Source organism: Siccirubricoccus sp. G192, from assembly GCF_019084075.1.
In the GTDB taxonomy this organism is placed as follows: domain Bacteria; phylum Pseudomonadota; class Alphaproteobacteria; order Acetobacterales; family Acetobacteraceae; genus G192.
Genome location: NZ_JAHREN010000001.1, coordinates 3,202,325 through 3,258,981, shown reverse-complemented (window position 1 = coordinate 3,258,981; position 56,657 = coordinate 3,202,325). Strand labels below are relative to the sequence as shown.

46 protein-coding genes, 2 tRNA genes and 6 pseudogenes (2 of these 54 running past the window's edge) are annotated in these 56,657 nt (G+C 69.5%); 30 read left to right on the top strand and 24 right to left on the bottom strand.

Annotation, left to right across the window (positions count from 1 at the left end):
• The 4 genes and pseudogenes from metG to mazG form a co-directional block, all read left to right on the top strand.
• Positions 1 to 843: the 3' portion of a methionine--tRNA ligase gene (gene metG, locus KSF81_RS15615; RefSeq protein WP_217379772.1), read on the top strand. The gene continues 684 nt to the left of window position 1, outside the view; only the last 843 of its 1,527 coding nucleotides appear in the window; the start codon falls outside the window, past its left edge; the stop codon is at positions 841 to 843.
• A gap of 4 nt (positions 844 to 847) precedes the next feature.
• Positions 848 to 1,622, top strand: a pseudogene (locus KSF81_RS15610) (TatD family hydrolase).
• Positions 1,623 to 1,628: 6 nt separating this feature from the next.
• Positions 1,629 to 2,438: an MBL fold metallo-hydrolase gene (locus KSF81_RS15605; RefSeq protein ID WP_217381721.1), complete on the top strand. Its 810-nt coding sequence runs from the start codon at positions 1,629 to 1,631 to the stop codon at positions 2,436 to 2,438.
• Positions 2,439 to 2,575: 137 nt separating this feature from the next.
• The gene (mazG, locus tag KSF81_RS15600; protein WP_217379771.1) at positions 2,576 to 3,382 is read left to right on the top strand and encodes a nucleoside triphosphate pyrophosphohydrolase; all 807 of its coding nucleotides are present in this window, start codon (positions 2,576 to 2,578) and stop codon (positions 3,380 to 3,382) included.
• Between the two features lie 321 nt (positions 3,383 to 3,703).
• On the opposite strand, the gene hflX is transcribed toward mazG, so the two are convergent.
• The 9 genes and pseudogenes from hflX to dusB all read right to left on the bottom strand — a co-directional run bounded on the left by hflX (position 3,704) and on the right by dusB (position 14,567).
• On the bottom strand, positions 3,704 to 5,005 hold the full coding sequence (hflX, locus tag KSF81_RS15595; protein ID WP_217381720.1) for a GTPase HflX: 1,302 nt from the start codon (positions 5,003 to 5,005) through the stop codon (positions 3,704 to 3,706).
• A gap of 55 nt (positions 5,006 to 5,060) precedes the next feature.
• Positions 5,061 to 5,348, bottom strand: coding sequence for an RNA chaperone Hfq (gene hfq / locus KSF81_RS15590; RefSeq protein ID WP_309139725.1), 288 nt, complete (start codon positions 5,346 to 5,348; stop codon positions 5,061 to 5,063).
• Positions 5,254 to 6,168 carry an HAD family hydrolase gene (locus KSF81_RS15585; RefSeq protein ID WP_254453552.1) on the bottom strand — a complete coding sequence of 305 codons (915 nt, stop codon included), beginning with the start codon at positions 6,166 to 6,168 and terminating at the stop codon, positions 5,254 to 5,256. Before KSF81_RS15585 ends, hfq begins: the two co-directional genes overlap by 95 nt.
• Positions 6,165 to 7,037, bottom strand: coding sequence for a D-amino-acid transaminase (locus KSF81_RS15580; RefSeq protein ID WP_217379769.1), 873 nt, complete (start codon positions 7,035 to 7,037; stop codon positions 6,165 to 6,167). The genes KSF81_RS15585 and KSF81_RS15580 overlap by 4 nt, the downstream gene beginning before the upstream one ends.
• A gap of 22 nt (positions 7,038 to 7,059) precedes the next feature.
• The gene (locus tag KSF81_RS15575) at positions 7,060 to 8,484 is read right to left on the bottom strand and encodes a sigma-54 dependent transcriptional regulator (RefSeq protein WP_217379768.1); all 1,425 of its coding nucleotides are present in this window, start codon (positions 8,482 to 8,484) and stop codon (positions 7,060 to 7,062) included.
• Positions 8,474 to 10,799: pseudogene (locus KSF81_RS15570) on the bottom strand (ATP-binding protein). Before KSF81_RS15570 ends, KSF81_RS15575 begins: the two are co-directional and overlap by 11 nt.
• Positions 10,800 to 10,858: 59 nt before the next feature.
• Positions 10,859 to 12,298: a nitrogen regulation protein NR(I) gene (gene ntrC / locus KSF81_RS15565; RefSeq protein ID WP_217379767.1), complete on the bottom strand. Its 1,440-nt coding sequence runs from the start codon at positions 12,296 to 12,298 to the stop codon at positions 10,859 to 10,861.
• The gene (locus KSF81_RS15560) at positions 12,295 to 13,371 is read right to left on the bottom strand and encodes a nitrogen regulation protein NR(II) (protein WP_217381719.1); all 1,077 of its coding nucleotides are present in this window, start codon (positions 13,369 to 13,371) and stop codon (positions 12,295 to 12,297) included. The genes ntrC and KSF81_RS15560 overlap by 4 nt, the downstream gene beginning before the upstream one ends.
• 86 nt (positions 13,372 to 13,457) lie before the next feature.
• The gene (dusB, locus tag KSF81_RS15555) at positions 13,458 to 14,567 is read right to left on the bottom strand and encodes a tRNA dihydrouridine synthase DusB (RefSeq protein ID WP_254453551.1); all 1,110 of its coding nucleotides are present in this window, start codon (positions 14,565 to 14,567) and stop codon (positions 13,458 to 13,460) included.
• A gap of 116 nt (positions 14,568 to 14,683) precedes the next feature.
• On the opposite strand from dusB, the gene KSF81_RS15550 reads away from it, so the two are divergent.
• Positions 14,684 to 15,835, top strand: coding sequence for a bifunctional 2-C-methyl-D-erythritol 4-phosphate cytidylyltransferase/2-C-methyl-D-erythritol 2,4-cyclodiphosphate synthase (locus KSF81_RS15550; protein WP_217379766.1), 1,152 nt, complete (start codon positions 14,684 to 14,686; stop codon positions 15,833 to 15,835).
• 150 nt (positions 15,836 to 15,985) lie between these two features.
• On the opposite strand, the gene KSF81_RS15545 is transcribed toward KSF81_RS15550, so the two are convergent.
• Complete coding sequence (locus KSF81_RS15545; RefSeq protein WP_217379765.1) at positions 15,986 to 16,957, bottom strand: tripartite tricarboxylate transporter substrate binding protein; 972 nt, start codon at positions 16,955 to 16,957, stop codon at positions 15,986 to 15,988.
• Positions 16,958 to 16,973: 16 nt separating this feature from the next.
• On the bottom strand, positions 16,974 to 17,915 hold the full coding sequence (locus KSF81_RS15540) for a tripartite tricarboxylate transporter substrate binding protein (protein ID WP_217379764.1): 942 nt from the start codon (positions 17,913 to 17,915) through the stop codon (positions 16,974 to 16,976).
• A gap of 237 nt (positions 17,916 to 18,152) precedes the next feature.
• Between KSF81_RS15540 and KSF81_RS15535 the strand changes: the two genes are divergently transcribed.
• The 3 genes from KSF81_RS15535 to KSF81_RS15525 are packed head-to-tail and all read left to right on the top strand — an operon-like array spanning position 18,153 to position 22,821.
• The gene (locus tag KSF81_RS15535; protein WP_217379763.1) at positions 18,153 to 19,115 is read left to right on the top strand and encodes a tripartite tricarboxylate transporter substrate binding protein; all 963 of its coding nucleotides are present in this window, start codon (positions 18,153 to 18,155) and stop codon (positions 19,113 to 19,115) included.
• Positions 19,116 to 19,128: 13 nt separating this feature from the next.
• The gene (locus KSF81_RS15530) at positions 19,129 to 21,195 is read left to right on the top strand and encodes a hydantoinase/oxoprolinase family protein (RefSeq protein WP_217379762.1); all 2,067 of its coding nucleotides are present in this window, start codon (positions 19,129 to 19,131) and stop codon (positions 21,193 to 21,195) included.
• On the top strand, positions 21,196 to 22,821 hold the full coding sequence (locus KSF81_RS15525) for a hydantoinase B/oxoprolinase family protein (protein ID WP_217379761.1): 1,626 nt from the start codon (positions 21,196 to 21,198) through the stop codon (positions 22,819 to 22,821). It begins immediately after the preceding gene.
• On the opposite strand, the gene KSF81_RS15520 is transcribed toward KSF81_RS15525, so the two are convergent.
• Positions 22,809 to 23,507 (bottom strand): DUF1028 domain-containing protein, encoded by a 699-nt coding sequence (locus KSF81_RS15520; RefSeq protein ID WP_217379760.1) that lies wholly within the window; start codon positions 23,505 to 23,507, stop codon positions 22,809 to 22,811. The genes KSF81_RS15525 and KSF81_RS15520 overlap by 13 nt on opposite strands.
• Positions 23,508 to 23,665: 158 nt before the next feature.
• Here KSF81_RS15520 and KSF81_RS15515 point away from each other — a divergent pair, with 158 nt between their 5' ends.
• The 6 genes and pseudogenes from KSF81_RS15515 to KSF81_RS15495 all read left to right on the top strand — a co-directional run bounded on the left by KSF81_RS15515 (position 23,666) and on the right by KSF81_RS15495 (position 30,275).
• Positions 23,666 to 24,778, top strand: coding sequence for an S-(hydroxymethyl)glutathione dehydrogenase/class III alcohol dehydrogenase (locus tag KSF81_RS15515; protein ID WP_217379759.1), 1,113 nt, complete (start codon positions 23,666 to 23,668; stop codon positions 24,776 to 24,778).
• Between the two features lie 131 nt (positions 24,779 to 24,909).
• Entirely contained in the window at positions 24,910 to 26,049 is a 1,140-nt protein-coding gene (locus KSF81_RS15510; protein WP_217379758.1) for a thiolase family protein, read from the top strand.
• Positions 25,956 to 26,393: pseudogene (locus KSF81_RS32190) on the top strand (Zn-ribbon domain-containing OB-fold protein); the annotation flags it as partial. The gene KSF81_RS15510 and the pseudogene KSF81_RS32190, both read left to right, overlap by 94 nt.
• Before the next feature lie 70 nt (positions 26,394 to 26,463).
• Positions 26,464 to 27,243, top strand: a complete 780-nt coding sequence (locus KSF81_RS29780) for an enoyl-CoA hydratase/isomerase family protein (RefSeq protein WP_254453550.1) — start codon at positions 26,464 to 26,466, stop codon at positions 27,241 to 27,243.
• 3 nt (positions 27,244 to 27,246) lie between these two features.
• Positions 27,247 to 29,289, top strand: coding sequence for a CoA transferase (locus KSF81_RS15500; RefSeq protein ID WP_217379756.1), 2,043 nt, complete (start codon positions 27,247 to 27,249; stop codon positions 29,287 to 29,289).
• Positions 29,290 to 29,315: 26 nt separating this feature from the next.
• Positions 29,316 to 30,275 carry a tripartite tricarboxylate transporter substrate binding protein gene (locus KSF81_RS15495; RefSeq protein ID WP_217379755.1) on the top strand — a complete coding sequence of 320 codons (960 nt, stop codon included), beginning with the start codon at positions 29,316 to 29,318 and terminating at the stop codon, positions 30,273 to 30,275.
• Positions 30,276 to 30,345: 70 nt separating this feature from the next.
• Here KSF81_RS15495 and KSF81_RS15490 read toward each other — a convergent pair whose 3' ends face one another.
• Entirely contained in the window at positions 30,346 to 31,539 is a 1,194-nt protein-coding gene (locus KSF81_RS15490; RefSeq protein ID WP_254453549.1) for an acetyl-CoA acetyltransferase, read from the bottom strand.
• A gap of 259 nt (positions 31,540 to 31,798) precedes the next feature.
• Between KSF81_RS15490 and KSF81_RS15485 the strand changes: the two genes are divergently transcribed.
• From KSF81_RS15485 to KSF81_RS15475, 3 genes are read left to right on the top strand one after another with little or no spacing between them, the layout of a single operon-like run.
• Positions 31,799 to 32,827 (top strand): tripartite tricarboxylate transporter substrate binding protein, encoded by a 1,029-nt coding sequence (locus tag KSF81_RS15485; RefSeq protein WP_217379754.1) that lies wholly within the window; start codon positions 31,799 to 31,801, stop codon positions 32,825 to 32,827.
• Between the two features lie 9 nt (positions 32,828 to 32,836).
• Entirely contained in the window at positions 32,837 to 33,667 is an 831-nt protein-coding gene (locus KSF81_RS15480) for an alpha/beta fold hydrolase (protein ID WP_217379753.1), read from the top strand.
• Positions 33,664 to 35,223: an acyl-CoA carboxylase subunit beta gene (locus KSF81_RS15475; RefSeq protein WP_217379752.1), complete on the top strand. Its 1,560-nt coding sequence runs from the start codon at positions 33,664 to 33,666 to the stop codon at positions 35,221 to 35,223. The genes KSF81_RS15480 and KSF81_RS15475 overlap by 4 nt, the downstream gene beginning before the upstream one ends.
• Before the next feature lie 247 nt (positions 35,224 to 35,470).
• Here KSF81_RS15475 and KSF81_RS15470 read toward each other — a convergent pair.
• The 6 genes and pseudogenes from KSF81_RS15470 to tpiA form a co-directional block, all read right to left on the bottom strand.
• Positions 35,471 to 35,547 (bottom strand) — tRNA-Arg (locus KSF81_RS15470).
• 40 nt (positions 35,548 to 35,587) lie between these two features.
• The gene (locus KSF81_RS15465; protein ID WP_217379751.1) at positions 35,588 to 35,908 is read right to left on the bottom strand and encodes an ETC complex I subunit; all 321 of its coding nucleotides are present in this window, start codon (positions 35,906 to 35,908) and stop codon (positions 35,588 to 35,590) included.
• Between the two features lie 27 nt (positions 35,909 to 35,935).
• Positions 35,936 to 36,009 (bottom strand) — tRNA-Pro (locus KSF81_RS15460).
• Between the two features lie 56 nt (positions 36,010 to 36,065).
• Positions 36,066 to 36,431: a DUF192 domain-containing protein gene (locus KSF81_RS29775; protein ID WP_309139573.1), complete on the bottom strand. Its 366-nt coding sequence runs from the start codon at positions 36,429 to 36,431 to the stop codon at positions 36,066 to 36,068.
• Between the two features lie 120 nt (positions 36,432 to 36,551).
• On the bottom strand, positions 36,552 to 37,706 hold the full coding sequence (locus KSF81_RS15450; protein ID WP_217379750.1) for an acetoin utilization protein AcuC: 1,155 nt from the start codon (positions 37,704 to 37,706) through the stop codon (positions 36,552 to 36,554).
• Between the two features lie 106 nt (positions 37,707 to 37,812).
• Positions 37,813 to 38,573: pseudogene (gene tpiA / locus KSF81_RS15445) on the bottom strand (triose-phosphate isomerase).
• A gap of 104 nt (positions 38,574 to 38,677) precedes the next feature.
• Here tpiA and KSF81_RS15440 point away from each other — a divergent pair.
• The 10 genes and pseudogenes from KSF81_RS15440 to lexA all read left to right on the top strand — a co-directional run bounded on the left by KSF81_RS15440 (position 38,678) and on the right by lexA (position 48,530).
• Complete coding sequence (locus KSF81_RS15440; RefSeq protein ID WP_217379749.1) at positions 38,678 to 40,582, top strand: SurA N-terminal domain-containing protein; 1,905 nt, start codon at positions 38,678 to 38,680, stop codon at positions 40,580 to 40,582.
• Between the two features lie 37 nt (positions 40,583 to 40,619).
• Positions 40,620 to 42,122, top strand: a pseudogene (gene trpE / locus KSF81_RS15435) (anthranilate synthase component I).
• Between the two features lie 45 nt (positions 42,123 to 42,167).
• A complete protein-coding gene (locus tag KSF81_RS15430; protein ID WP_217379748.1) occupies positions 42,168 to 43,028 on the top strand; it encodes an amidohydrolase in 861 nt (286 codons plus the stop codon).
• Positions 43,029 to 43,285: 257 nt separating this feature from the next.
• The gene (locus KSF81_RS30945) at positions 43,286 to 43,417 is read left to right on the top strand and encodes a hypothetical protein (RefSeq protein WP_256444262.1); all 132 of its coding nucleotides are present in this window, start codon (positions 43,286 to 43,288) and stop codon (positions 43,415 to 43,417) included.
• Positions 43,418 to 43,513: 96 nt separating this feature from the next.
• The gene (locus KSF81_RS15425) at positions 43,514 to 44,119 is read left to right on the top strand and encodes an aminodeoxychorismate/anthranilate synthase component II (RefSeq protein WP_217379747.1); all 606 of its coding nucleotides are present in this window, start codon (positions 43,514 to 43,516) and stop codon (positions 44,117 to 44,119) included.
• Positions 44,116 to 45,127 (top strand): annotated as a pseudogene (gene trpD, locus KSF81_RS15420) (anthranilate phosphoribosyltransferase). The gene KSF81_RS15425 and the pseudogene trpD overlap by 4 nt, the downstream one beginning before the upstream one ends.
• 32 nt (positions 45,128 to 45,159) lie before the next feature.
• Complete coding sequence (gene trpC / locus KSF81_RS15415; RefSeq protein ID WP_217381715.1) at positions 45,160 to 45,954, top strand: indole-3-glycerol phosphate synthase TrpC; 795 nt, start codon at positions 45,160 to 45,162, stop codon at positions 45,952 to 45,954.
• Positions 45,955 to 45,961: 7 nt separating this feature from the next.
• Positions 45,962 to 46,435: a cyclic pyranopterin monophosphate synthase MoaC gene (gene moaC / locus KSF81_RS15410; protein ID WP_217379746.1), complete on the top strand. Its 474-nt coding sequence runs from the start codon at positions 45,962 to 45,964 to the stop codon at positions 46,433 to 46,435.
• Positions 46,435 to 47,640, top strand: coding sequence for a gephyrin-like molybdotransferase Glp (glp, locus tag KSF81_RS15405; protein WP_217381714.1), 1,206 nt, complete (start codon positions 46,435 to 46,437; stop codon positions 47,638 to 47,640). Before moaC ends, glp begins: the two co-directional genes overlap by 1 nt.
• Before the next feature lie 131 nt (positions 47,641 to 47,771).
• Positions 47,772 to 48,530 (top strand): transcriptional repressor LexA, encoded by a 759-nt coding sequence (gene lexA, locus KSF81_RS15400; protein WP_217379745.1) that lies wholly within the window; start codon positions 47,772 to 47,774, stop codon positions 48,528 to 48,530.
• Positions 48,531 to 48,543: 13 nt separating this feature from the next.
• On the opposite strand, the gene KSF81_RS15395 is transcribed toward lexA, so the two are convergent.
• Positions 48,544 to 49,065 carry a hypothetical protein gene (locus KSF81_RS15395; protein WP_217379744.1) on the bottom strand — a complete coding sequence of 174 codons (522 nt, stop codon included), beginning with the start codon at positions 49,063 to 49,065 and terminating at the stop codon, positions 48,544 to 48,546.
• A complete protein-coding gene (locus tag KSF81_RS15390) occupies positions 49,005 to 50,687 on the bottom strand; it encodes a ComEC/Rec2 family competence protein (RefSeq protein ID WP_217379743.1) in 1,683 nt (560 codons plus the stop codon). Before KSF81_RS15390 ends, KSF81_RS15395 begins: the two co-directional genes overlap by 61 nt.
• A 174-nt stretch (positions 50,688 to 50,861) precedes the next feature.
• On the opposite strand from KSF81_RS15390, the gene gltX reads away from it, so the two are divergent.
• Positions 50,862 to 52,268, top strand: coding sequence for a glutamate--tRNA ligase (gene gltX, locus KSF81_RS15385; protein WP_217379742.1), 1,407 nt, complete (start codon positions 50,862 to 50,864; stop codon positions 52,266 to 52,268).
• A gap of 559 nt (positions 52,269 to 52,827) precedes the next feature.
• On the opposite strand, the gene KSF81_RS15380 is transcribed toward gltX, so the two are convergent.
• Genes KSF81_RS15380 through KSF81_RS29765 form a run of 3 tightly spaced genes read right to left on the bottom strand, consistent with a single transcriptional unit; the run spans position 52,828 to position 55,679 of the window.
• The gene (locus KSF81_RS15380) at positions 52,828 to 54,858 is read right to left on the bottom strand and encodes a DNA methyltransferase (RefSeq protein ID WP_254453548.1); all 2,031 of its coding nucleotides are present in this window, start codon (positions 54,856 to 54,858) and stop codon (positions 52,828 to 52,830) included.
• A complete protein-coding gene (locus KSF81_RS29770; protein WP_254453547.1) occupies positions 54,840 to 55,361 on the bottom strand; it encodes a type IIL restriction-modification enzyme MmeI in 522 nt (173 codons plus the stop codon). Before KSF81_RS29770 ends, KSF81_RS15380 begins: the two co-directional genes overlap by 19 nt.
• A gap of 42 nt (positions 55,362 to 55,403) precedes the next feature.
• Positions 55,404 to 55,679 (bottom strand): type IIL restriction-modification enzyme MmeI, encoded by a 276-nt coding sequence (locus KSF81_RS29765; RefSeq protein ID WP_254453546.1) that lies wholly within the window; start codon positions 55,677 to 55,679, stop codon positions 55,404 to 55,406.
• Positions 55,680 to 55,768: 89 nt separating this feature from the next.
• Between KSF81_RS29765 and KSF81_RS15375 the strand changes: the two genes are divergently transcribed.
• Positions 55,769 to 55,972, top strand: a complete 204-nt coding sequence (locus KSF81_RS15375) for a hypothetical protein (protein WP_217381881.1) — start codon at positions 55,769 to 55,771, stop codon at positions 55,970 to 55,972.
• An 8-nt stretch (positions 55,973 to 55,980) separates the two neighbouring features.
• Positions 55,981 to 56,657 carry the 5' portion of a bifunctional enoyl-CoA hydratase/phosphate acetyltransferase gene (locus KSF81_RS15370; RefSeq protein ID WP_375293333.1) on the top strand. 274 nt of this gene lie beyond the right edge of the window, so 677 of the gene's 951 nt are visible here — the first part of the coding sequence; its start codon is at positions 55,981 to 55,983; its stop codon lies beyond the right edge, outside the window.

Genomic DNA, 56,657 nt, shown 5'->3' with positions numbered 1-56,657 from the left:
GATGCGCTGACCAACTACATCACCGCTGTCGGCTACCCGGATACCGAGGCGGAGCGCTGGAAATTCTGGCCGGCCGATGTGCATTTCGTCGGCAAGGACATCCTGCGCTTCCACGCCATCTACTGGCCCGCCTTCCTGATGGCTGCCGGCATCGCCCCGCCGCGGCGGGTCTTCGCGCATGGCTGGTGGACCAACGAGGGGCAGAAGATCTCGAAATCCCTCGGCAATGTCATCGATCCGCTGGCGCTGGTCGAGGAATACGGGCTGGATGCGGTGCGCTACTTCCTGCTGCGGGAGGTGCCCTTCGGCAATGATGGCGACTTCCAGCGCAAGGCGCTGATCGCTCGGCTGAACGGGGAACTGGCGGATGGGCTCGGCAACCTGGCGCAGCGGACCCTGACTCTCATCCAGAAGAATTGCGAGGGGCGGCTGCCGCCAGAGGCGCCGCGGACGGAGAGCGATGCTGCGCTGTTCGGCTCGCTGGATGGGCTGATCGGGACCGTCGGGGCATCGCTGGATGCCCAGATGTTCCATGCCGCGCTGGAGAGCATCTTCGCCTCGGTCCGCGAGGCCAATGGCTACATCACCCAGCAGCAGCCCTGGGCGCTGAAGAAGACCGACCTGGTGCGCATGGCCGCGGTGCTGCGGCACCTGCACAGCGCGCTGCGGGTCTATGCGACCATCCTGCAGCCCTTCATGCCGGATACGATGGCGCGGCTGCTGGACCAGCTCGGCGTGCCGGAGGGCGCGAGGGACCTCGCCGCCCTCGCCAACCCGCTGCCGGAAGGCACCGCGCTGCCGCCGCCGGCGCCGCTGTTCCGCAAGATCGAAGAGACCGCATAGCACCATGTTGATCGACAGCCATTGCCACCTCGACTATTTCGTCGAGGCGGAGATCGAGGCGGTTGTGGCCCGGGCACGCGCGGCCGGGGTCGGCCGGCTGGTGACGATCGGCGTGCGGCTCTCCCAGGCTGCGGCGGTGAAGGCCATTGCCGAGCGCTTCCCGGATGTCTGGGGGACCATTGGCATCCATCCGCACAATGCGGGGGAAGGGCCGCTGCCCCCCGGTGGAGGAGCTGGTTGCGCTGGTGGAGCACCCCCGCATCATCGGCATCGGTGAGAGCGGCCTCGACTATTTCTATGACAAATCGCCCCGCGAAGTGCAGCGGGAGGGGTTCCGTCGGCATATCCGCGCCGCCCGCGCCGCGGGCCTGCCGCTGGCGATCCATGCCCGCCAGGCGGATGAGGATATCCTTGCGATCCTCGCCGAGGAGCGGGCGACGGGCGGCGATTTCGATTTCCTGCTGCACTGTTTCAGCAGCGGCCGGGCTCTGGCCGAGCAGGCGGTGGCGATGGGCGGCTATGTGTCCTTCTCCGGCATCCTGACCTTCCCGAAATCCGCCGAGATCCGGGAGATCGCCCGCGATCTGCCCGAGGGCCGGCTGCTTCTGGAAACCGATAGCCCCTATCTTGCCCCCGCGCCGCTGCGCGGCAAGCGCTGCGAGCCGGCCTATGTGGCGCATACGGCCAAGGTGCTGGCGGAGGTCCGTGGCCTCACCCAGGCGCGGGTCGAGGAGATCACCACGGCCAATTTCTTCCGCCTGTTCCGTAAGGCGGCCTGAGGCATGCTGCGCGTCACTATCCTGGGCTGTGGCGGGTCGGGCGGCGTGCCGCTGATCGGCGGCCTGGGCGAGGCTGGTGAATGGGGGGAATGCGACCCGGCGGAGTCGCGCAACCGCCGGAGCCGCACCTCGGCCCTGGTGGAGGGGCTGGGGGGCGGGCGGCTGCTGATCGATGCCGGGCCGGATATGCGGGCCCAGCTTCTGGCGGCCGGGGCGGCACGGCTGGATGCGGTGCTGTTCACCCATGCCCATGCCGACCACATCCTCGGCATCGACGACCTTCGCCAGGTGAACCGCATCACCGGCCGGGTGCTGGACGCCTATGGCACCAAGACCACGCTCAGCAAGCTGGATGACCGGTTCGACTACGCCTTCATCGGCGCCACGCCGCCTTTCTTTTACCGGCCCGCGCTGGAGCCCCGGAAGGTGGCCTATGGCGACCGGTTCGAGGCGGCCGGGATGGAACTGGAAGTGTTCCGGCAGGACCATGGGGTGATGGACACGCTCGGGGTACGGATCGGGAACTTCGCCTATTCGACCGATGTGGTGATGCTGCCAGAAGAAAGCATGCCGGTGCTGGAGGGGCTGGATACCTGGGTGGTCGGCTGCTTCCAGCGGCGGCCGCACAAGGTCCACGCCAACCTGGACCAGGTCCTGGAATGGGTGGCGCGGCTCCGGCCACGCCGGACGGTGCTGACGCATATGAGCACCGAGATGGACTACCAGACCTTGGTGCGGGAATTGCCGCCCGGGATCGAACCCGGCTTCGACGGCATGGTGCTGGAGGTGCCGGTCGGGCGAGCTTCCATCGGCTGAGCTTTCCACAAGCTGTCCACAGGCGCCATATATTCCATAATATATCTTATGCGGCAGCTATGCCTGGGGATAAAGCTGGGGCTTGCCGAAGCGCCCCGCCTCTGTTGGAGCATCGGCCACCGAAATTGGAGACCTTCATGACCGGAAGCCCAAGCCCGGAAGCCGCTCTCGCGCGCCTCCTTTCCATCATGGCGCGGCTGCGCGACCCGGTTGGCGGCTGCCCCTGGGACCAGGTGCAGGATTTCAGCTCGATCGCTCCCTATACGGTTGAGGAAGCCTATGAGGTTGCGGATGCCATTCGCCGCGGCCCCGACGTTCCGGCGCTGCTGGATGAACTTGGCGACCTGTTATTCCAGGTCGTTTACCACGCACGGATGGCGGAGGAAGCCGGATATTTCGCCTTTTCGGCGATTGCCGAGGCGATCAGCGCCAAGATGCTGCGCCGCCACCCGCATGTCTTCGGCGAGGCCGCGGCGCGCGACGTCGGCGGCCAGACCTTGGCCTGGGAGGCGCAGAAAGCCGAGGAACGGGCCGCCAGGGCGGAAAGCGGGAGCTTGGCCGGCATCCCGGCCAAGCTCCCTGCCCTCACCCGCGCCGCCAAGCTGACCCGCCGCGCCGCAAGGGTCGGCTTCGACTGGTCGGATGCCGCGGCCGTGCTGGACAAGCTCGAGGAGGAGGCGGCCGAGTTGCGGGCCGAGTTGCCCGGTGCTGAGCCGGCACGCCTCAAGGATGAAGTCGGGGATCTGCTTTTTGTGTTGGCGAATCTTGCCCGCAAGCTGGACCTGGACCCGGAGGAATGCCTGCACGGCGCCAATGCCAAGTTTGAACGGCGCTTCCGGGGCGTGGAACGGCACCTGGCTGCGAAGGGCCTCGCCCCTGCGGATGCCGGGCTGGATGCCATGGAGGCGGAATGGCAGGCGGTGAAGGCCGCGGAGCGCAGGTGAAAAGCTGGGCCGCCAAGCGCCCCCGACAGTTCTGCAAAGGAATTTACAGTATGTTCAACGCAACCCCTGCCGGCCATACTCTAGGAAAATCATCCGGAAGGCTTGAAAAATCTTCACGCACTCCTGTGAATTATTCTCCGCTTTTCGTACGTTGATTCGGCGAAAACTCGGCCGGCTGAACAGAATGAGTACTTTTAGAGTACATTGCCAGCTTTACCCAGCCTTCAAGCGAGGGTGATCTTCTCGGGGAATCGGTGATGCTGTTGGTGGCGCGATTCAGCCGCTCTGGGCCGGCCATGTCGCCCGGCCGGGGCACCGGACTTATGTCTGGGGCTGTTCGAACCGCGCCCGGTCGGAAGGCGAGAGGCGGACTGTCACCCGGACCACGCCTTCATCATCCTCGCGCGTGATCACCTCACCATGGCGGTAGAGCCAGGCAAGCCGCGCGCCATCCGAGGCCGGAAGGACATAATCCAGCGTCTCCATCCCGGCCGAAAGCCGCGCGTCCAGCGCTTCCCGCAGCCCGTCCAGCCCCTCCCCGGTCAATGCCGAGACGGCGATGGCGGCCTGCGGACCATCCGGGGCGGCACCTGGCACCTGGCCGATGCCACCGAGGAGATCGGCCTTGTTCAGCACCTCCACAAGCCGGTTCTCCCAGCCTTCGTCGAGGGCCGCATTGGGGCCGCTGGCCATCTCGGCCAGCACCCGCTGCACATCGGCACGCTGCGCCGCGGTGTCCGGATGCGCCACATCGCGGACATGCAGGATGATGTCGGCCGCGGCTACCTCCTCCAGCGTGGCGCGGAAGGCCTCCACCAGCTGGGTCGGCAGGTCGGAAATGAAGCCCACCGTATCGGACAGGATGGCATTACGGCCGGAGGGTAGGCGGATCGCCCGCATCGTGGGGTCCAGCGTGGCGAAAAGCTGGTCCTGGGCATGCACGCCGGCACCGGTCAAGGCGTTGAACAGCGTCGATTTTCCGGCATTGGTATAGCCGACCAGGGCGATCACCGGATAGGGCACCCGCTCCCGCGCCCGGCGGTGCAGGCCGCGGGTGCGGCGCACCTGCTCCAGTTCCCGCTTCAGCTTGACGATACGCTCGCCAATCAGTCGGCGGTCGATCTCGATCTGGCTTTCGCCGGGACCGCCAAGAAAGCCGAAGCCGCCGCGCTGCCGCTCCAGATGGGTCCAGGACCGCACCAGGCGGGTGCGCTGGTATTCCAGATGCGCCAGTTCGACCTGCAGCGAGCCTTCCCGCGTGCGGGCGCGCTCACCGAAGATCTCCAGGATCAGGCCGGTGCGGTCGATGACCTTGCAGTCCCAGGCCCGTTCCAGGTTGCGCTGCTGCACCGGCGACAGCGCCGCATCCACGACCGTCAGTGCGACATGCTGGGCTGCGATGGCCTGCTTCACCATCTCCACCTGGCCCTCGCCGAGCAGGGTGCTCGGCCGCCGCTCGCGCAGCGGATAGACGGCGGAATGAACGATGGTCACGCCGATGCTGGCGGCCAGGCCTACTGCCTCCGCCAACCGCGCCTCCGCTGCGCGCGGCGCGCCCTCGGCGGCCGGGCTGGCGGCGGGCCGGTGCGGCCTTCCATAGGGAAGGATGACCGCGGCCCGGATCGGTCCCGGATCGGTGCCGTCGCCGCGGTCATTCGCCGGCCGCGGCAGCTCGGGGTCAGTCGCCAGTGACAGGGTTGGCCTCGCGGCTCATGGTCAGGGTGGTGCCTTCACGGGTCACGGCTGCCGCACCCTCCCGCGCTGCCGCGGTGGCGTCAAAGAGCTGGATCGGCGCCCCCGGCATCACCGTGCTGATGGCGTGCTTGTAGACAAGCTGGGTATGCCCGTCCCGGCGCAGCAGCACGGAGAAATTATCGAACCAGGTGATGATCCCCTGCAGCTTGACGCCATTCACGAGAAATATCGTGACGGGAGTCTTGCTCTTGCGAACGTGGTTCAGGAACACGTCCTGCACGTTCTGGGACTTCTCGGCGGCCACGGCGCGGTCCTTCTTGTTCTTGGCGGCCGCCCCTGCCCTGGGCAACATCGGCCCTTGGGCAAGATGGGGCGGCGCACCGAAGCGGGTTTTCCCGCTGGAGCCTCACAATCCGACAGTGAGGGGGGGGCTTGGCAAGTGAAGCCAGATGCGCAGCCAGCGCATGGCCATCCAGGAAGGCTGCATCGGGGGCCGCATTCGCTACACCACCGTCATGGCCGGCATCCCCAAGCAGCACCGCCGTGCATCCCGCGGCACGCGCCGCCTGCATATCCAGCGCCGTATCGCCGATATACCAGACCGCCGCCCCCGCTGCGATGCCACAGGCTTGCAGCGCCATCAGCAGCGGCGCCGGGTCCGGCTTGTCGGCCCTGGCATCGCCGGCGCCGACCTGGGCGCGGAAGAATCGGTCCCAGCCAAGCTGCGTCGCTTCGGCACGCAGCAGCGGCCCCTGCTTGTTGCTGACCACACCCTGCGGAGCGAGCGCGGCCGCCGCCCGCAGCGCCGCCTCCGCGCCCGGCATGGGGGCCAGGACGGAGAGGTGCCGCGCCCGGACCTCCGTATAGAAGATGTCGCGGGCGGCTTCCCAATCCGCGCCGAACATCTCCGGGAAGGTTTCGCGGAGCGAGTGGCGCACCCTCCCCTTCACCTCCTCCAGCGTCCATTGCGGCAGGCCATGCGCGGCGAAGGCGGCGTTTAGCCCGGCGGCGATCGCCAGCCAGCCATCGACCAGCGTATTGTCCCAGTCCCACAGAATGGCACTGGGGCGCGGCAATCGATCCGGCATCATGCGGCGTTCCTGAGGTCGCCCTTCACGTGCCGGGCAAACAGGTCGAAGAGCCGCCGCACCACCGGACCGACCTGGCCATCCCCCACCGGCCTGCCATCCAGCCTGGTGATCGGCTTCACGAAGGAGGTGGCGGAGGTGATGAAGGCCTCCCTCGCCCGCCGCGCCTCCTCCAGCGTGAAGGCGCGCTCCTCATAGGGGATGCCGGCCTGCTGCAATTCGGCGATCAGGGCGCTGCGGGTGCAGCCGGGCAGGATGACATGGTCGAGGTGGCGGGTCCGCAGCACTCCCTGCTCATCCACGATCCAGAAGGTGGTGGCGGCGCCCTCGGTGACGATGCCGGTTGCCTCCTCGAACAGGATCGCCTCGATCGCGCCCTGCGCCTTTGCCGCCTGGCGGGCCAGCACATTGGGCAGCAGGTTCACGCTCTTGATGTCGCGCCGGGCCCAGCGGAGATCGGGATGGCTGATGGCGCCGGCAGCCCATTTCTCCACATCCACCGGGTAGGGCGGGATGCGTTTGACCGTCAGCACCAGGGCCGGCGGCACGGGTTTCGTCGGGAAGGCATGGTCGCGCCGCGCCACGCCGCGCGTCACCTGCATATAGACCAGCCCCTCGGTCACCCGGTTCCGCCGGAGCAGTTCCTGCATCACATGCCGCAGCGCCGCCCGCGACATCGGCTGCTCAAGCTGGATCTCCCGCAGCGAGCGGTCGAGCCTGTCAAGATGCCGGTCCTCGTCGATGAAGCGGCCGGCATGGACATGCACCACTTCGTAGATGCCGTCGCCGAACTGGTAGCCGCGGTCCTCGATGTTCACTTCCGCCAACCGCTGATCGACATAGCGGCCATTCACATAGGCGATACGAGACATGTTCCCCCCCAAGGACAGGCGCTCAGAGATTGGCGTTGGCATTGGCGGGCGGCACGGCAGCCCGGTCCTCGGCATGGACGCCAAGGAATTTCAGCTTGCGGTGCAGGGCGCTGCGCTCCATGCCCACGAAATTCGCGGTGCGGCTGATATTGCCGCCGAAGCGCAATAGTTGCGCCTCCAGATACTGCTTCTCGAACAGCTCCCTGGCCTCGCGCAGCGGCAGGGTCATGATCTCGCTCGATCGGTCCAGCTTCAGCATGGCCGGCGCGGCGGAGCCCACCTCGGGCGGCAGCATCTCGGCGCGGATCGGGTCCCGCGGCTCGCCCGGCGCCATGATGAGCAGCCAGTCGATCAGGTTCCGCAACTGCCGCACATTGCCAGGCCAGTCATAGGCTTGCAGCGCCGCCAGCGCATCCTCGGCAATCTCGCGGGGAGGCATGCCCGAGGTCTCGCCGGACCGCGCCATGAAATGCCGCGCCAGGGCTGGCACATCCTCCCGCCGCTCGCGCAGTGCCGGAATCTTCAGCGGCACCACGGCCAGGCGGTAGTAGAGATCCTCGCGGAACCGCCCGGCGGCGATCTCCGCCTGGAGATCGCGGTTGGTGGTGGCGATGACCCGCACGTCCACCTTCACCCGCGTGGCGCCGCCGACCCGCTCGAAGCCTTGTTCCTGCAGGGCGCGCACGATCTTGCCCTGGGTTTCGAGCGGCATGTCGGCCACCTCGTCCAGCAGGAGCGTGCCGTTATGGGCGCGTTCCAGCACACCCGCGCGGCGCGGCTGGCCAACCGGGTCGGGGCCGGGCTCGATGCCGAACAATTCCTCCTCGAAACGGGCCGGGTTCAGCGTGGCGCAGTTCAGTGCCACGAAGGGACCGTCGGCGCGGCGCGAGCGGGCATGGATCATGCGCGCCGCCACCTCCTTGCCCGAACCCGCCGGACCGGTCACCAGCACGCGCGACCCGGTGGGTGCAACCTTCTCGATGGCCGCGCGAAGCTGGGCGATGGCACCGGAGGTGCCGACCAGTTCCGTCTCCGGCCCGGCCCGCAGCCGCAGTTCGCTGTTCTCGCGCCTGAGCCGCGCCGCTTCCAGGGCGCGGGAGACCACCAGCAGCAGCCGATCCGATTTGAAGGGCTTTTCGATGAAATCATAGGCGCCATGCTGGATCGCCTGCACCGCGGTCTCGATGGTGCCATGGCCGGAGATCATCACGCAGGGGACCTGCGGCTCCTCCCGGTTCATCGCCTCCAGGATGCCGAGCCCGTCCAGCCGGGAATTCTGCAGCCAGATGTCCAGCACCACCATTGAGGGGCGCCGCGCCCGGAAGGCCGCCAGCGCGGTGTCGCTGTTATGCGCCTGTCGTGTCTCGTAGCCCTCATCCGCAAGGATGCCCTCGATCAGGGCCCGGATGTCCGGCTCGTCATCGACAATCAGGATCTCATGCGCCATGCGCGCGCCTCATGCTGCCATCCTGACGTTCGTGTTCCGGGGCGGCGATCCGCTCCGGCGCCTGCCGCCAGGGCAGGGTCAGGACCGCACGGGCACCCCCGCTCCCCTCGCCCTCGCCTCCGGCCGCTTCCATCGCAGGCCGGTCCTCAAGTCCCAGCCTGCCGCCATGGTCCTCCATGATCTTCTTCACAATGGCAAGGCCGAGCCCGGTGCCCTTGGCCTTGTGGGTGACATAGGGCTCAGCCAGGCGATCCCGCTCATCCCCCTGCGGCAGGCCGATACCGTCATCCTCGACCGCGATGGCCACCCATTCCTCGCCGGGCTCGATGCGCACGGTGATGTGTCCCTGCGTCTCGCCCGGGACGCGGGCCGGTGGCTCCACGGTCTCGCCCTGGTGGCGAGTGGCGATGGCATCGGCGGCATTCTGCAACAGGTTGGTCAGGGCCTGGCCGAGCAACCGGCGATCGCAGGGCACCACCGGCGCCGCCTCGGGAAGCTCGACACGATAGGCGATCTCGGGATGCGCATCGCGCTGGAGCACCAGTGCCTCCCGCAGCACCTGGCCGAGATCCTCCGGGCGGATCACCGGCTGCGGCATCCGGGCGAAGGCGGAGAACTCATCCACCATGCGGCCGATATCGCCCACCTGGCGGACGATGGTGTCGGTGCAGGCGGTGAAGGTCTCGGGGTCCGAGGTGATCTCCTTCAGGTAGCGGCGCTTCAGCCGCTCGGCGGAAAGCTGGATCGGGGTCAACGGGTTCTTGATCTCATGCGCGATGCGCCGCGCCACGTCCGCCCAGGCGGCCTTGCGCTGGGCGGAGAGCAGTTCGGTGATATCGTCGAAGGTCAGCACATAGCCCACCACCACCCGATCCGCGGCGCCACCCTGCAATCCCACGCCGATACTGGCCAGCAGGGTGCGCCGGTTGGAGGGCGGGCCGATGCGGATCTCGGCCGTGCGGTCCCGCTCTGGCGTGCCCTCCCCGCCGGCCTGCACGGCCCGCAGCAGCGGCTGGGATTCCCGGGATGACCGCGGCCAGAGGCAGGCCGATGGCAGCATCGAGATCGAGGCCGAGCAATTCGCTCGCCCGCCGATTAGGCAGGTTGATCCGCCCATCCGTCTCCAGCCCCACGACACCGGCCGAGACGCCAGCCAGCACCGTTTCCGTGAAGCGACGGCGATCGTCGATCTGCCGATAGGCCTGAAGCAATTCGCTCCGCTGCGCCGCCAACTGGTTGGTCATGCGGTTGAAGGCGCGGGCCAGGCTGGCAACCTCGTCATCCGCCGCACCCTCCTCGACCCGGGTCGAGAGGTCGCCGCCACGCACCCGTTCCGCCGCCACGATCAGCCGGCCGATCGGCCGCGCCAATTGGTTGGCTAGGACCAGCCCGATCAGCACCGCGGCCATCAGCACCAGCAGCGCCGCGATCGCGAAGATCATGACGAAGGTGATCTGCAGGCCCGAACGATTGCGGTCCAGCTCCACATATTCGGCGACCGCCTTCTCGACCGATTGCTGGTGCAGCAGCACGGTGCTGTCGAGCGGCCGGCCGATCAGCAGCATCCAGCCCTGGTCCGCCCCTGGGCCAAAATCCAGCGCCACCACGGCCCGCACCCGGTCCTCCGCCGGCAGCACCGCGACTTCGCCGAGCCGCGCCGTCGAGATCGCTTCTTCCGAGGGCGGCTCCAGGGTGAAGCTGGTGGTGTAGCCGGCATGGGCGATCACCTGCTGTGTCACCGGGTCGAAGACCACCGCCTCCGTGAGGTTCCGCAGCGCCGTATGGGTCGCCAGGACGCGGGCAAAGGCGAGGCCGTTATCCGGCAGCAGCACCCGCGCGCGCGACAGGTCCGCCGCCATCGCCAGCGCATCGCCGCGGATCGTGTTGCGGTGCTCCTCCAGGTAGCCGCGGCTGGCCTGCAGGCTGGCCTCGAGCGCCGTGCGCACCCGATCGCTGAACCAGGTCTCGATGCCGAGGTTGAAGAACAGCGCCGCGAAGGCGGCCACCAGCATGGCCGGTACCACGGCCACCACGCCGAACAGCAGCACCAGCCGCACATGCAGGCGCGAGCCCGCGCTGCCGCGCCGCCGCTCCGCCCAGACCCGCACCAGCCGCCCCGCCAGCGAGGCGCCGAGCAGCACCAGCACCGCCAGATTCACCAGGACGAGACCGACCACCGCACCAGGCTTGGTCGGGCCGAAGGGGCTGCCATCCGACAGCACCGCGAAGGTGGCGATGCCGAGCAGCAGCGCGCCGACCGACAGCCCCAGCGTCATGCCGCGGCCGAGCAGGAGATCCGCCACCCGGCGCGGCATTCCGCGCGCCTCCTGCGTGGGCGGCCTCCCCGACCGGATGCGGGCGGGCAGCAGCCGCATCAGCCGAGCCCGCGCACCACGGCCAGGTCGAGCTCGCGGATCTTCTTCCGCAGCGTGTTGCGATTGAGCCCGAGCATGCCTGCCGCCTTGATCTGGTTGCCCCGCGTCGCCGCCAGCACCAGGCGCAGCAGCGGCCGCTCCACCTCGGCAAGCACGCGGTCATAGAGATCATGCACCGGCATTCCGGTCTTATGCGCACCAACAAAGGCTTTCAGGTGGCGTTCCACCGCCTGTTCCAGCGTCTCCGGCCCGGGCGCGCCGGATTCAGCGGGTGGTTCGGCCTCCGTCAACTCGGCGCCTACGGCCTCGGTGTCGATCATTTCCTGCGGATAGAGCGCGGCCAGGCGACGCATCAGGTTCTCGAGTTCGCGCGCATTGCCCGGCCAGCCATGCTGCTTCAGCCGATCCAGCGCCTCCGGGCTCAATTGCTTGTGCGGCAGCCCGGCGGCACGGGCGCGGTCGAGGAAGTGGCGCGCCAGGAGGGGGATGTCCTCGGGGCGCTCGCGCAGCGGCGGCAGGCGGATCGGCACCACGTTCAGGCGATAGAACAGGTCCTCGCGGAACAATCCTTGCCGGATCGACTGGCGGAGATCGCGATGGGTGGCGGCGACGATCCGCACATTGGCCTTGATCGGCTGGCGGCCGCCGACCGTAGTGAACTCGCCCTCCTGCAGCACGCGCAGCAGCCGGGTCTGCGCCTCCGGCGGCATGTCGCCGATCTCGTCCAAGAACAACGTGCCGCCGGCCGCCTGCTCGAACCGGCCGATGCCGCGGTTGAGCGCGCCGGTGAAGGCGCCGCGCTCATGGCCGAAGAGCTCGCTCTCGATCAGCTCGCGCGGGATCGCCGCCATGTTGATGGCGACGAAGGGCCCGCCCCGCCGACGGCCATAGTCATGCAGGGCGCGCGCCACCAGCTCCTTGCCGGTGCCCGACTCGCCGGTGATCATCACGGTCAGGTCGGTGGTGGTGAGGCGGGCGACGGTTCGGTAGATCTCCTGCATCGCCTGGCTGCGGCCGACCAGCGGCAGGCGCTCCTCCGCCTCGGCGGCGTCTTCCGCCACGGCCGGCTGCGGCACGGCCAGTGCCCGCTCCACCACCGCCAGTAATTCCTTCAGGTCGAAGGGTTTGGGCAGGTATTCGAAGGCGCCGCGCTGGGCCGCCTTCAGCGCCGTCATGAAGGTGCTCTGCGCGCTCATCACCACGACGCGGAGATCCGGCCGCACCCGGCGAATGCGGGGCACCAGGTCGAGGCCGTTCTCATCGGGCATCACCACATCGGTGATGACCAGATCACCCTCCCCGTCCTCCACCCAGCGCCACAGGGTGGAGGCGGAGGAGGTGGCCCGAACCTGGTAGCCGGAGCGGCCGAGCGCCTGGCTCAGCACGGTGCGGATGGCGCGGTCGTCATCGGCGACCAGGATCGTGCGGCTGTCGCTCATGGCCAGTGCCCGGGGCGGGTTTCAGGGCTGCCGGCCGGCGGCATCGCCATCGACAGGCGAAACACGGTGCGGCCCGGGCGGCTGTCGCATTCGATCAACCCGCCCTGGTCGGCCACCAGCTTCGCCACCAGCGCGAGGCCGAGCCCCTGCCCGCCCCGCTTGGTGGTGACGAAGGGCTCGAACAGCGTCTCCCGCACCGGCTCAGGAATGCCGGGACCATTGTCGCGCACGCTGATCTGGAGCGGCAGATGAACCCGCTCCTGGCTGCCGGGGACGGCGATGCGGACCCCATGATGGAAGGCGGTTGCCAGAACGATCTCTCCATTCACCGGATCGGCGGCTTCCGCGGCGTTCTTCACGAGGTTCAGCAGGATCTGCACCAATTGGTCGCGGTTGCCCCAGACCAGGGGCAGCGAGGGATCGTAGTCCTCGGCGATCCGCAGATGTACGGCGAAGCCGGTCTGCGCCACCCGCCGCACATGGTCCAGCACCTGGTGGATATTCACGGGCGCCAGTTCCACCGGCCGATCGGAGAACATGTCCATGCGGTCCACCAGGTCGCGGATCCGATCGGCCTCGTCCTGGATCAGCACGCATAATTCCCGGTCCGGCTCGGAGGCGTTCTGCTCCAGCAACTGGGCGGCCCCGCGGATGCCGGAAAGCGGGTTCTTCACCTCATGCGCCAGCATCTCCGCCATGGCGGAGGCGCCCCGCGCGGCACCCAGGAAGTTGAGCTGGCGGTCCAGCATCTGCGCCTTGGACCCGTCCTGCAGCGTCAGCACCACCCCGCCCGGCATCTCCGGCAGCGGCCCGCCCTGCGCCGTGACATCCCGCCGGTGCAGCCTTGGGCTTTCCAGGGTGAGGTCATGATCGGAAACCGGCGCGTCCTGCGCCCGGACCTGGGCCAGCAGGCTGAAGAGGCGGCTGTCCTCCGGCAACAGGTCACCGAGCCGCATGGCGGCCAGCGAGGCGAAGGAAAGCTGGAAGAACAACTCGGCGGCCGGATTGGCGTAGCGGAACCGGTTCTCCGTATCCAGCACCACCGCCGGCACCGGCATGGCGGAAAGCACCATGGCGGCGTCGGGCAGCAGCGCCCGCGGCTTGAGAGCGCGCGATGATGCCGCCTTCCTGCTGCACGGAGGGGCGAGGATGGCGTCGCTCATGCTGCCATCCGGTCCGCATCCGCGCCATGCGCCAGGCCGCGGGCATGGAACTCCGCCCGCACCGTCTCCAGGCCGCGGTCCAGCAGGGGCTGGTAATAGGCGTGGATCAGCGCCTCGACCGCCTGCGGCGTATCCACCTGGTTCACTCCCGCCCGGAACTCGGCCGAGCCGGGCAGCCCCTTGGAATACCAGGCGACATGCTTGCGGGCGAGGCGCACCCCGGTCTGCGTGCCATGATGCGCCAGCATGTCCCGGTAATGCTCCAGCAGCACCGCGAGCTGCTCGGCCAGGGCGGGTTCCGCCGGTGGGATGCCGGTGGCCAGATACTCCGCCACCTGGCGCGGGAACCAGGGCCGGCCGTAGCAGCCGCGGCCGAGCATCACCCCATCGGCCCCGGATTGCCGGAGCGCCTCGGCCGCATGCTGCGGCGTCAGAATATCGCCATTGACCAGCACCGGGATGCCCACCGCCTGCTTGACCTGCGCGACGAAAGCCCAGTCGGCGGTACCGGTGTAGAACTGCTGGCGCGTCCGGCCATGCACCGTGACCAGCCGGATACCGCTTTCCTCGGCGATGCGGGCGAGGCGCGGCGCGTTCAGGCTGGCATGGTCCCAGCCCATCCGCATCTTGAGCGTCACCGGGACCGGAACGGCGCGGGCGGTTGCCTCCAGGATGCGGGCGGCGGCCACCTCGTCCCGCATCAGGGCGCTGCCGGCCTGCTGGCCGAGCGCCACCTTCTTCACCGGGCAACCGAAATTGATATCCACCACGGCGGCGCCATGATCCACCGCCAACCGCGCCGCCTCCGCCATCACCGCCGGATCGCAGCCGGCAAGCTGCACCGCGGAGGGGGCACCGAAGCCGTCCACCTCCGCCATCTTCAGGGTCTGCCGGTTCTCCCGCACCATGGCCTGGCTGGCGATCATTTCGCTGACCACCATGCCGGTGCCGAGGCGGCGGGCGAGACGGCGGAAGGGCAGATCGGTCACGCCCGACATCGGCGCCAGATAGACCGGCATGCCGATCCGCACGCCGCCAAGGTCGAGCGGCTGCAATCCAGGCATCGGGGTGGTCTGGACCTGGGGCTCGGGTATGAGGCTGCTCATGATTTGGGCAAAATAGGCGAAGTGATGCCATTCGGCAACGCGCCACACCCATGGTGGCGAAGCAGCCTGCGCAGCCCCCTGTCGCAAACCGGGAACGGAGGCTAGGTTCCGCCACCATGACAACCGTTGCCCTGCTGATGGCCGCGGGCCGAGGCAGCCGCTTCGGGTCCGAGGTTCCGAAACAATACCTGCCCCTGCTCGGCCGCCCCGTGTTGCGGCATGCGGCGGAGGCCCTGCTCGCCGATGGCGCCGTGACGCTGATCCAGCCGGTCTGCCCCCCCGGCGAGGCGGCGGAAGTGGCGGCCCTGCTGCAAGGCCTGCCCACCCTGCCCCCTATTCCCGGCGGCGCCACCCGCCAGGACAGCGTCCGCGCCGGGCTGGAGGCCCTGGCGGCACGCAAGCCACCGCCGGCAATGGTATTGGTGCATGACGCGGCCCGGCCGGTGGTGCCACGCGGGACCATCCCACGGCTGCTGGCGGCGCTGGAGCACGCGCCCGGCGCGATTCCTGCCCAGCCGGTGGCGGATACGCTGAAGCGCGGCGAGGCCGGACATATCCTGGCAACCGTTCCACGCACCGGCCTGTTCCGCGCCCAGACGCCCCAGGCCTTTCGCTTCCCCATACTGCTGGCGGCGCATCACGCGGCCTCGGCCGAGGCGACGGATGATGCGCAATTATTGGAAGCGGCGGGCGAGGCAGTCGCGCTGGTCGAGGGCTCGGAGACGAACGTGAAGATCACCTTCCCGGAGGATCTCGACCGTGTTTCCGCCATGCTGGCGGCGCGGCTGCTGCCGCGCGTGGGCACCGGCTTCGACGTGCACCGGATCGCCGTCGGCCGCCCCATGGTGCTGTGTGGCGTGACGGTGCCCTGCGAATTCGGGCTGGAGGGGCATTCGGACGCCGATGTCGGCATCCATGCGCTCTGCGATGCGATCTATGGCGCGCTGGCGGAGGGCGATATCGGCCGCCACTTCCCGCCCAGCGAGATGCGCTGGAAGGATGCCGACAGCGCGCAATTCCTCCGCCATGCCGCCGGCCGGATCGCGGCGCGCGGCGGCGTGCTGGCCAATGCGGATGTGACCCTGCTCTGCGAGCGGCCACGCATCGGCCCGCATGCCGCGTCCATGCAGGCGCGCCTGGCGGAGTTGCTGGGGGTGAGGCCGGGCTTGGTGGGGGTGAAGGCCACCACGACCGAGCGGCTGGGCTTCACTGGCCGCGGAGAGGGCATCGCCGCCCAGGCGGCAGTGATGGTGCTGCTGCCAGGATAGGGCTTCGGCCCTATCTGTTTGATCCCGGAGCCTTGTTGGATGCAGCGGCGTCGGCGGGGCTCTGAACGGGAGCGATCCTCACCCCTGCCGCGCGGGTCACCGCGCGGCAGGCCGCCAGCAGCGTGGCGAGGAGCGGGGGGGCGCATGCCGCTAATCGGCCCGCAGATTCACGCTCTGGATCACCTCCCGCCATTGCCGGCGGTCGGCCTCCAGCCGGCGCGTCAGGGTCGCCGTATCCTCGAAGCGGGGCGTGAGCCCGCCCTCGGCCATGCGGCGGACCAGCCCCGGTTCCGTCATCGCCTGGCGGATCGCCCCCTCCCAGCGCCGCACCGTCTCGGGTGCCATGGCCTTCTGGCCGCAGATGGCGAACCAACCCACGACATCGAAGCCCGGGATCAGGCGCGAGAGTGGCGGCACATCAGGAAACAGCGGCGACCCGCCATCGTCGCTGATCGCCAGCAGCCGCAGCCCGCCGTCCTGCACCTGGCGGGTGATGTCGGCCATGTTGGTCATCATGAAGTCGGTGCGGCCGCCGAGGATATCCACCACCGCGGGCGTGGCGCCGCGATAGGGCACATGCGTCATCCGCACACCCGTCTTCTGCTGCAGCAACTCGCCCTGGAGGTGCTGGGCGGAGCCGACTCCGGCGCTGGCGAAGGAAATCTGACCAGGCCGGCGCTTCGCCGCATCCAGCACGTCCTGCACGCTGCGGTAGGGGCCATTGGCCGCCACCACGAAACCGTAGGAGGAAAGCGCGACCGTGGCGATGGGCGTCAGCTCCGCCGCCGGGTCGATCGGCAGGTTGGCGCCGATGAGCTGGGGCGTGATCGTCATGGTGCTCATCGGGCAGGTGAAGACGGTATAGCCATCGGGCGCGCTGCGGGCCACCTCGGCCGCCGCGATCGTGCCATTCACCCCGGTGCGGTTCTCCACCACGGCGCGGGCGCCGAGCAGCGGCCCCACCGCCTCCGCCACGAGCCGGGTGACGAAATCCGAGGAGCCGCCAGCGGAGGCACCGCTGAGGACGCGGATGGTCCGCTCCTGTGCGGATGCGGGCGGGGCGGCAAGCAGCGTGCCGAACGCGGCGGCAAGCAGGGCGGTTCGGGCAAGAAGGCGCGACATGGCGGTTTCCCTTCGGCTATTCGACACGGATATTCGCGGCGCGGATCGTCTCCCGCCAAACCTGCCGGTCCTGCTGCATGGTGCGGGCGAAGGCGGCGGGGTCCTCGAAGCGCGGGATCAGCCCGTTCTCCTGCAGGCGGCGCTGCCATTGCGGCTCGGCCAGCGCCTGGCCCATGGCCCGCTGCCAGCGCTCCAGCGCCTCGGCCGGCATGTCGCGCGGGCCGCAGATGCCGAACCAGCCGCTGATCTCATAGCCAGGCACCGTGGCCTTGATCTGCGGCACACCCGGGAACAGCGGCGAGCCGATGCCATCGGCAAAGCCGAGCAGCCGCAATCCGCCGCCTCGCACCTGCCCGACCACATCGCCGAGATTGGTGATGATGGTATCCGCCCGCCCGCCCATCACATCCACCACGCCGAGCGCCGCACCCCGATAGGGCACATGCACCATGCGGATGCCGGCAAGCTGCTCCAGCCGCGCCCCCGAAAGATGCGAGAGCGCGCCGATGCCGCTGCTGGCATAGGTGAGCGCACCTGGTCGCGCCCGCGCCGCGGCGATGAACTCCGCCACGTTCCGCCAGGGCGCGCTGGCCTTCACCACCATCGCTTGGTTGGAATGCGCGACATTGGCAACCGGCACCATGTCCTGCCAGGTATCGACCGGCAGCCGCATGCCCGGCAGTTCCGGCAGCACCGTGACCAGGCTGGCGCATTGGAAGACCGTGTAGCCGTCATGCGGGGCGCGGACCATCGCCTCGGCGGCGATCATGCCGCTGGCACCCGTGCGGTTCTCCACCACCACGCGCTGGCCGAGGCCGGGCGAGATCGCCTCCGCCACGATGCGGGCGACAAGGTCGCTGGTGCCGCCGGCCGCGAAGCCGCCCAGGATGCGCAGCGGCCGGTCCGGGAATCCCGCCATGGCAGGGCGGGCCAGCAACAGGACCGCAAGCAGCGTCATCGCTAGACTGCGCATTCTTGGCACCTCCCATTCCCGGCCGGGCCGGGCGCGCACTTCCGGCGCATTCCGCCGCAGCATCCTGCCCGGTGCTTCGCCGCGTCAACCCCGCAGTCCGGCATCGGGCGCTGGACCCCGCTCCGGGTTTCGTCGAAGCTGCGTCCCGCCAGCCACGACCATACCGAAGGAAACGCGGCGAGACTGGGAAGGCCCGCCGCTGCACCAGGAAGGACGCGGAGCATGTATCGTCGCAGCCTGCTTGCCATGCCTGCCCTGCTCGCTGCCCCATCGGTGCGGGCGGATTGGGCGCCGCGCCAGCCCATTCGCATCGTGGTGGGTTTCGCCGCTGGCGGCGCCGCGGATCTGGTGGCGCGCATCGCGGCCGATGCCGTCCAGCGCCGCACCGGCCATGCGGCGGTGGTGGAGATCCGCAGCGGCGCGCTCGGCTTCATAGCCCTGCAGGCGGTGGCGCGGGCGGTGCCGGACGGGCATACCGTGGGCATCTGCATCATGGGCTCGATGAGCGTGGCCCCGGCGGTGCCGGGCTCGCAGATTCCGCTCGATCTCGACCGAGAATTGCTGCCGGTCTGCAACCTGGCAGGCACGCCCATGGCGCTGGTGGCGCGGCCCGACGCGCCCTTCGGCACGGTGGCGGAACTGGTGGCCTACGCCAAGGCGCGACCGGGCGAGGTGAGCTATGCCTCGACGGGCAATGGCTCCACCAACCAACTCGCGGCCGAGCATTTCGCGGCCGAAGCCGGCTTGCGGCTGTTGCATGTCTCCTATCGCGGCGGGGCGCCGGCGGCGCTCGACCTCGCCGGCGGGCGGGTCGACATCATGTTCGCCAATGTGGCGGAGGTGGCGCCGGCGATCCACGGCGGGCAGATCCGCGCCCTGGCGCTGGCGGCAACGCAACCCTCGCCCCTTGTGCCGGATCTGCCGCTGCTGACCAGGGACCTGCCGGCGCTGGACATAAGCAATTGGTTCGGGCTGGTCGGGCCGGCCGGGTTGCCGCCGGAGGTGGCGCAGGCGCTGGCGCGGCTGTTCCTGGAGGCCATGGCCGATCCTGCCACCACGCAGGTTCTGGCCGGGCGCGGCCTGGCGGCGATCCCGGAGGACGGTCCTGCCTTCGCCGCACATATCCGCCGCGATCGGGAGCGCTGGTCGCGGGTGGCGGCGCAGGGCAATATCCGCGCCGAATGACCAGGATGTTCCGATGACCGCCTCTCTGTCCCTCGGCATCGATATCGGGGGCACCTTCACCGACCTCGTCATCCTCGACCCGCGCGATGGCCGCGCGGTGATCTGGAAGGAAAGCACGACGCCGGACGACCCGGCGCGCGGCGCGCTGGAAGGTACGCGGCAGGTTCTGGCCAGGGCCGGTGTCCGGCCCGAGGAAATCGGCCGGGTGGTGCATGCCACCACGCTCTTCACCAATGCGCTGATCGAACGGAAGGGCGCGCCGACCGGGCTGCTCACCACGGCTGGTTTCGCTGACGTGCTGGAGATCGCGCGGGAGCGGAAATACGAGCTTTACGATCTTTTCCTGGAAATGCCGCGGCCGCTGGTGCCACGCCCCTGGCGGCGCGAGGTGCGGGAGCGGCTGGCACCGGATGGCGGCGTGGAGATCCCGCTCGACCTGGATGGAGCGCTGCGCGAGGTCGAGGTGCTGGTGGCCGCAGGGGTGGAGAGCCTGGCGATCGTCTTGCTGCATGCCTATGCCAATCCCGTGCATGAAAGAAGGGTGGCGGAGGCGGTGGAGCGCCATTTCCCGTCGCTTTCGCTGTCCCTTTCCTCGGAGATCGCGCCGGAGATTCGGGAATATCCGCGCGCCAGCACCACCGTCGCCAACGCTTACGTGCGGCCCCTCGCCGAAGCCTATCTCGAAAGACTGGAGGCCGCGCTGCGTAGGGCCGGCATCCCGGGCGGCCTGTTCCTGATGCTGTCGAATGGCGGGCTGACGCATGTGGCGGAGGCCAAGCGCCTGCCAGTGCAGTTGCTGGAAAGCGGCCCGGCGGCCGGCGCCCTGGCCGGTGCCTGGTTTGGCCGCAATGCCGGGCTCGACCGCGTGCTGGCCTTCGACATGGGCGGCACCACAGCCAAGCTCGCGTTGGTGGATGGTGGAGAACCGTTGGTGGCCTGGGGGTTCGAGGCAGCGCGGGAGCGGCGCTTCCTGCGCGGTAGCGGGCTGCCGATCCAGATCGCCACGGTGGAACTGATCGAGATCGGCGCGGGCGGCGGCTCCATCGCGCGGCGCAGCGACCTCGGCACCTTGCAGGTGGGACCGGAGAGCAGCGGCGCGCAGCCGGGACCGGCCTGCTACGGACGCGGCGGTGAGCAGCCCACGGTGACCGATGCGGATCTGGCGCTGGGTTATCTCAACGCGGATTTCTTCCTCGGCGGTGCCATGCGGATCGATGCAGGCGCGGCGGATGCGGCACTTGGGCGGCTGGCGGCGGCGCTGGAGGTTGAGCCGGCGCGCGCGGCTTTCGGCGTGCATGACGTGGTGAACGAAAACATGGCCGGCGCGGCGCGCGTGGCGATCGCCGAACGCGGCCGGGTGCCGCAGGAATATGCGCTGCTGGCGACCGGCGGCGCGGCGCCGGTGCATGCCTGGCATGTGGCGCGGAAGCTTGGGGTGAAGCGCGTGGTCTGCCCGCCGGGCGCCGGCGCGGGCAGCACGATCGGCATGCTGATGGCGCCGGCCCGGGTGGACCGTGTTGCCAGCTTCAATGCCGCGCTGGAGGGCGCCGACCTCGCGGCAGCGGAACGGCTCTTCGCGGGGCTGGAGCAGGAGGCGCTGGCAGTGCTGCGCGAGACCGGGGCGCGGCAGGCCGGCCAGGTCCGGCGCCTGGCGGATATGCGCTATATCGGGCAGGGCAGCGAGATCACCGTGCCGATGCCGGAGCGCCTGGAGGCCGCAACGGTGCGCCGGGCCTTCGATGCCGCCTACCGCGCCCTCTTCGTGCGGACGCCGCCTGGTGCCGCCGCGCAATTCGTGGCGCTGCGGCTTTCCGTGACGGCGCCGATGCCAGGCGCTGGCGGGCGGCTCGAACTGCCACGGCATCCGGCGGGCGCGGCGCGGAAGGGCAGCCGGCCGGTCTTTTTCCCCGAGGCCGGCGGCATGCTGCCGACGCCGGTCTTTGACCGCTACGCGCTGGAAGTTGGCGCGCAGATCATCGGCCCGGCGGTGTTCGAGGAAAGCGAGAGCACCTTCATCATCGGCCCGGGCGCCACCGCGCGCGTGCTGCCGGACGGGTCCATCCTGGCGGAGATTGCATAGATGGTGCGCAGCTTCGACGCGGTGGAGCTGGAACTACTCTGGCGACGCCTGATCTCGCTGGTGGATGAGGCAGCGGCGGCGCTGGTGCGGACCAGCTTCTCCACCCTGGTGCGGGAGAGCTACGATTTCTCCTGCGTCGTTACCGATGCCACGGGCCAATCCCTGGTGCAGGCAACCGAAAGCATCCCGAGCTTCATCGGCACCCTGCCGGAGACGGTGAAGCATTTCCTGCGCTTCTTCCCGCCGGAACAGCTTGAACCGGGCGATGTGCTCATCACCAACGACCTCTGGCTCGGCACCGGGCATCTGCCGGACATCACCGTGGCGAAGCCGATCTTCCGCGGCGGCCGGTTGGTGGCCTTCAGCGCCAGCACCGCCCATGCGCCCGATATCGGCGGCAAGATCCGCAGCCCGGAGCCGCGCGAGGTTTTCGAGGAAGGCTTGCAGATCCCGCCGCTGAAGCTCATGCGGCGTGGCGAGACCGACCCGACCCTGGTGGCAATGATCCGGCAGAATGTGCGCACGCCGGACCAGACGCTCGGCGACCTCTGGGCGCAGGTGGTGGCGCTGGACCTGATGGAGGATCGGTTGCTGGCGCTGATGGAGAATTACGCACTGCCCGACCTCACCGAGCTCGCGCGCGAGATTCAGGGCCGCTGCGAGACGGCGATGCGCAGCGCCATTGCAGCCCTGCCGGACGGCACCTACCGCAGCGAATTGCAGACCGACGGGCTGCTGGATACGCCCATCACCATCCGCCTGGCGCTTACCATCCGGGGCGACGAGATCGAGATGGATTTCGCCGGCACCGACGCGCAGGTGGATCGCGCCATCAACTGCGCGCTCTGCTACACCTATGCGATGTGCATGTACGGGGTGAAGGTCTGCACCAATCCCGGCCTGCCGAACAACGAGGGCGCCTGGCGGCCGATCCGGGTGAAGGCACCGCCGGGCTGCATCGTCAACCCGCAATTCCCCTCGCCCGGCGGCTCGCGCATGCTGATCGGGCATTACCTGCCGATGCTGGTCTTCGGCTGCCTCGGCCAGGTGGTGCCGGAGCGGGTGATGGCGGCCTGCGGCTCGCCGATGTGGGGCATGAACCAGAGCGGCGTTCGTGCCGGAGGCCGACCCTACGCCAACATGTTCTTCTACAATGGCGGCATGGGCGGCAATGTCCGGGGCGATGGCGTCACTTGCCTTTCCTGGCCCTCCAACGTCTCCTCCACCTCGATCGAGATCAGCGAGCACATCGCGCCGCTGCGCTTCCGCCACAAGCGGCTGCGTCCGGATAGCGGCGGGCCGGGGCGGCATCGCGGTGGGCTGGGCCAGGAGATCCTGATCGAGTGCCGCAGCGAGACGCCGATCGCCGTCTCCTTCCTCGCCGAGCGCACCATCTTCCCGGCTTTCGGCATCGAGGGCGGCGGGCCGGGCGCGCCGGGCGAGTTGCGGATCAATGGCGAGCGGACCGATCCCAAGCGGCAATATGTGCTGCGGGCGGGCGATAGCGTCGCCCTCGCCACGCCAGGTGGCGGCGGGCATGGCGCACCGCGCGAGCGCGCGCCGGCGGCGCTGGCCGCGGATCTGGCGGCGGGTTATGTCACCGATACGGCAGCCTATCGCGGCTGAAATCTGCGCATCCAGGCATCCTGCGGCGGTGTTTCGGCCGGGCGCCGCCAGCGCAACTCGTAGAAGGGTGCCATGCGTTCGTATTCGTCATGCAGCCGGCGGAGATCGGTGATGGCGGAGGGTGAGAAATCCACCCGCAGGTCGCGCAGCGGATGTTCCTCGGCCAGTACTACCTTCAACGCCGCCGAACGCTCCGGCATCGGGCCATCGGCACCGCGCTGGCCGCCGGCCTCGCGCGCGCCCTCCAGTGCCCGCAGCAACCTTTCGGCGAGGGATTGGCCGCGCGATGCCTCGAAGCCGCGGACCATCGCCTGCACCACCCCCTCCCCGGCCAGGACATTGCCGCAGGCGACGCAATCCTCGCCCTCGGCCTGACCGCTCCAGGCACGGGTATGGCGCCCGGTATGGCCCACCGCACGGCCCTCGGCATCAACCAGGCTGAGCTGGCGCCATTCGAAATCCGGGTCGCCCTGGCGCAGCCGCGCCATCACCTCGGGCGCCGGCAGCCCCTGCCGCAGCAGTCGGATGGCGGTGGTGCCGAGGGTCGGGTCGGCGAAGCCCTGGCTCATCACCGCCCCATGCCCCGCCGAGGCCTGGGCGCGGGCACCGCAGGCCAGCGAATAGGTTGCCACCGCAACGCCAAGCGCGCCGGTTTCCGCGCAGCGCGCGGCGATGCTGAAGGTCATGCGGGCTTCCTTCCCTGGACTGGCGACCGCAAGTCTTGCACCATCACATGGCTACGGGAATGACGCCCCGGTGAGCCGCGCCGAACTTCTCCTGCGGGTGCTGGACCGGGCGGCGCCGCGCCGCCAATCTGCGGCCTGATCGGGCAAGGAGAGTAGCGGTGAAGACACGCGCGGCGGTGGCCTGGGCGGCGGGAAAGCCGCTCAGCATCGAAACCATCGAGATCGGCGGGCCGCAGGCCGGCGAGGTGCTGGTTGAGGTGATGGCGACAGGCATCTGCCACACCGACCAGTACACGCTGAGTGGCCGCGACCCGGAGGGGCTCTTTCCCGCCATTCTCGGCCATGAGGGCGCCGGGGTGGTGCGGGAGGTGGGTGCCGGCGTTACCAGCCTGAAGCCCGGCGACCATGTGATCCCGCTCTACACGCCGGAATGCCGGCAGTGCAAAACCTGCCTCAGCCGGCGCAGCAATCTCTGCACCGCGATCCGCGCGACGCAGGGCCGCGGCGTGATGCCGGATGGCACCAGCCGGTTCAGCTGCGACAGCACGCAGATCATGCACTACATGGGCTGCTCGACCTTCGCCAACTTCACCGTGCTGCCCGAGATCGCACTTGCGAAAATCCGTGAGGACGCGCCCTTCGACAAGATCTGCTACATCGGCTGCGGCGTCACCACCGGCATCGGCGCGGTGATCAATACGGCCAAGGTCTGGCCCGGCGCCAACGTGGCAGTCTTCGGGTTGGGCGGGATCGGGCTCAATGTGCTGCAGGGCGCACGCATGGTGGGGGCCGACAGGATCATCGGCATCGACCTGAACCCGGACCGCGAGGCCATGGCACGCCAATTCGGCATGACCGACTTCATCAACCCGGATGTGGTCGGGCGCGACAAGGTGGTGCAGGCGATCATCGACCTCACAGGGGGCGGTGCCGATTTTTCCTTCGAATGCATCGGCAATGTGCATGTCATGCGCCAGGCGCTGGAATGCACGCATCGCGGCTGGGGCGAGAGCATCATCATCGGCGTGGCCGGCGCCGGCGAGGAGATCAGCACCCGCCCCTTCCAGCTTGTGACTGGCCGCAACTGGCGCGGCACGGCCTTCGGCGGCGCACGCGGCCGCACCGATGTGCCGCGCATCGTGGACTGGTACATGGAGGGCAAGATCGACATCGACAGCCTGATCACCCACACCATGCCCCTTGAGCAGATCAACCACGGCTTCGAGTTGATGGAGCGCGGCGAGAGTATCCGCTCCGTGGTGGTCTATTAGCGGAAGGGCGCCGGAATCAGGTGATCGGGGGGGCTGGCGGAGCGGCCCGGCTCGGGGCAGGCTTGGGCTGGAAGAAACCTCCGAGGATCCGGCGGCGCACCATGCCCCCAAATAGCCCAATGAACGCCCCCTTGCCTTCCCCTGCCATCAGCAGGCCCTGGCCGCTGCGCGACAAGGTTGCCTTCGCCGGGATCGGCACCACCCGTTACGGCAATTTCCCGGAGACCGACAGCTACGGCCTGGGCTGCGAGGCGCTGAACGCGGCGCTGGAGGATTCCGGGCTCAAGCCGGGTGATATCGATGGGCTGATCGTCAGCCGCATCCCGAGCTATGAACGCTTTGCGGAAATGATGGGGATCAACCCGCAATACTGCCTGCTGACCGAGACGCCGGGGCGCTTCTCCGCCGTCTCGCTGGCGCTGGCGGCGCAGGCCATCGCCACCGGTGCGGCGAACTACGTCGCCCTGGTCTACGGCAACAACGGCCGCAGCGTGCGGATGCGCTATGGCGGCGGCGACAGCCAGTGGAGCCCCTGGGGCATGACCAGCCCGGGCGCCAGCCACGCCATGATGTGGCAGCGGCACATGCATGAATTCGGCACGACGCATGCCGATCTGGGGCCTGTTTCCGTGGCCTTCCGCCATCATGCCTGCCTCAATCCGGATGCGGTGATGCATGGCAGGCCCATCACCTTGCAGCAGCACGCAGAGGCGCGGCCGATCTGCGAGCCGCTGAAGCTGCTCGACTACTGCCTCATCAATGACGGCGCGGTGGCCTGGATCATGACCACCGCCGAGCGCGCGCGCGACCTGAAGCGGCCGCCGGTACTGCTTTCCGGCTATGCGCGGCAGGACGCCTTCCACTATGGCAGCGCACCCCCGGATGACTTCTGGTACCCGAGCCTCAGCGCGACCCGCAGCGTCTATGACCGGGCGGGGATCGGGCGGGAGGATCTCCAGGGCCTTGGCATCTACGATAATTTCTCGCCGACGGTGCTGTTCAGCCTGGAGGGCCTGGGCTTCTGCAACCAGGGCGAGGGCGGCGCTTTCGTGCGTGACGGCGCCTTGCAACTCGGCACGGGACGATGGCCGACCAATACCTCCGGCGGACATCTTTCGGACAGCTACATGCAGGGCTGGGGCATCATCGCCGAATGCGTGCGCCAGTTGCGCCATGAATGCGGCGAGCGGCAGATCCCGGATGCCCAGGCCATGCAATACATTTGTGCCACCAATATCGCCCAGAGCCTGATCCTGCGGAGGGCCGCATGAGCCTCGCAACCCGCCCGAAGCCCCTCCTCGACAATTGGAACCGGCCCTTCTGGGAGGCCTGCGGCCGTGGCCACCTGATCCTGCAGCGCTGCGCCGCGACCGGGAAGTGCTTCTTCCCGCCCGCCCCGGTCTCGCCCTTCACCGGCAAGCCCGATTGGGAGTGGATCACCGCATCGGGCCGTGGCGAGTTGTGGTCCTTCGTGGTGTTCCATCAGGGCTATTTCGACGGCATGAAGGACGAGCTGCCCTATCCCGTTGCCATGGTGAAGCTGGAGGAGGGGCCCTATCTGCTGACCAATCTGGAAGGCATCGGCCCGGGACAGGCGAAGATCGGCATGCGGCTCCAGGTGCGCTTCCCTGGCGGACCGGGGGGGGATTCACCCTGCCGCAATTCGGCCCGGAGGGAGATGCACCATGAGCGGCCCGATCGAGGTAATCCGCCACGAGGGCTGGGCGCAGCTTCGCATCGACCGCGAGGACAAGCGCAATGCCATGGACCGCGCCTCCCGCCAGGGTCTGCTGCGGGCCTTCGAGGAATTGCGCGGCCAGGCGCGCGCCATCATCGTCACGGGCACCGGCGGCAGCTTCTGTGCCGGGATGGACCTGAAGGAGCGCGAGCAGGACCGCAAGGCGGGGATCGAGGGCGCGGGCGATGAATGGATCGCCGTGAACATGGCGATCCGCGCGCACCCGGCCATCTTCATCGCCGCGGTGAACGGGCTGGCGCTGGGCGGCGGCGCCACGCTCATCAATGTCTGCGATCTTGCCATCGCCAGCACGCGGGCCAGCATCGGTTGCCCGGAGATGGGCTTCTCCACCTATCCCGGCATGGCGGGGCCGGCGATCCAGCTCTCCGGCGTCACCCGCAAGCAGGCGGCCTGGCTGGTGCTCACCACCAACCGCATCGACGGCGCCACGGCCGAGCGCTGGGGCATGGTGAACGAATGCGTGGAGCCGGAGGCGCTGCTGCCGCGCGCCCAGACCCTGGCCGCACAGGTGGCACGCTTCGACCCGGTGGCCCTGGCCGAGAGCAAGAAGGCGCTGGACCGCATCCCCGCCTTCATCACCGATTGGCAGGAAGCGATGGACCACGGCCAGATGGTGAACCTCGCCATCCGCTCGAAGACCACGGCGCAGGCGGAGGGCAGCGCCCGCTTTGCCGCCGGGATCAAGAATCCGGGCCAGGGGGTCTAGCGCATGGTGGCGCCGCTTGCCGGCAGGCGGGTGCTTGATCTCGGTGCGCTCTGCGCGCAACGGCCACATGCACTGGCGGCCTCCATGGCGGCCAAGCTCTGCGCCGCCTATGGCGCGGAAGTGGTGCGGCCCCTGCCGGCGGACGGCGAGCCTTTCGCCAGCCTGCCGCCTCTGCTGCCGGGGGGCGGCTCGGCGCTCGACCGCTTCCTCAATGCCGGAAAGCGCATGGGCGCGGCGGAGGGGCGCTTCGATGCGGCGATCGGCGACAGCGCCGCGCTGGCGGTGCATGCCGGCGGCGTGCCGGTGCAGGCGCGGCTCTCGGTCTTCGGGCCGGGCGAGGACCCGCCGATGAGCGAGCTCGGGCTGCTGGCGCTCTCCGGCCTGCTCGGCATCGTGGGTGAGCCCTCGGGGCCGCCGGCGCGGCTCGCCGGGCACCAGGCCGCCTATGCGGCGGGGCTCTCCGCCTGCACGGCGCTGCTGGCGGCCTTCAAGGCCGGCGGCGGGGACGTGGTGGATGTCTCGCTTTTCGATGTCGCGGCCTGGCTGAACTGGAAGGTGGCGGCGGGGGTGATGGTGCTGGGCAGCGCGCCGGTGCGCGGCGGGGCGCGCAGCTCCTGGTGCACGGTGCCGGCACGGGATGGGCATGTGGCGCTGGTCTATCAGGACAAGGACTGGCCGGCGCTGCGCGAGATGGTCGGCGACCCTCGGCTGCAGGAGGCGCGCTTCGCCACCGGCGGCGGGCGCCGGGACAACCGTGCTGACTTCAATGCCATCCTGTTCCCCTGGTTCGCGGCACGGGCGCGCGCCGAGATCACCGCAGTGGCGCAGGCCCGGCGGGTGCCGATCGGGCCGGTGACCTGGCCCGCAGAATTGCTGCAGGACGCGCAGCACCGGGCGCGCGGCTTCCTGGCGCCGGACGGCATGCCGGTGCTGCCGATCAACTGGGACGGGCAGCGCGTCACGCCGGAGCCCTCGCCCACCCCCGCCATCCCGGAGCCCGCGCTTGAGGCCGGCACCCTGCCGCTCGCCGGGCTCCGCGTGGTGGATCTCGGCTGGCTGACCGCCGGCGCTGCCTCCGCCACGCTGCTGCTCGATCTCGGCGCCGAGGCAGTGAAGGTGGAGGGACCCGGCGCCATCGACCCCTTCCGCACCTGGGAGGGCGCGGAGCCGGAGACCGACTGGTGGAACCGCTCGCCCTGGTTCGGCTTCACCAATCGCGGCAAACGCTCGCTTTGCCTGGATCTCAAGGACCCCCGCGGGCGGGAGGCGCTGCTGCGCCTGCTGGAAGGCGCGGATGTGCTGGTGGAGAACTACCGGCGAGGCGTGCTGGCCTCCTTCGGCCTCGATACGGCGATGCTGCGGCGGCGCTTCCCGCGGCTGGTGGTCGCCAGCATCTCCAGCCAGGGCGAGGATGGGCCGGATCGCGACATGGTCTCCTTCGGCTCGACGCTCGAGGCCACCGGCGGGCTGGCGGCACTGACCGGCTCGGGCGAGGCGCCGGTCATCACCGGGCGGGACGTGAACTACCCGGACCAGGTGGTCTGCCTCTTTGCCTCCGGCGCCATCCTGGCCGCACTGCTGGAGCGGGACCGCACTGGCCAGGGCGCGCATCTCGACCTGTCGCAGCGCGAGCTCACCAGCTTCCTCCTGGGCGAGGAGCTCCTGGCCGCGGCGGCCGGCACCCCCTCGCCCCGCTTCGGCAATGGCGATCCGGCCGACCCGGCAGAGCGCGTGGTGGCGGAGGGGGATGGCTGGCGCGCCGAATGGGCGGGCGGCAGCGCGCCGGTACGGGATGGGGCCGCGCTGGCGGCGGCCGCGGATTTCCGCAAGGGCAGCGCAGTGCTGCGCAGCCCGGACGGGCGCCCCGCCAAGGGCATCCCCTTCGGCTTCGCCAGCCGCCGGCTGATGGTGCGCGATGGCTGCCACGAACTCGGCGCCGACAACCGCGCAGTGCTGGCAGAGGCGGGACTGGCGGAGGCTGAGATCGCGGCATTGGAGGCGGCGGGCGTGCTTGCCACCGCGCCGCGCCGTGTCTTCGTGGCCTGAATGGCAATGGCAGGAGATAGATCGGGATGATGCGCAGGAAGGTCTTGCAGCTCCTGGCCCTTGCCGCTGCGATGCCGGCGCGGGCCCAGGGGCAATACCCGGATCGGCCGATCCGGCTGGTGGTGCCCTACCCGCCTGGCGGCGGCACCGACATTCTCGGCCGGCTGGTGGCGCAACGTCTCTCGGAACGGCTGGCCTCGCCGGTCCTGGTGGAAAACCGCGGCGGGGCGGGCGGCAATATCGGGGCGCAGATGGTCGCGCAATCGGCGCCGGACGGCTACACGTTGCTCTTCACCGGCAACAACCTGGCGATCAACGAGGTGCTCTACAGCAACCCCGGCTATGACAGCCGGCGGGATTTCGTCTCCGTGGCGCGGGTGGCGAATACGCCGATCCTGCTGGTGGTGAACCCCACCGTGCCGGCACGGACGCTGGCCGAGTTCATCGCCTATGCACGGCAGAACCCGGGTCGGCTGAACCATGGCACGCCGGGCTCCGGCACCGCGCAGCACCTGGCCGGCGCGCTGTTCGACGACCTGGCGGGCACGCGCATCGTGCATGTGCCCTATCGCGGCACCGCGCCCTCCGTCACCGGACTGCTTACCGGTGAGGTGCAGGCGATGTTCGCCAGCGCCAGCGCGGTGGAGGCGCTGATCCGCGAGGGCAAGATCCGGGCGCTGGCCGTGACCTCGGCCCGGCGCAGCCCCTTCTGGCCCGATCTGCCGGCCATCAGCGAGGCCGTGCCGGGCTATGCGGCGGAACTCTGGTATGGCGTCTCCGCCCCTGCACGCACGCCGGCCGCCGCCACTGCATTGATCGAGGCGGCGCTGCGCGAGGCGCTGGCCGACCCCGCCTTCGCCCGGCAGATCGAGGCGCGCGGCTTCGCCCCGGACTTCCTGTCCGCCGCCGGCCTGGCCCGAGCCACCGAAGAGGAGCGGGAGCGCTGGACGCCGGTGCTGCGCCGCGCCGGCATCACCGCCGATTGAGGGGCCGGAGCCAGTCCCGGCTGTTGCTGCTGCCTGCCGTGGCCCTGCCGGCCCCTCCCGCGGGCAGGCCCTATCCCGCCCGCTCCAGGATGGAGACGTAATTCGCCACCGCGGCACCGCCCATATTGAAGATGCCACCGATCTCCGCCTGCGGCAGTTGCATCGCCCCGGCCGTGCCGGTGAGCTGCATAGCGGTCAGCACATGCATGGAGATGCCGGTGGCGCCGATCGGGTGGCCCTTGGATTTCAGCCCGCCGGAACGGTTGACCGGCAGCTTGCCATCCTTAGCCGTCCAGCCCTCCAGCACCGCCCGCGCACCCTGCCCTTCCGGCACCAGGCCCATCGCCTCGTATTCGATGAGCTCAGCGATGGTGAAGCAGTCATGCGTCTCGACGAAGGAGAGGTCGGTCGCGGCGCCCAGGCCGGCCTGGGCCAGTGCCCGCCCCCAGGCCTCGCGCGGCCCCTCGAAGCGGATGATGTCGCGGGCGGCAATTGGCAGGTAGTCATTCACCTGCACCGCGGCGCGGAAGCGCACGGATTTGCCCATGGCCCTGGCTGTCTCGGCATCGGTGATGACCAGCGCCGCGGCACCATCGCTCACCAGGGAACAGTCGGTGCGCTTCAGCGGGGGGGCGACGAAGGGGTTCTTCTCGCTCTCGGCCCGGCAGAAGGCGAAGCCGAGATCCTTCCGCATCTGCGCCCAAGGATTGTCCACGCCATTTGCATGGTTCTTGGCGGCGATGGCGGCCAGCGCATCGGATTGGTCGCCATAACGCTGGAAATAAGCCTCGGCGATGCGGCCGAAGACGCCGGCGAAACCGCCCTGGATATCCTGCTCCGTCTTGCGGTAGCTGGCGTTCAGCAGGATGTCGCCGACCTTGGCTCCCGGCGTCGCGGTCATTTTCTCGGCGCCCAGCACCAGGGCGAAGCGGCCCCGTTTCGCCGCCAGGAAATCCAGCGCGCCATGGATGGCGGCAGTGCCGGTGGCGCAGGCATTCTCGAAGCGCGTGATCGGCTTGAAGCGCAGTTCCGGCACGGATTGCAGCACCAGCGAGGCGGGGAAGCCCTGGTTGGTGAACCCCTCGCCGAAGACGCCGACGAAGCCGGCATCGATCTCGGCGGGGGCGATCCCGGCATCCTCGATGGCGGCGCGGCCGACCCGGGCCAGCAGCGCCTCCAGATCCGGCTCCTCCAGCTTGCCGAAGGGCGTATGCGCCCAGCCGACGATGCAGGCTTCCGGCCCTGGCATGGTGGTTTCGCGCATCCTCTCCTCCGTCCGCAGGCTCGACCTGCAGCATAGGCCGGCCGGCGTCGGACGGAAATGTCGACCCGCGATGGCGCTTCAAAAGCGTCGCCCAGAACGCAATTAACATTGTAATTACAAAGTCTTAATTCGCATATTAGAAGCGGCGGATGAAGTTCTGCCTCGGCCGTTCTGCAGATCCCACGCCATGTCAAATCCTGGCCGTGCGGGCTTGAGCCTCCCGGCGGGAGAGGCAAGACTGTCGCGAGGAGAACCGTCCATGCCTGCCAGGATACTGCCGGCCATCATGCGGCCAGGGCCGCAGCCGCACTGCGAGGGCGCCGTCCCGCGCCGCACTGTCCTCGCCGGGCTGCTGGCCATCCCGGCCGCGGCCGCGGCGCAGACGGAGGCGCCCATCTTCAGCCCCGACCGGCCGATCCGCATCGTCGTGCCGACCGGCGCCGGCGGCATCACCGACATCCTGGCCCGCATCGTTGCCAACCGCCTGGGCGCCCGACTTGGCGTGCCTGTCGTGGTGGACAACCGCCCCGGTGCCAGCGGCATCATCGGCACCGAAGCGGTGGTGCGTGCCCGACCGGATGGCACCACCCTGCTGATGGTCTATCCCAGCCACCCCGTGAACCCCGCGCTGAAGGCCCACCTGCCCTACGACACGGAGCGCGACCTGGCGCCGATCAGCATCGTCACCACCGTCGCCCTGGTGCTGCTGGTGCCGCGGGACAGCCCGGACCAGGACGTGGTGGGGCTGATCGCCCGGGCGCGGCGGGAGCGGCTGAACTACGCCTCGGTCGGCAGCGGCAGCCTGGCCCATCTCGCGGCCGAGCTGTTCCGCGGCATGGCGGGGCTGGAGATGACGCATATCCCCTTCCGCTCCGCGCCCGAGGCGCATACCGCGCTGATGCGGGGCGAGGTGGCAATGTTCCTCGACCCACCCATCACCACCTTGCCTCTGCTGCGCGGCGGCCAAGTCCGGGCGATCGGCGTCACCACCCGGAGCCGCATGGCGGCGCTGCCGGAGGTGCCGACCATCGCCGAGGCCGCTCTGCCCGGGTATGAGGTCCTGGGCTGGAACGGCCTGCTGGCGCCAGCCGGCACGCCGGCCCCGATTATCGCACGCCTCAATGAGGAGCTGCGCGGCATCCTGGCCGAGCCCGAAATTCGGCGCCGATTGGCCCAGCACGGCACCGAGCCGGCACCCACCACGCCCGAGGAATTCGCCGCCATCATCCATGCCGATATCGCCAAATGGGGCCGGGTGGTGCGCGAGGCCGGCATCAACCCGGATTAGGAGACGGCTATGCCCATCCTTGAAGCCGGCGATGGCGCCGAAATCCACTTTCGCGACGAGTGTTTCGCCGACCCCTGGGTCACGCCCGAAACGGCGCTGCTGCTGCATGGCAATGCCGAGAGCAGCCTCGCCTGGAATGCCTGGATGCCATTGCTCGGCCGGCATCTTCGCGTAGTGCGGCCGGATATGCGCGGCTTCGGCCACTCCACACCGATGCCGGAGGATTATGCTTGGTCGCTGGACGGGCTCGTGGACGACTTCATCCGGCTGGCCGACCGGCGCGGCCTGGAGCGCTTCCATCTCGTCGCGGCCAAGGTGGCAGGGCCGATCGCGCTGCAGCTCGCGGCGAGGCACCCCAGGCGCGTCCGCAGCCTGGTGCTGCTCGGCACGCTGGTTTCCGGCCAGCAATCGCTCGGCGATCGGCACGCCGCCTGGATGGAGCATATCACCCGGCATGGCGTGGAGAGCTGGGCGCGCTGGACGATGCCGGGCCGGCTCGGCAGCGCCTGCCCCGCGACCATGCAGGAAGGCTGGGCGAAGCTGATGGGCACCACGCCGCTTTCCACCCAGCTTGGCTTCATCCGCAGCGTGCCGGCACTCGATGTGCGGGGCGACCTGCCGCGCATCGCCTGCCCGACGCTGGTGGTCACAACGGATGGCAGCGGCCTCGGCTCGGTGGAGGCGACGCGGGCCTGGCAGATTCGCATTCCGGGCGCCGAACTGATGGTGGTGCCGGGGGACAGCTATCACGTGGCGGCGACGCATGCTGAACTCTGCGCCGCCGCCACGCTGGATTTCATCGCGCGGCGCTGCGCAGGGGTGGAGAAGGTCACGGCATGAATTGGCAACCCGAACTCAACGAATTGCGCCAGCGCGAGGCACTGGCCCAGGCGATGGGCGGGCCCGACAAGGTCCACAGGCAGCATGAGGGCGGCCGGCTGACCGTGCGGGAGAGGATCAGCCAATTGGTCGATACCGGCAGTTTCCATGAGGTCGGGGCCATTGCCGGTAAGGCCAAGTATGATTCCGAGGGCAAGCTGAAGGATTTCACCCCGTCCAATTGCGTCATGGGCCGCGCCATGCTGGAGGGCCGCCCGGTGGTGGTGGTGGGCGACGACTTCACCGTCCGCGGCGGCAGCGCCGATGCCACCATCCGCGAAAAACCGATCATGGCGGAACGCATGGCGGCCGATCTCCGCCTGCCGATCATCCGCATCATCGAGGGCTCGGGCGGCGGCGGCTCGGTCAAGACCATCGAGACGACGGGCCGTGCCAATCTGCCGGGCGGCGTCGGCGGCACCTGGCTCTATCACCATACCTGCGACAACCTCTCGCGCGTGCCGGTGGTGGCGCTCGGCCTCGGCTCCGTGGCCGGGCTTGGCGCCGCGCGGCTGGCGGCGAGCCACTACTCGGTGATGACCAAGGGCACCTCGGCGATGTTCGTCGCCGGGCCGCCGGTGGTGAAGCGGCTTGGCCAGGACCTGTCGAAGCAGGAGCTGGGCGGCTGGGAGATCCAGACCCGCTCCGGCGCCATCGACCATGCGGTGGACACCGAGGAGGAGGCTTTCGCGGCAGCACGGCGCTTCCTCTCCTATCTCCCCGCCTCGGTCGAGGAACTGGCCGAGCGGTGCGACTGCACGGACGATCCGGCACGGGTGGATGAGGCGCTGCTCTCAGCCATTCCGCGTAACCTCCGCACCCCCTACCGCATCCGCCCGATCATCGAGAGCGTGGTGGACCGTGGCAGCTTCTTCGAGATAGGACGGCAATTCGGCCGCCCCATCGTCACCGGCCTGGCGCGGCTGCGCGGGCTGCCGGTGGCAGTGATGGCGGGAGACCCGCATTTCTACGCCGGCTCCTGGACCGCCGATACCTGCGCCAAGGTGGTGCGCTTCGTGGACCTGGCCGAGACCTTCCACCTGCCGGTGGTCTATCTCATGGACTGCCCGGGCTTCATGATCGGGCTGGACGCGGAGCGCACCGCAACCATCCGCTGGGGCGTGCGGGCCATGGCGGCGGTGAACCAGTCCACGGTACCCTGGTGCACCGTCATCATCCGCAATGCCTTTGGCGTCGCGGGCGTGGTGCACCAGCCGGCGGGGCGCTTCTCGGTCCGCTATGCCTGGCCCTCGGCGCGCTGGGGCTCGCTGCCGCTGGAGGGTGGGATCGAGGCCGCCTACCGGGCCGATCTCGACGCCGCCCCGGACCGCGAAGCCAAGATGGCGGAGATCGACAGGCGGTTGCAGCAATTGCGCTCGCCGCTCCGCACTGCCGAGGCTTTCTGGGTGGAGGAGATCATCGACCCGCGACAGACCCGGCGGCTGCTCTGCGAGTTCGGCGACAGGGCGGAGAAGCTGCGGCAGCCGGGCATCAGCCGTTTCACCATGCGGCCTTGAGCATAGGCAGAGCCAAGGCTGAGCAGCGTAGTAGGATTGCGCCGTATGTTTTTGAATTTGAAGTATTTTCTTCGAACAGATCGCATTGGGAACTCACGTTCCCTTTGCCGCGAAAAAGGCGCTGGAATTGCAGGCCGGCGCATTCGCTGCGAGGCGCGCATGCAGTATGCCGCTCTGCCGTGGAGCAGCCGACGGCCGATCGGCCGGGTTTCTCCGCCCCTCCTGCACTTCTCAGGATCCGGGAAAATGGTGCGCCCTGCGGGACTCGAACCCACGACCGACGGATTAGAAATCCGATGCTCTGTCCAGCTGAGCTAAGGGCGCTGAACCCTGTCGTCCTGCGGCACGGGCCCGCCCACCCGCGTCAATGCGTCCAGTTGTCGGTTCGGCCGAAGCGGAAATTGTCGGCATAGACCTTGGGCCTGATGCGGACCGGCTTCGGCTCCTCGACCTCATAGGCGAGCCCATTCGCCTCGGCATAGGCGACCGCATCTTCCCGCGTGTCGAATAGCAGCCGAACCTGGCCACGCGTATCGCCGGAGCCGGACCAGCCCATCAGCGGGTCCAGGCGCTGCCTCTCCCCGGGCTCGAATTCCAGGACCCAGCCCTGTGTCCGTCCCTTGCCGGACTGCATCGCGGAGCGCGGCGGGACATAGATGCGGGCAAGCTGCTTCCGGCCGGTCATTCGGTATTCCTGCGTCACTGTGCTCAATCGGGGCGACAGGATTCGAACCTGCGACTTCTACGTCCCAAACGTAGCGCTCTACCAGACTGAGCTACGCCCCGGGCAGCGCCAAACTATGGAAGCCCGGCCGCCGGGGCAACCCCGGGCCAGCCGAGCCTCAGGGCGCTGTGCCGAAGATCCGCTGCAGCACCCGGTCGCCGACCCGGAGGCCCAGCCGCTCCGCCGTGCCGGCCGCGAGTTCCAGGGTCGCCCGCACCGGTCCCCGACTATCCACCGGGGCCAGCGAATAAGGTACAGTGCGTTCGGCGATCCGGTGGATACGGCCATCGGCGGTAATGAAGATCATATCGAGGGGAATGATGGTGTTGCGCATCCACATGCTGGATTCGCGCGGCGTACCCCAGTCGAACAGCATTCCCTCCTGCGGCCCCACATGGTCGCGGAACATCAGCCCGACCGTTTGCTGGTTGGGGTCCAGCGCCATCTCCACCCGGAATTCATGGCGCGCGCCGTCCCGCGTCACAATGACCAGGGGTTCCTCGGGCAGGTGCGGCTGCGGCCCCGTCTGGGCTTGGGCGGGAGCCGCCAGAAATGGCAGCAGGGTGGAGAGGGCGATCAGGGGGACGGCGGCGCATGGCGGCGATCATGCCATGGATGCGGCCGGGACGGCAGGGTGCGGCAAATCCCGGATTGCCGCCGCGGCCAGCCGCTGCACCTCGGCCCGCACCACGCCCGGCCGCGGCGCGTCGCGGAGCGTGGTGAGCCAATGCACCGGCGGGTTGCGCCCAGCGGCCCGATGCCAGGAAAGGCCGCGCAGCACCGCCTCTGCCGCCGGCGGCAGGCGTTCGGGGATAGGCAGGTCGTTCAGCATCGCCCAGACCCCGGCCCAGCAGCGGCCGACCGACCAGGGATTGTAACCGCCCCCGCCCAGCACGATGAAGCGCGACGCGAGATCGCGCAGCGCCCGCACCACCCCCCAATGCGCGTTGTTGGAAAGCGCCAGGCGGGAGAGCGGGTCCTCCTCCAGCGCATCGGCGCCGCATTGCAGCATGATCGCCTCCGGCCGCAGATGCCGTGCGATGGGCAGGATCGCCTGGTGCAGCAGCCAAAGCATCTCGCTGTCATGGAAGCCCGGCGGCACCGGAAGGTTGCGGGCATGGCCGCCGGCCCGCTCGGTGGCCGCGCCGGTGAAGGGCCAGCGCCCGGCTTCATGCAGGCTGAGCGTGAAGACGCGTGGATCGTCCCGGAAGGCCGCCTCGACGCCATCGCCGTGATGCGCATCGATATCGACATACAGGATGCTGCCGAGCCCCTGATCCAGCCACTCCAGCAATCCGAGCACGGCATCGTTGAGGTAGCAGAACCCGCTCGCCCGGTCCGGTTGGCCGTGATGCGTGCCGCCGCCTGGCACATGCACGATGCCGCCATCCCGCGTCAGCCGTGCCGCCAGCAGGGTGCCGCCAGCGCCGGTGGCGGGGCGGGAGAAGACTTCCCGGTACACCGGGTTGCCATGCGCGCCGATATGGAAGCGCTCGCAATCCAGGGCATCGACGCGCTGCGTCGCCTCCGCCCGTTGCAGCGCGGCAACATAAGCGGGGTGGTGGAAGCGGGCGAGTTCCTCGGGCGTCGCGCGAGGGCTGTCCCGATAGGCCCAGCCCGGCAGCCAACCAAGGGCCCGGATCAGGTCGAGCGTGGTGGAGACGCGAGGGATCGCCAGCGGGTGTTTCGGCCCGTAGCTGGAGCGCCGGTAGATCTCGGAACCGATGAGCACCGGCGCGGTGCGGGGTGGGGCAGCCATGATGCCCCGATATGCGCCGTGCCGCGCCAACCGCAAGCGGCGGCGGCCTGCCGTCTGGCTCCTGGGCCTCTGCGGCAGGGCCGGACCGCCGCGCTGCCGGGCGCGATCAACCCTCGCGCGCGGCAGCGGCGATGCCGAGGAAATCCGCCGCGACCAGGCTGGCGCCGCCGACCAGGGCACCATCCACATCCGGCAGCGCCAGGATGGCGGTGGCGTTCGAGGGCTTGACCGACCCGCCATAGAGAATGCGCGAGGTCCCGCCCGCCGCCCCGAATCGTGCCTTGAGGCTGGCCCGGATGGCGCCGTGGATGGCGGCGATCTCCGCTTCGGTGGGGGTACGGCCGGTGCCGATCGCCCAGACCGGCTCATAGGCCAGGATGCCGCCGGCCGCGCCGAATCCCTCCGGCAGGCTGCCTTGCATCTGGCCGGTGACCACCGCCTCGGCCTGGCCGGCCAGACGCTCCGCTTCGCTCTCGCCGACGCAGATGATCGGGGTGAGGCCGGCGGCCAGGGCGGCCTCGGCCTTGGCCCGGACCAGGGCATCGGTTTCGGCGTGATTGGCCCGGCGCTCGGAATGGCCGAGGATGACATGGGTGGCGCCGGCATCACGTAGCATGGGCGCGGCGATGTCGCCGGTATGGGCGCCACGGGCGGCAGGGTGGCAATCCTGCCCACCCACCGCAACCCTCCCACCCTCCAGCGCCGCCGCCACGGCGGCCAGCAGGGTGGCGGGGGGGGGCAGATCAGGAGGTCGGCGGGCTGGCCAGCGGCGCCAGATGCAACGGCGCGGGCCAGTTCCAGGCCATCGGCGCGCAGCCCATGCATTTTCCAATTGCCGGCGATCAGCGGTTGCACGCCCGGGGTCATGGCCTCTTCTCCTTGCCGTCGCCTGTCGGTATCCGCGCCGTCCCGGTTTGGCAACCGCCCGCCGCTCCGCTATGGGTCCGGGGCCCTTCCTGTCATGGATCACGATGCTCACCGCTCTCCGCCGCCTGGCCGCCACCTGGATCGCGAAGCTGCTTTTCATCCTGCTGACCGTGTCCTTCGCCATCTGGGGCGTCGGTGACATGATCGGCAATTTCGGCCGCGATACCGCGCTTGCCCGGGTGGCCGGCACGCCGATCGAGATGGAGGACGCCCAGGCCGCAGTGCGGCGGGAGATGCAACGCTTGGCGCGCACCCTGGGCGGCCAATTCGAGCCGGATGCCCGCATCCGCCGCGCCGTCGCCGAGCAGACGGTGGACCAGTTGGTGCTGGACCGGGTGCTGCGGGCCGAGGCGGAACGGCTGCGGATCGCCGTTCCGGACAGTGCGGTGCGGGAGTTCATCTTCGCGATTCCCGGTTTCCGCGGCCTGGATGGCAATTTCTCCCGCGCTGTCTTCGAGAGCTTCCTCCGCTCCAACGACATGTCGGAGCCGCAATTCCTCGCCCTTGCCCGTGCCGATCTGGCCCGGCAGCAGGTCTCCATGGCGGTCCGATCCGGCGCCACCGGGCCGGATACGCTGGTGAAGCCGCTGCTGCAATGGCTGCAGGAACAGCGGGCGGCCACCCTGGTCACCCTGCCCACTGCTGAGGCACCCGAGCCGCCCGCCCCGACGGAGGCGGCGCTCCGGCGTTTCCACGAGAATAATCCCGAGCGCTTCTCCTCCCCCGAATATCGGAACGTGGCGGTAGCGGTGCTGACCGCGGACCTCATCGCCCGCGAGGTCGATGTCAGCGAGGCCGAAATCGCCGCTGCCTTCGAGCAGCGCCGCGCCCAGTTCGAAACACCGGAGCGGCGCACGCTGGAGCAGGTGCTGGTCCAGGACCAGGCCAAGGCGGCGGAGATCGCGGCCACCTGGCGCGCTGGCGCCGATTTCGCTGTCATCACCGCCGCAGCCGAGGCTGCCGGCGGTCAGGCACTGGAACTCGGCAGCCTCGACCGCGCCGGCATGCCGGTGCCGGAACTGGCCGAGGCTGCCTTCAGCGCCCCTGAGGGAAGCGTAACCGAGCCCGTGCGCAGCCCCTTCGGCTGGCATGTCCTGCGGGTGGTGCGCGTCGAGCCCGGCCATACCCGCAGCCTGGCCGAGGTGCATGACGAATTGCGTGCCTCGCTTGCCCAGGAAAAGGCCGCCGACCTGGCCTTCGAGCGCGCCAACCGGGTCGAGGACGCGCTCGCCGGTGGCGCCACGCTGGCCGAGGTGGCAAGCCGCTTCAACCTCGGCTTCGCCACCGTCACCACTGATGCCGAGGGGCGGAACCCGGCTGGCGAGCCGGTTGCCCTGCCGGTGATCGAGGCCAGCCGCGCGCCCCTGCTCCGCGCCATCTTCACCACCGAGCGCGGCGCCGCGCCCCGCCTGGCCGAAACCGAGGCCGGTTTCGTGGCAGTGGACGTGCGGGACATCATGCCGCCCGCGCTCCGTCCCTTCGAGAGCGTCGAGGCACAAGTGCGCGCCGCCTGGACCGCCGACGCCCGCCGCCGCGCACAGGAGGAACGCGCCGCCGCCCTGCTCACCGCGGTGCGGGGCGGCAAGCCCCTGGCCGAGACGGCGCGCGAGGCGGGGCTCGGCTCCCGCGAGGTGGGCGCCCTGACCCGGACGCAGCGGCAGGAGACGCCAGGGGCCAGTGTAGTACCGCCGGAATTGCTGGCGCCGCTCTTCGAACTGAAGCTGAATGAGGCCACCATGGTGCCGACCCGCGAAGGTTTCGCGGTGGCGCAGGTCCTGGAGATCACGCCGGCCGACCCGGCAGCCTACCCTGCCCTGCTCAGCCGCCTTCACTCGGAAGTGGAGCAGGCGATCGCCGGGGATATCGAGGCGCAATACGTTGCCGCGCTCCGCGGCCGTGCCGATGTGCGCGTCAATCCCCGCTTGATGGATCTTCTCGCACAGCCCTGAACCATCACCAGCCTTCCACCGACCAGGATCAGACCCGATGCCGCTCCCCGACTTCGCCGTCTTCAGCAACGGTCTTGCCTCCGGCCAGGGCCAGTTGCTGTGGCGCGAGCGGGTCGCGGATCTGGATACGCCGGTCGGTGCCTTCCTGAAGCTGGCAGCCGGGCGGCCCAACAGCTTCCTGCTGGAAAGCGTGGAGGGCGGTTCGGCCCGCGGCCGCTATTCGGCCATTGGCCTCGAACCCGACCTGATCTGGCGCTGCCGCGACGGCCAGGCCGAGTTGAACCGCCACGCCCTAGCCGCGCCGCATGGCTTCGTACCGGAGAGAGTGCCAGCGCTGGAGAGCCTCCGCGCGGTCATCGCCGCAACGCAACTGCCCCTGCCGGCTGGGCTGCCGCCGATCGCCGCCGGGCTGTTCGGCTATCTCGGCTATGACATGGTGCGGTTACTGGAGCGGCTGCCGGCCAGCAAGCCGGATGTGCTCGGCATCCCGGAAGCGATTCTGGCGCGGCCAACCATCATGGCGGTCTTCGACCATGTGCGGGACACGCTGACGCTCTGCACCACCGTCTGGCCAGGCGAGGCGGAGCCGCAGGCGGCCTGGGACGCGGCGCAGGCGCGGCTCGACGAAGCCGAGGCGGCGCTGGACCGGCCCCTGCCCCGCCCCGCCGCGCCGGTCAGCCTGCCGCCCCCCCGGCGCCCGAGAGCAATTTCACCGAGGCCGGCTTCATCGCGGCGGTGGAGCGCGCCAAGGAATACATCCGCGCCGGCGACTGCTTCCAGATCGTGCCCTCGCAGCGTTTCAGCATGCCCTTCGCCCTGCCGCCCTTCGCCTTGTACCGGGCGCTCAGGCGGATCAACCCGGCGCCCTTCCTGTTCTTCTTCGATTACGGCGGCTTCGCGGCGGTCGGCGCCTCACCGGAGATCCTGGTGCGGCTGCGCGACGGGCAGGTGACGGTGCGGCCCCTCGCCGGCACCCGCCGCCGCGGTGCGACGCCGGAGGAGGACCGCGCGCTGGAGGCGGGAATTGCTCGCCGATCCGAAGGAGCGGGCGGAACACCTGATGCTTCTCGATCTCGGCCGCAATGATGTCGGCCGGGTCTCCGCGATCGGCAGCGTGCGTGTCACCTCGCAATTCCAGGTCGAGCGCTACAGCCAGGTGATGCACATAGGCAGCGAGGTGCAGGGGCGGCTGCGCCCTGGCCTCACCGCGCTGGACGCGCTGGCGGGCGGCTTCCCTGCCGGCACCCTTACCGGCGCGCCCAAGGTGCGGGCGATGGAGATCATCGAGGAGTTGGAACCCTCACGCCGCGGCATCTACGCCGGCGGCTTCGGCTATTTCGGCGCCGATGGCGGCATGGACACCTGCATCGGCCTCCGCACCGCGCTGGTGAAGGACGGCGTCATGCATGTGCAGGCCGGCGCCGGCGTGGTGGCGGATAGCGACCCACAGGCGGAATATGAGGAGACGCGGCAGAAGGCGCGGGCCCTGTTCCGTGCGGCGGAGGAAGCGGTGAGGTTCGCGGCGGGCCGCAAGGCATAGCGTCGCATCCGGGCAGCGGCCCGGCAAGCAACAGGAGGAAACCCGATGACCCGTCCCTGCCCCGGCCCGCGCGCCGTCACCAGCCGCCCGAACTGGCAGCCGCCCGCCAACAGCACCGACTGCCATTGCCATATCTTCGGCCCCTATGATCGCTACCCGCTCTCCCCCGGCCGGTCCTACACCCCACCGGAAGCCTCCATTTCCCAGTACCTGGAAATGCTGGACACCATCGGGATCCGCCGCACCGTCATCGTCCAGCCCAGCATCTACGGCACCGAGAATGCGGTGACGCTGGATGCGGTGGAAGCGATCGGCCCCGATCGTGCCCGCGCCGTGGTGGTGGTGGATGACGGATTCGATGCCGACGCACTCAACGCGATGGCAGAGCGCGGCGCCTGCGGCGTGCGCTTCAATGCCGTCAGCGGCAATGGCACGCCGCTTGAGCAGTTGGAGCGTCTGGCGGACCGCCTGGCACCGCTCGGCTGGCACCTGCAACTCTATACCCATGCCGAGCAGTTGCTCGAACTGGAGCCGGTGGTCGCCCGCCTGCCGGTGCCGGTGGTGATCGACCATATGGGCGGCTGCAAGGCGGCGGAGGGTGTCGAGAGCACCCCCTTCCAGGCCCTGCTGCGGCTGCTGGAGCGCGGCGCCTGGGCCAAGCTGTGCGGCTATCGGTCCTCCGCCGGCCATCCCTATGCGGATGTCGCGCCCATGGCCCGCGCCATGATCGCGGCTGCGCCCGATCGTTGCGTCTGGGGCACCGACTGGCCGCATCCCTCGCTCAATACGCCCGAGGAAGTGCCGGATGATGGGCAGCTCATGAGCCTGCTTGGCCAATGGGCGCCCGGGGCGGGGCAACGCCGGGCAATCCTGGTGGACAATCCGGCACGGCTCTACGGTTTTTAAGCATGGCTGCATCAGCCCTCTTGCCCGGCGGGCCGGGCGGGGGCTAGGCTGCCGCCATGGTCACGATGCAGCCGCGCCGCGGCACCGACCTTGTCGCGCGATTTTGGTATAGCTGGTACACACCGGCGGCCTAGGATCAGCGCACCCACTCGCAGACCCCAAAGCCGCCACGCCCTGGCGGCTTTCGTGTTTTCTGCGCTCCTGCTCTCCACGAAATCCTGCCAGCGGTTCGGCGGCCCCCACCGAAGGAGGCCATCATGCAGCGCAGCGACTATGATTTCGATGTCATCACCGGCCCTTCGACACAGCCGCCACCCCCAGCCCAGCCCGCCACCGAGGCGCCGCGTGGCCAGGACAGGCAAATTCCGGACACTACCCCACGTGGCTGAACGGCAACCTACGAATCTCAGCCCCGCAGCAGGCGTGGGGTCGAAGGAGACGCGCTCGCTTGACCGTGGCGCAGCCGCGCGGGAAAGTTCCGCCGCATGATCCTGCTGATCGACAATTACGATAGCTTTACCTTCAATCTCTATCACTTCCTGGGCGACCTTGGAGTGGAGGTCGAGGTCCGGCGCAACGATTCCCTGACCAGTCAGGAGGCGCTGGAGATGCGGCCGGAGGCAATCCTGCTCTCCCCCGGCCCCTGCACGCCGAATGAGGCTGGCATCTGCCTGCCGCTGATTGGTGCCGCTACCACTGCGGGCGTTCCGCTGCTCGGGGTCTGTCTTGGCCACCAGGCGGTCGGCCAGGCCTTCGGCGGCACCGTGGCGCGCGCGCCCGAGCCGGTGCATGGCAAGGTCTGGGAGGTGCATCACCGCGGCACCGATGTCTTCGCCGGCCTGCCCAGCTCCTTCCGCGCCACCCGCTACCATTCGCTGGTGGTACGGCGCGAGGATCTGCCGCCTGAGCTTGAGGTGACAGCCTGGACGGAGGATGGTGTCGTCATGGGCTTGGCGCATCGCAGCCTGCCTGTCTGGGGCGTGCAGTTCCATCCCGAGAGCATCGCCAGCCAGCACGGCCACGACCTGCTGAGGAATTTCCTATCGCTGGCCAAGGTTCCCGCCAGGGCGCCCCTGGTGGTGCCTGCGTGAACAGCCTCAAGCCGGTCCTGGCCCGCCTGGCCGCCGGTGAGCGGCTGGCGGAAAGCGAGGCGGAGCATGCCTTTGGCCTCATCATGGCCGGGGAATCCACGCCGGCGCAGATCGCTGGCCTGGTCATGGCGATGCGGGTGCGCGGCGAGACGGTGGCCGAGCTCACCGGCGCGGTCCGCGCCATGCGCGCCCGCATGGCCGCGATCGAGGCGCCGCCGGGCGCCATGGATATCGTTGGCACCGGTGGCGATGCCTCGGGCAGCCTCAACATCTCGACCGCCACCGCACTCGTGGTGGCGGGTTGCGGCGTTCCGGTAGCCAAGCACGGCAACCGGGCGCTCTCCTCGCGCTCCGGCGCGGCGGATGCGCTCTCGGCACTCGGCATCAACCTCGATGTGCCGCTGGACCGGCTGGAGGCGGTGCTGGCCGAGGTCGGCATGGTCTTCCTGATGGCGCCCCGGCATCACTCGGCGCTACGGCATGCTGCCGGGCCACGGGTGGAACTCGGTACCCGCACCATCTTCAACCTGCTGGGGCCGCTCGCAGATCCGGCCGGGGTGAAGCTGCAGCTTACGGGCGCCTATAGCCCGACCTGGCTCCGGCCGATGGCGGAAACCCTGGCCCGGCTTGGCACCGAGCGCGCCTGGGTGGTGCATGGCCAGGGGCTGGATGAGATCGCGCTTTCGGGCGAAACCCAGGTGGTATCGCTGGAAGGCGGCGTGCTGCGCGAGTTCAGCATCGCCCCCGAGGATGCCGGGCTGGAGCGCGCCCCCCCCCGAGGCGATCCGGGGCGGCGAGCCAGCCGAGAATGCGCTGGCGCTCACCGCCCTGCTGGCCGGGACCGCCGGCCCTTATCGCGACATCGTTCTGCTGAACGCGGCCGCCGCCCTTGTGGTGGCCGGCCGTGCCGACGATCTCCGCGCCGGCGCGTTGCAGGCGGCGCGCTCCATCGATACCGGGGCCGCCGCTGCCACCCTGGCTCGCCTGAAGGACGCCACCGCCCCATGAACGCCCCCCAGGTCATCATCCCGGGATTCGAGATGCCGGACGCCCTGGCCCGCATCCTCGCCGATAAATACGAGGAGGTCCGGGCCCGTGCCGCCGCCGCCCCGCAGGCGGAGCTGGAACGCCAGGCTCAGGCCGCCGCCGCGCCGCGCGACTTTACCTCCGCCCTCTGCAATGCGGTGGCCGAAGGCCGGGTCGGGCTGATCGCCGAGATCAAGCGTGCCTCGCCCTCCGGCGGGCTGATCCGCGATCCCTTCGACCCGGCGGCGCTGGCTGCGGCCTATTGCACCGGCGGTGCCACCTGCCTCTCCGTCCTGACCGATGCGCCCTATTTCCAGGGCTCGCCCGAGGATCTGAAAGCGGCCCGCGCCGCCTGCCCTCTGCCGGTGCTGCGGAAGGACTTCATGGTGCATCCATGGCAGGTCTTCGAATCCCGCTGCATGGGCGCCGATTGCATCCTGCTGATCATGGCGGCGCTTTCCGACAGCCAGGCGCAGGAGCTGGAGGACATTGCCCGTTCCCTGGATATGGCAGTGCTGGTGGAGGTGCATGATCGGCGGGAATTGGACCGAGCGCTCGGCCTGGAATCGCGGCTGATCGGCATCAATAACCGTAATCTCAAAACCTTACAGACCGATATTGCAACTTCAGAGGAATTGGCGCCGCTGGTTCCCGCCGACCGTATCCCGATTGCCGAGAGCGGCATCCGCACGCCCGGCGATGTCCGCCGCATGGCAGCCGCCGGCGCCCGCTGCATCCTGGTGGGCGAGCATTTGTTGCGGCAGCAGGATGTGACCGCGGCGGCGCATCACCTCGTCCACGCACTGTAGCTCCAGCATGAGCGGCTTCACCCATTTTGACGAGCAGGGACGCGCCGCCATGGTGGATGTCTCCGCCAAGCCGGAGACGGAGCGCATGGCCACGGCCCGTGGTCGGGTACTGATGGCCCCGGAAACCCTGGCCCGTATCCAGCAAGGCCAGATCGGCAAGGGCGATGTGCTGGGGGTGGCGCGGCTGGCCGGCATCATGGCGGCCAAGCGCACCAGTGACCTGATCCCACTCTGCCATCCCCTTATGCTCTCGAAAGTGGCCATTGACCTCACCCCCGCCCCGCCGGATACGGTGGAGATCGAGGCGGTGGTGAAGCTTACGGGCCGTACCGGGGTGGAGATGGAGGCGCTGACCGCCGTGACGGTGGCGGCGCTCACGGTTTATGACATGTGCAAGGCCATCGATCGCGGAATGCGAATTGAGGCTGTACGGCTTTCCCATAAATCCGGCGGAAAATCCGGAACTTACGAGGCAGGATGATGATCTCGGTCGAGGAAGCGCGGGCCCGCATCCTCGGCGCCCTCTCCCCCACCCCTGCGGAGACGGTGCCTCTCGCCGCCGGCTGGGGCCGGGTTCTGGCCCGGCCGGTGCATTCCCGCGTCACCCAGCCGCCGGCCGATGTCTCGGCCATGGATGGCTATGCGGTGCGATCGGCGGATGCGGCCGAGGGGGCTTGGCTCGACGTCACCGGGACAGCACCGGCAGGTCATCCCTATGAAGGTGCGGTCGGCCAGGGCCAGGCGGTGCGGATCTTCACCGGTGGCTTCATCCCGGAAGGCGCCGATGCGATCCTGCTGCAGGAGGATGCGGAGGCCGTCGATGGCCGCGTCCTGGTAAGGGAAACCGTGCGGCCGGGCCGCTGGGTTCGCCGCCAGGGCCTGGATTTCGCAGCAGGCGAGGAATTGCTCCCAGCCAGCCGCCGCCTGACGGCACGTGATATCGGCCTGGCGGCGGCTGCCAATCATCCCTGGCTGGCAGTGCATCGGGCGCCGCGAATCGGCATCCTGGCCACCGGCGATGAAATCGCCCTACCCGGCGACCCGATTCCGCACGGGGGCATTGTCAGCAGCAATGCCCATGCCCTGGCCGCACTGGTATGTGCCGCTGGAGGTGACCCGTTGGTGCTCCCCATCGCGCCGGACGATTCGCAGGCCATCGCCGAGGCCGCCGCCGCCGCCCGTGCCTGCGACATGCTGGTGACCACCGGCGGCGCCAGCGTCGGCGACCACGACCTGGTGCAGAGTGCACTTGGGCCGGAAGGTTTCGCCCTAGACTTCTGGAAGATCGCGATGCGGCCGGGCAAGCCGCTGATCTGGGGCAGACTCGGGACGACGCCGGTGCTCGGATTGCCAGGCAACCCGGTTTCAGCCCTGGTCTGCGGCGTGATCTTCCTGGTGCCGGCGCTGCAACGGCTTTGCGGCCTGCCGGGCCAAGCACCGCGAACGGTCCGGGCGCTGGCCGGTGCCGCGCTGCCTGCGAATGATCGCCGCTACGATCACCTGCGGGCACGGCTGGAAACGGATGCGGATGGCCACCTCACCGCCACTCCCTTTGCGTTGCAGGACAGTTCCATGCTGAAGACCCTGGCCCGGGCCGAGGGTCTGGTGCTGCGGCCGCCAGACGCCCCCGCCCTTCCGGTGGGCGCACCGCTCGATGTCATTCCGCTGGGCGAGCTTGGCATCTAATTTCGATGGCCCACGGAAAACATTTGACCCGGCGCCAGGAACCTTCGTAGAACGCTTCCTGAGGTTGCCCGTTTGTTCCCAGCCCTAGGGAATAGCGGCGCGACCCGAGGGACGAAGGACGGAGGCGACCAGTGCTTACGCGCAAGCAGCACGAGCTGCTGATCTTCATCGACAAGCATCTGCGCACGACCGGCTTCTCCCCCTCCTTCGAGGAGATGAAGGAGGCGCTGAAGCTCAAATCCAAGTCTGGCATCCATCGGCTGATCACGGCGCTCGAGGAGCGTGGGTTCCTACGCCGCCGCGCGCATCGTGCCCGGGCGCTGGAGGTGATCCGCCTGCCGGAGAACATGGCCCCGCGCCGCGGGCTGGAAGCCAATGCCGCCGGGGGCAGCGCGGGCAGCCAGGCACGGGAGGTGCCTGCGGCCCCTGCCGGCTTCGCGCCCAATGTCATCCGCGGCAATTTTGCCAGCCATCTCGCCGGCGTGCAGAAATCCGCGCATGAGGCGGCAGCGGTGCACCTGCCGCTCTATGGCCGCATTGCCGCCGGCCTCCCGATCGAGGCGCTGCGGGACTCCGGCAGTAGTGTGGAATATCCGGCCGCACTGCTCGGCACAGGCGAGCATTATGCGCTGGAAGTAGCCGGCGACTCGATGGTCGAGGCCGGTATTCTCGATGGTGACACGGTCATCATTCGCCGCGGCGATACGGCGGAGAACGGTGCCATCGTTGTGGCGCTGGTGGATGAGAACGAAGTGACGCTGAAGCGGCTCCGCCGGCGTGGGAATTCCATTGCCCTCGAAGCCGCCAATCCGCACTACGAAACGCGTATCTTCGGTCCCGACCGGGTTAAGGTGCAGGGCCGGCTGATCGGGCTTCTCCGCAAGTATTAGGACAGTCTCGCCCCTATTGGACGACGGCCGGCGGCTCCGGTGCGCCGGTGCCGCGCGGCTGCGGTGCCGACGGAACCCAGGGCCGGGCGCCGCGTGCTTCGCGGTCGTTCAGAACGCGAAGCCCAGCCGGTTCCAGCCACACGGCATGCGGCCCGTTACGCCAGACGGCGAAGCGGTCCACTACCTTCGCGCTGCAACGGCCGCGAACTGGCTCGGCGGAGACTACCAGCGCCACGCGAGCGCAGGCCTCCTGCGGTGGATCGCCACGCAGCAGAACCGCCGCCGGGGCGTTCAGCGCCGGGCGGAGCGTGCAGGCGCCGGGGCGGCAGAGGATGGCACCCTCTGCCAGGCTGCCCTCCCGCGGCAGGGTTTCCGCCGCTGCCTCGCCATGGAGGCGGAGCCAAGTATCACGCGCAAGGCCGGAAGCCCCCGCGAGACGCTGGAGATAGGTGACCTCCCCGGCCCGCAATGCGATCAGGCGGGCATCGGAGGAGACCAGGATATCGGGCGGATTCTGCCAAGCGCCGCTGGCCATGCCCAGCACCAGCAAAGGCAGGCCCAGCAGCCGCAACCCGCTGCGCCAAAGGCAGAGCCAGAGCAACCCGAATGCGGTGATAGCCAAGCCCCAGGCAGGTACTGGCGGCGCCAGCATCGCGGCCCCCGGCCAGGCGGCCACCCAGTGCGCGACCAGCAGGGTCGCCTCCACCCCCAGCCCATGGGCACCAGCGCCAACCCCTCCAGCCCCAGCGGCATCAGCGCCACCGCTGCCATCCCCGCCGGCATGACCAGCATCGAGGCCAGCGGCACCGCCACTGCATTCGCCACCACGCCGTATAATTGCAGCCGGCCGAAATGATGCAGACCGAAGGGCGTGGTCGCGGCACCGGCGAGCAGCGACGTCGCCACGAGCCCGAACAGCGCCACCGCCAGCCGTCGCTGCCAGCGCGCGCGCGGCCCGCCGGCGGGCAGCCGTGGCCGCAGCCATTCCCAGCCGGCAATCAGCGCCAGCACCGCGGCAAAGCTCATCTGGAAACTGGCGCCCAATACCGCGGCGGGCTGTGCCAGCAGGATCAGGGCCGCGGCCAGCGCCCAGGCGCGCAGGCTGATTGCGCGGCGGCCGGTAAGCAGTGCCAGCGTCGCCAGCGTCGCCATGGCGAAGCTGCGCTGCATCGGCACCTGCGACCCGGTCAGCAGCATGTAGACGCCGCCCACCGCCAGCGCCGACATGGCCGCCACCGCCTTCACCGGCAGCCGCAAGGCGAGCCAGGGCACCAGAGCCAGCAGCAGGCGCAGCAGGCCGAAGGCTACCCCCATGACGATCGCAATGTGCAGGCCGGACACCGAGAGCATATGCGCCAAGCCGGAATCCCGCATGGCATTGAGATCGGCGACCGGAATGGCGCTCTGCCCGCCGGTCAGCAGCGCCACCGCAACGGCGCCGGCGGCACCGGGCAGTGCCGCGGAGACTCGCGCTTCGATGGTGGCGCGCAGGCCGGCGAGAGCGGGCGCCCCAGCCTCCCCTGGCACCACCTCCGCCCGGCCGATCGCGAAGCCGCTGCCGCCCAGGCCGGAGAACCAGGCGGCACGCTGGAAGTCCCAGGCACCGGGATGAGCCGGCGCGGCCGGCGGCCGGACCAGGGCGCGGACCCGGACCTCATCGCCGGGCTGCGGCCGGGCCGGGTCCTCGGCGCGCAGCCGCAGCCGGATATGCCGCGACTGCGGCGCGCCGCCATCCAGCCGGGGCGCCGACAGGGTCAGCCGACGGCCATCCGGCAGCAGATCCACGCTGGTGACACGTCCGCTGACGATACTGGCGCCGCGCGGCAGATCGAGCGGCGGCGGTTGCCGTGCGGTGTGCCAGGTGGCGGCGGCGAAGCCCAGGCCGGCCATGGCCACCAGGCCCAGCGCCCAGCCGGCCAAGGGCCGCCGCAGCCCCAGCCAGACCGCCAGCAATACCAGCGGCGGCGCCAGCCAAACCACCTCGCCGGAAGGCTCGGCCGGTAGGGCGAAATAGGCCAACACGCCCGCACCCAGCGCAACCGCCAGCCAGGGCGCGAGCCGCGCCTGCTCTCCGGCCAGGAGATTCCCCAGCCAGGCAATTGCGGTGGCCGGCCTGCCGGGCCATCGCAGAACTGGCCGGGCGAGGCTGAGGGACATGCCGCCGAAGGTGCGGTGCGACCCGCCATTGGTCAAGCAAAACGAAAGGGCGAGCCAGGGCTTTTTCCGGCAATCGGCAATGCTTTCCTGCATCCAAGCCACGCATGCGGTTCCCGTGGAGCCGGGCTTGATCTAGGAACGGGCTTCACGGCTGACGCCCCAGATAGGCTCGAGATGACCGTCCGCACCCGTTTCGCTCCCTCCCCCACCGGTTTCCTGCATATCGGCGGCGCCCGCACCGCGCTGTTCAACGCCCTGTTCGCCCGCCACCATGGTGGCGCCTATCTGTTGCGGATTGAGGATACCGACCGCGCCCGCAGCACGCAGGAAGCGGTGCAGCAGATCCTGGACAGCCTGGAATGGCTCGGCCTTTCCCCGGATGAGCCGCCCGTGTTCCAGAGCCGGCGCGAGGCCCGCCATGCCGAAGTGGCGCGGGAGCTGCTGGCGCGCGGCCATGCCTACCTCGCCTTCGACACGCCAGAGGAGCTGGTGGCGATGCGCGAACGCGCCATGCGGGAAGGCCGCCCGCCCCGCTACGATGGCGGCTGGCGCGACCGCGACCCCGCCAGCGCACCGCCCGGCCTGAAACCCGCCATCCGCCTCAAGGCGCCGCGGGAGGGCGAGACGGTGGTGAAGGACCTGGTGCAAGGCGAGGTGCGGGTCGGCAATGCCGAACTCGACGACATGATCATCCTGCGCTCGGATGGCACGCCCACCTACCTGCATGCGGTGGTGGTGGATGACCATGACATGGCGATCACCCATGTCATCCGCGGCGACGACCATCTCACCAATACCTTCCGACAATGCCAGATCTACGACGCCATGGGCTGGCGGCGGCCCTATTTCGCGCATATCCCGCTGATCCACGGGCCGGATGGAGCCAAGCTCTCGAAGCGGCATGGCGCGGTTTCCGTGCTGGAATTCCGCGAGCAGGGCTTCCTGCCGGAGGCGGTGTGCAACTACCTGCTGCGCCTCGGCTGGGGCCATGGCGATGAGGAATTCGTGCCCCGCGAGCGGGCGATCGAACTCTTCGACCTCAAGGATGTCGGCCGCAGCGCGAGCCGGATGGACTATGCGAAGCTCACCCACCTGAATGGCCAGTATCTACGCCAAGCCGATGACGCACGGCTGACGCAGGAGGTGCTGGAGCGCCTCACGCGGCGCGGCGTGCTGTTCGGCACCCGTGGCGCAGAGCGGGTCGAGCGGCTGATGCCCGATCTCAAGGAACGGGCGAAGACGCTGGAGGAACTTGCTGGCAGCGCCGCTTTCGCCGCCACCGAGGGCCCGCCGATGCTGGAGCCGAAAGCCGCCGCGGCGCTGACGCCGGAGGCACGGGCGCGGCTCGCCGACCTCGCGCAGTTCCTGAACAACGCGCCCTGGGAGAGGGCCGACCTGGAATCCTGGCTGCGCGACTATGCCGAGGTGAAGGGCATCAAGCTCGGCCAGGTGGCGCAGCCATTGCGGGTGGCGCTGACCGGCAGCCTGCAAAGCCCACCGATCGATGCCGTGCTCTGGGTGCTGGGGCGGACGGAGGCGATGGACCGTATCCTGGCGGTGGCGGAGCCAAGCGAGGCTTAGGAAGCCTTGCGGCTGAGCGGAAGGCGCGGCGGCCATCTTGGTTCTATTCCTATGGCCCGGCCGGACACCGCGGGTCAGGCAGCGCCGGCGCGGGCAGCGGGTCAGGCTGCAGCAGGGCCGCTATCCGGGGCCGCATTCCGTTGCTGCTCCGGCGCAGCCCTGTCGGCCGGCCTTCCCAAACGGTCGAGCATGGCGCGGCCGACCGCCCAGGCCTCGTCTGCGGATCGGTAGAACCGCGCCGAGCACCGATAGGGCTCCGCCCGGCCTTCCTCATAAATCGCCCAGGCCCAAGGCGTCGGCGGCCGGGCTTGGCGCTGCGCCCTGACGAAGAAGCGCGGCGGTGCAGCGCCCCCCAAGGGGCGGGTCCATCTGGAGCTTGTTCATAGGGGCAACCCAGGTCTTTGGATCAGGCACCTGATCCTGGTCAGAGGCCGCGCGAAGCCGGGAGTTCCCGGGCGCCAGAAATTTTCCGCCTCGCCCGCTGCGGCTTGAGCACAGGGGTGCCGCGTGCTGTCGCACCGGACGGCCTGAGTGGCCCGGCCGTGAGGGCCCAGAATTTTCAAGCCGGGACGCGGGCGGTGTTGAGGGCGAGGAGGCGGGCGAGCGCCTCCGCCTCCGGGATATCGGCGGGCCAGCCATAGGCGGCGGCGACGGCGGCATCGAGGGTGGCATGCAGCCCATCGAGCCAGGCGCCCTCGGGCTTGCCGCGGCTATTGTAGAGGGCGGTCAAGGTGCGGGTCTTCAGAATGGCAGCGGCTTTGGCGTCGCGCGGCAGGAGGCGGTCCGGGAAGCCGGGCACCACTTCCGGCACGCGCTGCACCAGATCGGGCGGGTTCAGCCAGCGGTCCCGCGCTTCCACCAGGGCGCGGGCGGCGGCGGCGATGGATTGGGCGCGCGGGTCGGCGGCGTAGGTGGCGGCGGGGAGGTTCGGGGTGAGGCCGTCCGGGAAGGGGAAGGTCTCGAAGGTGGTGGTGGGGGTGTAGCGCGGTCGGTCTTCCAGCGAGGTGCCTAGGCGCAGCGCCCAGGCTTCGTGGAAGCGGCTGTGCAGGATGCCGAATGTGGTGTCGTCATCGCGGGCGATAACAACGAGGTTCTTGTCAGGTCCGATGCGCAGCGGCAGCCACGCAAACACGCGATGCTTCGACACCTCTGGGGTGACGATCGCCCGAGGCAGCCGTAACAGCGCAACCTGCATATCTCGACGTGGCCGCCAATGCCGCCACCAGAAGCGCCTCAGCGGTTCAAGCGAGTTGGCGGCCCGGACCAGTTTCACGACATTCGCAGCATGGGCGTATGGCGAAAGATAGAATGCGGCGTCTTCCTCGGTCATGTCCGGGCCGAAGTCGATGCACCAGGAATCGCGCGAGCGTCGTGTAACGTCGATCCCGTTCCACCAAGGCCGCAGAACCGCAGTGTTCGACTGGCCGTTCGGATTGGAAGGCTCAGAAAGCCAACGGCGCGCTGTATCTCCATCAACCTCGAATGGCCCGGTCTTTTGAATTCCATTGAAGGCAATCTTCTTGTTCTCTGCCAATGCAACAGCGGTGGTCAGATTTGCGGCTTCCGCTGTCAGATCGGCGTGGATGGCTGTGACCTTTTCGCCATCAAGGCGGCAAGGAACGGTGACATTGCTGCTGAAGCACACCAGCGACACCCGCACCGCTGCACCATCCAGCGTCCATGCCTCATCCGACCAAGCCTCCAAGATCACGCCCGACTCGCAGATACGGTCGAGCACCCGCCGGTTCGCGCCGCCGCGAATGCTGTTCGTCGCCACCAGCCCCGTGCGCAACGTGCGCCCTTCGGCAATCGCCTCCCGCGCCTTCTCGAACCAGTAGCACACCAGATCCGCCCCACCCGGCACCCGCCCGGCATAGGCCGCGCGCAGCCTGCGCGTGTAGTCCTCGCCCAAGGTGCCGATCATCGCCTTGTCGCCGAGGAAGGGCGGATTCCCGATGATCGCATCCGCCGCCGGCCACTCCGCCGCCGTGCCGGACCCGGACAGCACCGCATCCCGGCACTCGATGGTGTCCAGCGCGCGCAGCACCGGGTCGCGCGGCGCCTCATAGCCGTTGCGCCGCGCCCATTGGATATGCCCGATCCAGACGGAAACCCGCGCCAGCTCCGCCGCATAGGGATTGATCTCGATACCGAGCAACTGCTCCGGCCCCACGGCGGGGAATTCGCGTTGCAGGCCCAGCGCCTCCGCCTCCAGCCCGGCGCGATGCTCGATATCCTTCAGAGCCAGCAGCGCGAGGTAGAGGAAATTTCCCGAACCGCAGGCCGGGTCCAGCACGCGGAAGCGGCGCAGGCGTTCCAGGAAGCCGGTGTATTCGGCGCGCGCCGCATCGGCGCCCTGCTGCCGCGTGGCGGGGGTTTTCGCGGCGGCGGCGCGGGCCAGCGCCGCCTCCAGCCGCGCACGCGCCGCCGCCCAATCCGCCAGCAGCGGCCGCACCACCACCGGCTCCACGATCTGCATGATCTTGTCGCGGTCGGTGTAATGCGCGCCCAATTGGCTGCGCTTGTCGGGGTCCAGCCCGCGCTCGAACAGGGTGCCGAGGACGGAGGGGTCTATCTCGCTCCAGTCCATGCCGGCGGCGCGGCGCAGGATGCCGATCTCGGCGCCCTCCAGCGGCAGGGCCGCGTCGGTGTCGAAGAGGCCGCCGTTGAACCAGGGGTGGGCGTGAAATCCACCTCGCCGCCCGGGTCGCGCATGGCGCGGAACAAGCGCCTGGCATACTCCTCGAATCGCGCGGGGGATTTGGCCGCAGCCTCCAGCATGCGCGTGAAAAGGCCCTCCGGCAGCAGCGCCGCGTCATCGGCAAAGAGGCAGAAGACCAGGCGGTTGACGAAATGCGCCACCGCCTGCGGGTCATGCCCGCGCGCCCTGAGCCGCCGGGCGAGTTCGGCGAATTCCGCCGCCGCTTCCTCGGTCAGGCCCTGGCGGGTCTTTTCCGGGCGCAGCGCCTCCGGGTTGGTGAAGGCGTGCTTCAGGACGGCGCGGCGCCCGGCATCGCGCAGCTCCTCGATCCGCAGCACGATGGGGCGGCTGATGCTGTTGGTCCAATTGGGCCGAAGGATGAAGGTCTCCATGTCGGAGACGATCAGTAGCGGCGGATTCTCCAGCGCCGGGGCTTATTGCTGCAACTGCACGAAGGCGGCGTTCAGGTCGCGGCGCTTGCCCTTGTATTCCCAGCCGAAGCAGCCGCGCTTCCAGACATCGGCCCAGCCCTCGCCGCCGGTGGTCTTCGTGGCGCCGCGTTCGAAGCAGTACCACTCGCCGCGCGGGTCGGCATCGGTGGGGGTGGGTTCGCCGAGCAGGCGGCAGAGATCGATGAAGTGGGACTGGGCGGCGGCGCGCTCGGTCAGGGTGGCGCCATGCCATTTGGCGATGAAGGTCTCAGGGGTCATTTCAGGCGGGGATCATGACGCAATCCTGCGCCCCTCGCCAGCCGAGGTCAGCCGCGCCACAGTGCCGGCCGACAGGACAGGACCCCTCGATGACAGCCTTTCTGCTGGACCCCGTCGCGCTCCGCGAGCCTATCCCGTGCAGCCGCATCGTCACCGAAGCTGGCGCCGCGGATGACCGGCACATGGTGCAGGGCGGGCTCCGCTCTGCCGAATGGCCGCAGCAAACTGGCTGGTGGCCGGAGAGCCCGGCCAATGCGCCGGCGCGGCCCGGGCCGTGGCAGGCGCCAGGGTAGGCGGCGTCATGGCCGAGATGCCGCGCTCCGGCTCCGGGCTTTTCGAAGGGCTGGTGGAACGGGCTGCCGCCGCCGGCCCGCCCCTGCCCTGCGCCGTGGTCCATCCGGCCGACGCGGCGAGCCTTTCCGGCGCGCTGGAAGCCGCGGCGCGCGGGCTGATCCTGCCGATCCTGGTCGGCCCCGCGGCACGCATCCGGCAGGCTGCGGCCGAGGCGGGGCTGGACCTGGGCAGCCTGCCGATCGAGGACGTGCCGCATAGCCATGCCGCCGCCGCCCGCGCCGTGGCGCTGGTGCATGAGGGTCGCGCGGCGGCGCTGATGAAGGGCGCGCTGCATACGGATGAGCTGATGCAGGCGGTGGTGGCGCACGAGGGCGGGTTGCGCACGGAACGCCGGGTCAGCCATGCCTTCGTGCTGGATGTGCCGCTCTACCACAAGCCGCTGGTGGTGACGGACGCGGCCATCAACATCCTGCCCGATCTGGAGCAGAAGGCGGATATCGCGCGTAATGCCATCGACCTTTGCCGGGCACTCGGGCTCGAACAGCCGAAACTCGCGGTGCTCTCCGCGGTGGAGACGGTGACGCCGCGGCTGCCGGCGACGGTGGAGGCGGCGGCACTGTCCAAAATGGCGGAACGCGGTCAGATCGAGGGCGGGCTGGTGGACGGGCCGCTGGCTTTCGACAA

Bases quoted from the DNA above. Each gene is read 5' to 3' on its own strand.
- mazG (WP_217379771.1), top strand. From the start codon at position 2,576: ATGACCGGAAGCCCAAGCCCGGAAGCCGCTCTCGCGCGCCTCCTTTCC.
- KSF81_RS15585 (WP_254453552.1), bottom strand. From the start codon at position 6,168: ATGATGCCGGATCGATTGCCGCGCCCCAGTGCCATTCTGTGGGACTGG.
- KSF81_RS15580 (WP_217379769.1), bottom strand. From the start codon at position 7,037: ATGTCTCGTATCGCCTATGTGAATGGCCGCTATGTCGATCAGCGGTTG.
- KSF81_RS15575 (WP_217379768.1), bottom strand. From the start codon at position 8,484: ATGGCGCATGAGATCCTGATTGTCGATGACGAGCCGGACATCCGGGCC.
- ntrC (WP_217379767.1), bottom strand. From the start codon at position 12,298: ATGAGCGACAGCCGCACGATCCTGGTCGCCGATGACGACCGCGCCATC.
- KSF81_RS15560 (WP_217381719.1), bottom strand. From the start codon at position 13,371: ATGGTGCTTTCCGCCATGCCGGTGCCGGCGGTGGTGCTGGATACGGAG.
- dusB (WP_254453551.1), bottom strand. From the start codon at position 14,567: ATGAGCAGCCTCATACCCGAGCCCCAGGTCCAGACCACCCCGATGCCT.
- KSF81_RS15550 (WP_217379766.1), top strand. From the start codon at position 14,684: ATGACAACCGTTGCCCTGCTGATGGCCGCGGGCCGAGGCAGCCGCTTC.
- KSF81_RS15545 (WP_217379765.1), bottom strand. From the start codon at position 16,957: ATGTCGCGCCTTCTTGCCCGAACCGCCCTGCTTGCCGCCGCGTTCGGC.
- KSF81_RS15540 (WP_217379764.1), bottom strand. From the start codon at position 17,915: ATGACGCTGCTTGCGGTCCTGTTGCTGGCCCGCCCTGCCATGGCGGGA.
- KSF81_RS15535 (WP_217379763.1), top strand. From the start codon at position 18,153: ATGTATCGTCGCAGCCTGCTTGCCATGCCTGCCCTGCTCGCTGCCCCA.
- KSF81_RS15530 (WP_217379762.1), top strand. From the start codon at position 19,129: ATGACCGCCTCTCTGTCCCTCGGCATCGATATCGGGGGCACCTTCACC.
- KSF81_RS15525 (WP_217379761.1), top strand. From the start codon at position 21,196: ATGGTGCGCAGCTTCGACGCGGTGGAGCTGGAACTACTCTGGCGACGC.
- KSF81_RS15520 (WP_217379760.1), bottom strand. From the start codon at position 23,507: ATGACCTTCAGCATCGCCGCGCGCTGCGCGGAAACCGGCGCGCTTGGC.
- KSF81_RS29780 (WP_254453550.1), top strand. From the start codon at position 26,464: ATGAGCGGCCCGATCGAGGTAATCCGCCACGAGGGCTGGGCGCAGCTT.
- KSF81_RS15500 (WP_217379756.1), top strand. From the start codon at position 27,247: ATGGTGGCGCCGCTTGCCGGCAGGCGGGTGCTTGATCTCGGTGCGCTC.
- KSF81_RS15495 (WP_217379755.1), top strand. From the start codon at position 29,316: ATGATGCGCAGGAAGGTCTTGCAGCTCCTGGCCCTTGCCGCTGCGATG.
- KSF81_RS15490 (WP_254453549.1), bottom strand. From the start codon at position 31,539: ATGCGCGAAACCACCATGCCAGGGCCGGAAGCCTGCATCGTCGGCTGG.
- KSF81_RS15485 (WP_217379754.1), top strand. From the start codon at position 31,799: ATGCCTGCCAGGATACTGCCGGCCATCATGCGGCCAGGGCCGCAGCCG.
- KSF81_RS15480 (WP_217379753.1), top strand. From the start codon at position 32,837: ATGCCCATCCTTGAAGCCGGCGATGGCGCCGAAATCCACTTTCGCGAC.
- KSF81_RS15475 (WP_217379752.1), top strand. From the start codon at position 33,664: ATGAATTGGCAACCCGAACTCAACGAATTGCGCCAGCGCGAGGCACTG.
- KSF81_RS15465 (WP_217379751.1), bottom strand. From the start codon at position 35,908: ATGACCGGCCGGAAGCAGCTTGCCCGCATCTATGTCCCGCCGCGCTCC.
- KSF81_RS15450 (WP_217379750.1), bottom strand. From the start codon at position 37,706: ATGGCTGCCCCACCCCGCACCGCGCCGGTGCTCATCGGTTCCGAGATC.
- KSF81_RS15440 (WP_217379749.1), top strand. From the start codon at position 38,678: ATGCTCACCGCTCTCCGCCGCCTGGCCGCCACCTGGATCGCGAAGCTG.
- KSF81_RS15430 (WP_217379748.1), top strand. From the start codon at position 42,168: ATGACCCGTCCCTGCCCCGGCCCGCGCGCCGTCACCAGCCGCCCGAAC.
- KSF81_RS30945 (WP_256444262.1), top strand. From the start codon at position 43,286: ATGCAGCGCAGCGACTATGATTTCGATGTCATCACCGGCCCTTCGACA.
- KSF81_RS15425 (WP_217379747.1), top strand. From the start codon at position 43,514: ATGATCCTGCTGATCGACAATTACGATAGCTTTACCTTCAATCTCTAT.
- trpC (WP_217381715.1), top strand. From the start codon at position 45,160: ATGCCGGACGCCCTGGCCCGCATCCTCGCCGATAAATACGAGGAGGTC.
- moaC (WP_217379746.1), top strand. From the start codon at position 45,962: ATGAGCGGCTTCACCCATTTTGACGAGCAGGGACGCGCCGCCATGGTG.
- glp (WP_217381714.1), top strand. From the start codon at position 46,435: ATGATCTCGGTCGAGGAAGCGCGGGCCCGCATCCTCGGCGCCCTCTCC.
- KSF81_RS15395 (WP_217379744.1), bottom strand. From the start codon at position 49,065: ATGGCCAGCGGCGCTTGGCAGAATCCGCCCGATATCCTGGTCTCCTCC.
- KSF81_RS15390 (WP_217379743.1), bottom strand. From the start codon at position 50,687: ATGTCCCTCAGCCTCGCCCGGCCAGTTCTGCGATGGCCCGGCAGGCCG.
- gltX (WP_217379742.1), top strand. From the start codon at position 50,862: ATGACCGTCCGCACCCGTTTCGCTCCCTCCCCCACCGGTTTCCTGCAT.
- KSF81_RS15380 (WP_254453548.1), bottom strand. From the start codon at position 54,858: ATGGACTGGAGCGAGATAGACCCCTCCGTCCTCGGCACCCTGTTCGAG.
- KSF81_RS29770 (WP_254453547.1), bottom strand. From the start codon at position 55,361: ATGGAGACCTTCATCCTTCGGCCCAATTGGACCAACAGCATCAGCCGC.
- KSF81_RS29765 (WP_254453546.1), bottom strand. From the start codon at position 55,679: ATGACCCCTGAGACCTTCATCGCCAAATGGCATGGCGCCACCCTGACC.
- KSF81_RS15375 (WP_217381881.1), top strand. From the start codon at position 55,769: ATGACAGCCTTTCTGCTGGACCCCGTCGCGCTCCGCGAGCCTATCCCG.